General features: G+C 72.6%; 55 protein-coding genes (2 of these 55 cut by a window edge). 20 read left to right on the top strand and 35 right to left on the bottom strand.

Features of this window, described 5'->3' with window-relative positions; genetic code table 11:
- A protein-coding gene (locus tag AA23TX_RS17435) for a DUF6529 family protein (protein WP_155543550.1) crosses the window boundary here: on the bottom strand, positions 1-81 show its start. 465 nt of this gene lie to the left of the window's left edge; only the first 81 of its 546 coding nucleotides appear in the window; the start codon lies at positions 79-81; its stop codon lies off the left edge, out of view.
- Positions 81-764 (bottom strand): hypothetical protein, encoded by a 684-nt coding sequence (locus AA23TX_RS17430; protein WP_155543549.1) that lies wholly within the window; start codon positions 762-764, stop codon positions 81-83. The genes AA23TX_RS17435 and AA23TX_RS17430 overlap by 1 nt, the downstream gene beginning before the upstream one ends.
- Before the next feature lie 135 nt (positions 765-899).
- Here AA23TX_RS17430 and AA23TX_RS17425 point away from each other — a divergent pair, with 135 nt between their 5' ends.
- Entirely contained in the window at positions 900-1,922 is a 1,023-nt protein-coding gene (locus AA23TX_RS17425; protein WP_155543548.1) for an alpha/beta hydrolase-fold protein, read from the top strand.
- A 3-nt stretch (positions 1,923-1,925) separates the two neighbouring features.
- Here the strand turns inward: AA23TX_RS17425 and AA23TX_RS17420 are convergent, their stop codons facing one another.
- On the bottom strand, positions 1,926-2,237 hold the full coding sequence (locus tag AA23TX_RS17420; RefSeq protein WP_155543547.1) for a hypothetical protein: 312 nt from the start codon (positions 2,235-2,237) through the stop codon (positions 1,926-1,928).
- Between the two features lie 78 nt (positions 2,238-2,315).
- Here AA23TX_RS17420 and AA23TX_RS17415 point away from each other — a divergent pair, with 78 nt between their 5' ends.
- On the top strand, positions 2,316-3,170 hold the full coding sequence (locus AA23TX_RS17415) for an alpha/beta fold hydrolase (protein WP_155543546.1): 855 nt from the start codon (positions 2,316-2,318) through the stop codon (positions 3,168-3,170).
- On the opposite strand, the gene AA23TX_RS17410 is transcribed toward AA23TX_RS17415, so the two are convergent.
- On the bottom strand, positions 3,128-3,469 hold the full coding sequence (locus AA23TX_RS17410; protein ID WP_155543545.1) for a DoxX family protein: 342 nt from the start codon (positions 3,467-3,469) through the stop codon (positions 3,128-3,130). The two genes, AA23TX_RS17415 and AA23TX_RS17410, sit on opposite strands and share 43 nt — an antisense overlap.
- A gap of 160 nt (positions 3,470-3,629) precedes the next feature.
- On the opposite strand from AA23TX_RS17410, the gene AA23TX_RS17405 reads away from it, so the two are divergent.
- The gene (locus AA23TX_RS17405; RefSeq protein ID WP_155543544.1) at positions 3,630-4,145 is read left to right on the top strand and encodes a hypothetical protein; all 516 of its coding nucleotides are present in this window, start codon (positions 3,630-3,632) and stop codon (positions 4,143-4,145) included.
- Position 4,146: 1 nt separating this feature from the next.
- Here the strand turns inward: AA23TX_RS17405 and AA23TX_RS17400 are convergent, their stop codons facing one another.
- From AA23TX_RS17400 to AA23TX_RS17375, 6 genes are read right to left on the bottom strand one after another with little or no spacing between them, the layout of a single operon-like run.
- On the bottom strand, positions 4,147-4,611 hold the full coding sequence (locus AA23TX_RS17400; protein WP_196425362.1) for a GNAT family N-acetyltransferase: 465 nt from the start codon (positions 4,609-4,611) through the stop codon (positions 4,147-4,149).
- On the bottom strand, positions 4,608-5,600 hold the full coding sequence (gene ligD / locus AA23TX_RS17395) for a non-homologous end-joining DNA ligase (RefSeq protein WP_196425361.1): 993 nt from the start codon (positions 5,598-5,600) through the stop codon (positions 4,608-4,610). The genes AA23TX_RS17400 and ligD (AA23TX_RS17395) overlap by 4 nt, the downstream gene beginning before the upstream one ends.
- 32 nt (positions 5,601-5,632) lie before the next feature.
- Complete coding sequence (locus AA23TX_RS17390) at positions 5,633-6,052, bottom strand: DUF6292 family protein (RefSeq protein WP_155543543.1); 420 nt, start codon at positions 6,050-6,052, stop codon at positions 5,633-5,635.
- A 56-nt stretch (positions 6,053-6,108) separates the two neighbouring features.
- Positions 6,109-6,705, bottom strand: a complete 597-nt coding sequence (locus AA23TX_RS17385) for an STAS domain-containing protein (RefSeq protein WP_230862549.1) — start codon at positions 6,703-6,705, stop codon at positions 6,109-6,111.
- A gap of 56 nt (positions 6,706-6,761) precedes the next feature.
- A complete protein-coding gene (gene ligD / locus AA23TX_RS17380) occupies positions 6,762-7,682 on the bottom strand; it encodes a non-homologous end-joining DNA ligase (RefSeq protein ID WP_196425360.1) in 921 nt (306 codons plus the stop codon).
- A gap of 52 nt (positions 7,683-7,734) precedes the next feature.
- Positions 7,735-8,100 carry a CBU_0592 family membrane protein gene (locus tag AA23TX_RS17375; protein ID WP_155543542.1) on the bottom strand — a complete coding sequence of 122 codons (366 nt, stop codon included), beginning with the start codon at positions 8,098-8,100 and terminating at the stop codon, positions 7,735-7,737.
- Positions 8,101-8,172: 72 nt separating this feature from the next.
- Here AA23TX_RS17375 and AA23TX_RS17370 point away from each other — a divergent pair, with 72 nt between their 5' ends.
- Positions 8,173-9,102, top strand: coding sequence for a LysR family transcriptional regulator (locus AA23TX_RS17370; protein ID WP_155543541.1), 930 nt, complete (start codon positions 8,173-8,175; stop codon positions 9,100-9,102).
- Between the two features lie 131 nt (positions 9,103-9,233).
- Here the strand turns inward: AA23TX_RS17370 and AA23TX_RS17365 are convergent, their stop codons facing one another.
- The gene (locus AA23TX_RS17365; RefSeq protein WP_155543540.1) at positions 9,234-9,623 is read right to left on the bottom strand and encodes an STAS domain-containing protein; all 390 of its coding nucleotides are present in this window, start codon (positions 9,621-9,623) and stop codon (positions 9,234-9,236) included.
- 263 nt (positions 9,624-9,886) lie between these two features.
- Between AA23TX_RS17365 and AA23TX_RS17360 the strand changes: the two genes are divergently transcribed.
- Complete coding sequence (locus AA23TX_RS17360; protein WP_155543539.1) at positions 9,887-10,765, top strand: PfkB family carbohydrate kinase; 879 nt, start codon at positions 9,887-9,889, stop codon at positions 10,763-10,765.
- Positions 10,766-10,772: 7 nt separating this feature from the next.
- Here AA23TX_RS17360 and AA23TX_RS17355 read toward each other — a convergent pair whose 3' ends face one another.
- The 3 genes from AA23TX_RS17355 to AA23TX_RS17345 form a co-directional block, all read right to left on the bottom strand.
- On the bottom strand, positions 10,773-10,949 hold the full coding sequence (locus AA23TX_RS17355; RefSeq protein WP_155543538.1) for a hypothetical protein: 177 nt from the start codon (positions 10,947-10,949) through the stop codon (positions 10,773-10,775).
- Positions 10,949-11,137, bottom strand: coding sequence for a hypothetical protein (locus AA23TX_RS17350; RefSeq protein ID WP_155543537.1), 189 nt, complete (start codon positions 11,135-11,137; stop codon positions 10,949-10,951). Before AA23TX_RS17350 ends, AA23TX_RS17355 begins: the two co-directional genes overlap by 1 nt.
- Before the next feature lie 151 nt (positions 11,138-11,288).
- Positions 11,289-12,836, bottom strand: a complete 1,548-nt coding sequence (locus tag AA23TX_RS17345) for a glycoside hydrolase family 13 protein (RefSeq protein WP_155543536.1) — start codon at positions 12,834-12,836, stop codon at positions 11,289-11,291.
- 26 nt (positions 12,837-12,862) lie between these two features.
- Between AA23TX_RS17345 and AA23TX_RS17340 the strand changes: the two genes are divergently transcribed.
- Complete coding sequence (locus AA23TX_RS17340; RefSeq protein ID WP_155543535.1) at positions 12,863-13,669, top strand: class I SAM-dependent methyltransferase; 807 nt, start codon at positions 12,863-12,865, stop codon at positions 13,667-13,669.
- Positions 13,670-13,688: 19 nt separating this feature from the next.
- On the opposite strand, the gene AA23TX_RS17335 is transcribed toward AA23TX_RS17340, so the two are convergent.
- The 8 genes from AA23TX_RS17335 to AA23TX_RS17300 are packed head-to-tail and all read right to left on the bottom strand — an operon-like array spanning position 13,689 to position 21,947.
- On the bottom strand, positions 13,689-14,081 hold the full coding sequence (locus tag AA23TX_RS17335) for a hypothetical protein (protein WP_155543534.1): 393 nt from the start codon (positions 14,079-14,081) through the stop codon (positions 13,689-13,691).
- An 8-nt stretch (positions 14,082-14,089) separates the two neighbouring features.
- Complete coding sequence (locus AA23TX_RS17330; protein WP_155543533.1) at positions 14,090-17,293, bottom strand: WXG100 family type VII secretion target; 3,204 nt, start codon at positions 17,291-17,293, stop codon at positions 14,090-14,092.
- Positions 17,293-17,610 (bottom strand): hypothetical protein, encoded by a 318-nt coding sequence (locus AA23TX_RS17325; protein WP_155543532.1) that lies wholly within the window; start codon positions 17,608-17,610, stop codon positions 17,293-17,295. Before AA23TX_RS17325 ends, AA23TX_RS17330 begins: the two co-directional genes overlap by 1 nt.
- A gap of 1 nt (position 17,611) precedes the next feature.
- On the bottom strand, positions 17,612-17,869 hold the full coding sequence (locus tag AA23TX_RS17320) for an acyl carrier protein (RefSeq protein ID WP_155543531.1): 258 nt from the start codon (positions 17,867-17,869) through the stop codon (positions 17,612-17,614).
- Complete coding sequence (locus AA23TX_RS17315; protein ID WP_155543530.1) at positions 17,862-19,508, bottom strand: fatty acyl-AMP ligase; 1,647 nt, start codon at positions 19,506-19,508, stop codon at positions 17,862-17,864. Before AA23TX_RS17315 ends, AA23TX_RS17320 begins: the two co-directional genes overlap by 8 nt.
- 9 nt (positions 19,509-19,517) lie before the next feature.
- The gene (locus AA23TX_RS17310) at positions 19,518-20,120 is read right to left on the bottom strand and encodes a cysteine hydrolase family protein (protein ID WP_155543529.1); all 603 of its coding nucleotides are present in this window, start codon (positions 20,118-20,120) and stop codon (positions 19,518-19,520) included.
- Complete coding sequence (locus AA23TX_RS17305; protein ID WP_155543528.1) at positions 20,113-21,507, bottom strand: MFS transporter; 1,395 nt, start codon at positions 21,505-21,507, stop codon at positions 20,113-20,115. Before AA23TX_RS17305 ends, AA23TX_RS17310 begins: the two co-directional genes overlap by 8 nt.
- Positions 21,504-21,947, bottom strand: coding sequence for a MarR family winged helix-turn-helix transcriptional regulator (locus tag AA23TX_RS17300; protein ID WP_155543527.1), 444 nt, complete (start codon positions 21,945-21,947; stop codon positions 21,504-21,506). Before AA23TX_RS17300 ends, AA23TX_RS17305 begins: the two co-directional genes overlap by 4 nt.
- Before the next feature lie 78 nt (positions 21,948-22,025).
- Here AA23TX_RS17300 and AA23TX_RS17295 point away from each other — a divergent pair, with 78 nt between their 5' ends.
- Complete coding sequence (locus AA23TX_RS17295; protein WP_155543526.1) at positions 22,026-22,490, top strand: DUF2087 domain-containing protein; 465 nt, start codon at positions 22,026-22,028, stop codon at positions 22,488-22,490.
- Here AA23TX_RS17295 and AA23TX_RS17290 read toward each other — a convergent pair.
- Both AA23TX_RS17290 and AA23TX_RS17285 read right to left on the bottom strand, forming a co-directional pair.
- Positions 22,454-23,422 carry a sigma-70 family RNA polymerase sigma factor gene (locus AA23TX_RS17290; protein WP_155543525.1) on the bottom strand — a complete coding sequence of 323 codons (969 nt, stop codon included), beginning with the start codon at positions 23,420-23,422 and terminating at the stop codon, positions 22,454-22,456. The genes AA23TX_RS17295 and AA23TX_RS17290 overlap by 37 nt on opposite strands.
- Before the next feature lie 63 nt (positions 23,423-23,485).
- The gene (locus AA23TX_RS17285; RefSeq protein ID WP_155543524.1) at positions 23,486-24,001 is read right to left on the bottom strand and encodes a bifunctional nuclease family protein; all 516 of its coding nucleotides are present in this window, start codon (positions 23,999-24,001) and stop codon (positions 23,486-23,488) included.
- Positions 24,002-24,160: 159 nt separating this feature from the next.
- Here AA23TX_RS17285 and AA23TX_RS17280 point away from each other — a divergent pair, with 159 nt between their 5' ends.
- Both AA23TX_RS17280 and AA23TX_RS17275 read left to right on the top strand, forming a co-directional pair.
- Positions 24,161-24,631, top strand: coding sequence for an SRPBCC family protein (locus AA23TX_RS17280; RefSeq protein ID WP_196425359.1), 471 nt, complete (start codon positions 24,161-24,163; stop codon positions 24,629-24,631).
- An 81-nt stretch (positions 24,632-24,712) separates the two neighbouring features.
- On the top strand, positions 24,713-26,146 hold the full coding sequence (locus tag AA23TX_RS17275; protein WP_155543523.1) for an MFS transporter: 1,434 nt from the start codon (positions 24,713-24,715) through the stop codon (positions 26,144-26,146).
- On the opposite strand, the gene pdxR is transcribed toward AA23TX_RS17275, so the two are convergent.
- Positions 26,071-27,489 carry a MocR-like pyridoxine biosynthesis transcription factor PdxR gene (gene pdxR / locus AA23TX_RS17270; RefSeq protein WP_155543522.1) on the bottom strand — a complete coding sequence of 473 codons (1,419 nt, stop codon included), beginning with the start codon at positions 27,487-27,489 and terminating at the stop codon, positions 26,071-26,073. The genes AA23TX_RS17275 and pdxR overlap by 76 nt on opposite strands.
- 80 nt (positions 27,490-27,569) lie before the next feature.
- On the opposite strand from pdxR, the gene AA23TX_RS17265 reads away from it, so the two are divergent.
- On the top strand, positions 27,570-28,775 hold the full coding sequence (locus AA23TX_RS17265; RefSeq protein ID WP_155543521.1) for an MFS transporter: 1,206 nt from the start codon (positions 27,570-27,572) through the stop codon (positions 28,773-28,775).
- A gap of 9 nt (positions 28,776-28,784) precedes the next feature.
- Here AA23TX_RS17265 and AA23TX_RS17260 read toward each other — a convergent pair whose 3' ends face one another.
- Positions 28,785-30,254 (bottom strand): AAA-type ATPase lid domain-containing protein, encoded by a 1,470-nt coding sequence (locus AA23TX_RS17260; protein ID WP_230862548.1) that lies wholly within the window; start codon positions 30,252-30,254, stop codon positions 28,785-28,787.
- 163 nt (positions 30,255-30,417) lie between these two features.
- On the opposite strand from AA23TX_RS17260, the gene AA23TX_RS17255 reads away from it, so the two are divergent.
- The 3 genes from AA23TX_RS17255 to AA23TX_RS17245 are packed head-to-tail and all read left to right on the top strand — an operon-like array spanning position 30,418 to position 33,129.
- Positions 30,418-31,431 carry an amidohydrolase family protein gene (locus tag AA23TX_RS17255; protein WP_155543519.1) on the top strand — a complete coding sequence of 338 codons (1,014 nt, stop codon included), beginning with the start codon at positions 30,418-30,420 and terminating at the stop codon, positions 31,429-31,431.
- A 1-nt stretch (position 31,432) separates the two neighbouring features.
- A complete protein-coding gene (locus tag AA23TX_RS17250; RefSeq protein WP_155543518.1) occupies positions 31,433-32,107 on the top strand; it encodes an iron-sulfur cluster assembly protein in 675 nt (224 codons plus the stop codon).
- Positions 32,104-33,129, top strand: a complete 1,026-nt coding sequence (locus tag AA23TX_RS17245; RefSeq protein ID WP_155543517.1) for an NAD(P)-dependent alcohol dehydrogenase — start codon at positions 32,104-32,106, stop codon at positions 33,127-33,129. The genes AA23TX_RS17250 and AA23TX_RS17245 overlap by 4 nt, the downstream gene beginning before the upstream one ends.
- A 149-nt stretch (positions 33,130-33,278) precedes the next feature.
- Here the strand turns inward: AA23TX_RS17245 and AA23TX_RS17240 are convergent, their stop codons facing one another.
- From AA23TX_RS17240 to AA23TX_RS17230, 3 genes are all read right to left on the bottom strand, one after another.
- Positions 33,279-34,067 carry a hypothetical protein gene (locus tag AA23TX_RS17240; RefSeq protein ID WP_155543516.1) on the bottom strand — a complete coding sequence of 263 codons (789 nt, stop codon included), beginning with the start codon at positions 34,065-34,067 and terminating at the stop codon, positions 33,279-33,281.
- Positions 34,068-34,154: 87 nt separating this feature from the next.
- A complete protein-coding gene (locus tag AA23TX_RS17235; protein ID WP_155543515.1) occupies positions 34,155-35,672 on the bottom strand; it encodes a CehA/McbA family metallohydrolase in 1,518 nt (505 codons plus the stop codon).
- 127 nt (positions 35,673-35,799) lie between these two features.
- Positions 35,800-36,126 carry a hypothetical protein gene (locus AA23TX_RS17230; RefSeq protein ID WP_155543514.1) on the bottom strand — a complete coding sequence of 109 codons (327 nt, stop codon included), beginning with the start codon at positions 36,124-36,126 and terminating at the stop codon, positions 35,800-35,802.
- A 154-nt stretch (positions 36,127-36,280) separates the two neighbouring features.
- Between AA23TX_RS17230 and AA23TX_RS17225 the strand changes: the two genes are divergently transcribed.
- The 3 genes from AA23TX_RS17225 (at position 36,281) to AA23TX_RS17215 (ending at position 44,599) form a co-directional block, all read left to right on the top strand.
- Positions 36,281-38,491 (top strand): right-handed parallel beta-helix repeat-containing protein, encoded by a 2,211-nt coding sequence (locus AA23TX_RS17225; protein ID WP_196425358.1) that lies wholly within the window; start codon positions 36,281-36,283, stop codon positions 38,489-38,491.
- A 95-nt stretch (positions 38,492-38,586) separates the two neighbouring features.
- A complete protein-coding gene (locus AA23TX_RS17220; RefSeq protein ID WP_155543512.1) occupies positions 38,587-38,826 on the top strand; it encodes a hypothetical protein in 240 nt (79 codons plus the stop codon).
- Positions 38,827-39,133: 307 nt separating this feature from the next.
- The gene (locus AA23TX_RS17215; RefSeq protein ID WP_155543511.1) at positions 39,134-44,599 is read left to right on the top strand and encodes an ATP-binding protein; all 5,466 of its coding nucleotides are present in this window, start codon (positions 39,134-39,136) and stop codon (positions 44,597-44,599) included.
- 78 nt (positions 44,600-44,677) lie between these two features.
- Here AA23TX_RS17215 and AA23TX_RS17210 read toward each other — a convergent pair whose 3' ends face one another.
- Positions 44,678-45,418, bottom strand: coding sequence for a dihydrofolate reductase family protein (locus AA23TX_RS17210; protein WP_155543510.1), 741 nt, complete (start codon positions 45,416-45,418; stop codon positions 44,678-44,680).
- On the bottom strand, positions 45,415-46,284 hold the full coding sequence (gene folP, locus AA23TX_RS17205) for a dihydropteroate synthase (RefSeq protein WP_155543509.1): 870 nt from the start codon (positions 46,282-46,284) through the stop codon (positions 45,415-45,417). The genes AA23TX_RS17210 and folP overlap by 4 nt, the downstream gene beginning before the upstream one ends.
- Before the next feature lie 195 nt (positions 46,285-46,479).
- On the opposite strand from folP, the gene AA23TX_RS17200 reads away from it, so the two are divergent.
- Positions 46,480-47,799, top strand: a complete 1,320-nt coding sequence (locus AA23TX_RS17200; protein ID WP_155543508.1) for a M14 family zinc carboxypeptidase — start codon at positions 46,480-46,482, stop codon at positions 47,797-47,799.
- 1 nt (position 47,800) lies between these two features.
- On the opposite strand, the gene AA23TX_RS17195 is transcribed toward AA23TX_RS17200, so the two are convergent.
- From AA23TX_RS17195 to AA23TX_RS17185, 3 genes are all read right to left on the bottom strand, one after another.
- On the bottom strand, positions 47,801-48,832 hold the full coding sequence (locus AA23TX_RS17195) for a class I SAM-dependent methyltransferase (protein ID WP_155543507.1): 1,032 nt from the start codon (positions 48,830-48,832) through the stop codon (positions 47,801-47,803).
- Positions 48,833-48,894: 62 nt separating this feature from the next.
- Entirely contained in the window at positions 48,895-49,653 is a 759-nt protein-coding gene (locus AA23TX_RS17190; protein WP_230862547.1) for a PadR family transcriptional regulator, read from the bottom strand.
- 271 nt (positions 49,654-49,924) lie between these two features.
- Entirely contained in the window at positions 49,925-50,824 is a 900-nt protein-coding gene (locus AA23TX_RS17185) for a LysR family transcriptional regulator (RefSeq protein WP_155543505.1), read from the bottom strand.
- A gap of 70 nt (positions 50,825-50,894) precedes the next feature.
- On the opposite strand from AA23TX_RS17185, the gene AA23TX_RS17180 reads away from it, so the two are divergent.
- Together AA23TX_RS17180 and AA23TX_RS17175 are read left to right on the top strand one after the other, a co-directional pair.
- Complete coding sequence (locus AA23TX_RS17180; protein ID WP_155543504.1) at positions 50,895-51,863, top strand: YeiH family protein; 969 nt, start codon at positions 50,895-50,897, stop codon at positions 51,861-51,863.
- Between the two features lie 118 nt (positions 51,864-51,981).
- Complete coding sequence (locus AA23TX_RS17175) at positions 51,982-53,466, top strand: sialidase family protein (protein ID WP_155543503.1); 1,485 nt, start codon at positions 51,982-51,984, stop codon at positions 53,464-53,466.
- 83 nt (positions 53,467-53,549) lie between these two features.
- On the opposite strand, the gene AA23TX_RS17170 is transcribed toward AA23TX_RS17175, so the two are convergent.
- Positions 53,550-54,158, bottom strand: a complete 609-nt coding sequence (locus AA23TX_RS17170) for a DUF4190 domain-containing protein (protein WP_155543502.1) — start codon at positions 54,156-54,158, stop codon at positions 53,550-53,552.
- Positions 54,159-54,318: 160 nt separating this feature from the next.
- Here AA23TX_RS17170 and AA23TX_RS17165 point away from each other — a divergent pair, with 160 nt between their 5' ends.
- On the top strand, positions 54,319-55,033 hold the 5' portion of the coding sequence (locus AA23TX_RS17165; protein WP_196425357.1) for a sensor histidine kinase. The gene runs 485 nt beyond the window's last position; 715 of the gene's 1,200 nt are visible here — the first part of the coding sequence; it begins with the start codon at positions 54,319-54,321; its stop codon lies off the right edge, out of view.

The following is a 55,033-nucleotide window of genomic DNA, read 5'->3' as shown; positions in this document are numbered from 1 at the left end:
GCCGAGCACCAGCGAGACGACGGCGCCGACCACGAGCGGCACGAGGAGCGCGACCCCGGCGCGGTTGCCCGCCGTGGTCATCAGAAGTCACCGTTCCCGGCCAGGCCGCTGACCGGCTCGGCGGTCACGGGCACACCGTCGACGGTCGCGGTGGCGCCGGACGCGAAGTTCAGCGCCGGCGCGGCGGCCGAATCCTCCTCCGTCGTGAGGATGCCGACCTGGCTGCCGTCGGGTTGCACGATCCAGCCGACCTTGCCCGTCTTGCCCTTGACCTTCGGCGCCGCGCGGTAGAGCCCCGCCGGCTTCGCGGCCGTGGGCGCGCTGAACTGCCAGGTCTTGCCGGCCGCCGTCACGGTCCCGGTGACCGAAGCGACGTCGAAGCTGCCCGTCAGGCTGGCGTTCTTCGCCCCTTTGAGGTCCAGCTTCCCGCCGACCGTCACGCCCTGCAGCCAGGCTTCGACCTTCTTGCCGTCGCAGAGGTAGGCGATGGCGTGGCCGTCACGCACCGACACCGCGACGGACGCGCCGCCGCCGGTGACGCGCCCCGCGTAGTCCGCCCGGGCGGGCGCAGCCGCTTTCGGCGCTGCGGCTTTCGGCGCTGCGGACGTCGTCGGCGGCGGCGCCGAAGTACTCCCGACGCTCGCCGCGTTGGCGGCCCCGGCGACCGGCGCGACGCCGGTCCCGGTCGCCAGGTTGACGATCCCGATCCCGCCGGCGAGCACGACGCCCGCGAGAAGTGTGAACAACGGCCCCGGATTTCTCATGGTTCTTCCCCGCATTCCCCTGACCCACCACCGTGCCCATAACACGGAGGTCGGGGCGGAACGGCTCAACGCTACCCGCGGAAAAGAGGTATCGCTTAGCCCGTGCAAGCGGTTGGGTCGTGGTTGACTGGCGGCATGCTGCCCTGGGACGGCGACCTCGCCGGCCGGCTCGACCGGCACACCGTCGAATCCGCGCTGCTGCGGGACAACCCGCTCGGCGACCCGCACGAACGGCCGCTGTGGGTGTACGTCCCACCGGGCTACGACGACAGCACCGAGCGGTACCCCGTCGTGTACGTGATCCAGGGCTACACCGGGCACCTGTCGATGTGGGCCAACCGGACGCCGTTCCGGCAGCCGTTCGTCGAAACGGCCGACGCGGTGTTCGCCGGCGGCGCGCCGGGCTGCGTCGTGGTGTACGTCGACGCGTGGACCGCGTACGGCGGCTCGCAGTTCGTCGACTCGCCGGGAACGGGCCGCTATCACTCGTACCTCTGCGACGAGATCGTGCCGTGGGTGGACGCGCGCTACCGGACGATCCCGGACCGCGAGTCCCGCGCGATCGCGGGCAAGTCGTCCGGCGGGTTCGGCGCGATGATCACGCCGATGCTGCGTCCCGACCTGTTCGGCGCCCTGGCGACGCACGCGGGCGACTCGCTGTACGAGCTGTGCTACGTCCCGGACTTCGGGCAGGCGGTCCGTGCCCTGCGCGGCTACGACCGCGACATCCAGGCGTGGTGGGCGGACTTCCGCGCCCGGCCGGCGTTCACCCGCCCGGAGGACGCGACGCTGCTCCAGCTGATCGGGGTGTCGGCGTGCTTCTCGGCGAGCCCGGACGGGACACCGGAGCTGCCGTTCGACCCCGCGACGGGCGTGCTGCGGCCCGAGGTGTGGCAACGCTGGCTGGACTGGGACCCGGTGCGCATGGTCCCGTCGCGCGCGGAGGCGGTGAGCTCGTGGCGCGCGGTGTGGATCGACGCGGGCACGAGCGACGAGTACTACCTCGACGTCGGCGCGGAGGCGTTCCGGGCGAAGGTGCTCGAGGCGGGGCTGCCGGCGGAGCGGATCCACTTCGAGCTGTTCGAGGCCGGTCACGCCGCGATCGACTACCGGTACCCGTTGTCGTTGGCGTGGCTGGCGGAGAAGCTGGCCCGCTGACGCTCAGCCGTCCGTGGCGAGCGCCTCGATCACTTCGCCGCGCTGAGCCAGGTGCCGCGGGTGCAGGGCGACCTCGTCGGGCGCCGGCTTGCCCTGCTGACGCAGGTACCTCGCGAGGCGGTTGAAGTTGGCCGGGCTGTAGTCCGCCGAGCGCGGATTGGCGGTGAACACCGTGCGGAAGCCCGGCTTCTGCCCATGTTCGTCGGTCAGGCGCGGGTCGCTGCAGGTCAGGTGGATCGACTGCGTTCCCTCGTCGTACCAGACGTTGACCGGATGCCGGTCGTCGCCCAGCGGCGCGTAGTTCCCGGTGCTCATGGCGGCTCCCCTCGTGGTGGTGGTGTCGTCTTCCGACGATCCGGACCGGCTTTTCGTTACACCGGCTAGGCTCGGCCCATGGTCACCGAGACGGATCTGACCCTCCCCGACGGGCGCACGCTCCACGTCTACGACACCGGCGGCCCCGCGCGGCTCACCGTCTTCTGGCACCACGGCACGCCCAACCTCGGCGCGCCGCCCGGGCCGCTGCTGCCGCTCGCCGAAAGGCTCGGCGTGCGCTGGGTTTCCTACGACCGGCCCGGCTACGGTCGCTCCACGCACCTGCCGGACCGGCGCGTCGGGAACGCCGCCGAGTGCGTCGCCGCCGTCGCCGACGCTCTCGGGATCGACCGCTTCGCCGTCATGGGGCACTCGGGCGGCAGCTCGCACGCTCTCGCCGCCGCGGCTCTGGTGCCCGGTCGTGTGAAAGCCGTCGCGAGCCTTGCCGCCGTCGCGCCCTTCGGGGCCGAGGGGTGGTTCGACGGCATGGCCGCCGCCAGTGCCGCTTCGCTGCGCGCCGCCACCGAAGGGCGGGCTGCCAAGGAAAAGCACGAGGCCGCCGCCCAGTTCGATCCCGAGGTCTTCACCAAGGCCGACTTCGCCGCCCTCACCGGGTCGTGGTCCTGGCTCGACGAGGTCGTCCAGCCGGCCCTCGGTGCCGCCGGCCTGGTCGACGACGACCTCGCCTACGTCACGCCGTGGGGCTGCGATCCCGCGGCCATCACCGCGCCGACGCTCCTCGTCCACGGCGCCGACGACCGGATGATCCCCGCCACGCACAGCAGGTGGCTGGCGAAGCGGATCCCCGGCGCCGAGCTCCGGCTCACCCCCGGTGACGGCCACATCTCCGTGCTGGATCACGCGGCCGACGCCCTCACCTGGCTCGCCGCTCAGGACAGCAACGCCAGCGACGCCACGACCGGAGCCAGGTAGAGCACCGGGAACGCCAGGTGCCCGTACGACCGGGCGCGAGCCACGGTCACGACGGCGCCGAGGAAGTACAGCACCAGCCCGATCGCCGCGGCGACGCCGATCGCCGGCACGAACAACCCGGCGACCAGCCCGAGCGCGCCGGCGGCCTTCGCCGCGCCCAGCCACGGCCACCACGCCTCCGGCACGCCGTACGAGGTGATCGGCTCGACGACCCACTTCGCCCGGGCGAAGACCGAGACGGCCGAGAACCCGACGAACGCGGCGGCGAAGAGGGTGACGATCAGGTACGCGGTGGACATCGGAACTCCTATGGGGATCGCGGGCCCCGGGGGTTTCCGGGTCCGTCACCCCCACGACTCCACCGACCGGACCGATGTGACCGACCGTGACCGCGGTCACAACCCCGGCGACGGTCGTTGTCCCCTCCCGGCGCACCCGCGCCCGTGGTCGGCTGTCCCGATGATCGTGCTGCGGCTCATCGGGACCGTGTTGTGGTTCGCGATCCCGGCCGGCATGCTCACCTTCGCCGTCCACGACCTGACCGTGCGGGACGCCCCGACCTACGACATCGAAGGCACGGTCGTCGCGCACCGCCAGGAGTACCACCCGCCCGGCAAGGACACGGCCGCGTCGACGACGTACTTCATCACCGTCCGCAGCGCAGGCGCGGCGGACTGGGAGTTCGGCGACCTCCAGCAGGCGCTCGACACCGAGCCGGGCACGCCGGTGGTCGTCCAGGTCTCGAAGGTGACCGACCGGGTCCTCTTCGTGCGCAAGAGCGGCACGGTGGTCGACCTGCGCGCGACCGTCGGCGCGGACGTCCTGCTGATCGTGCTCGGCGGACTGGGCCTGCTCGTCGCGCTCGGGCGCGAGGCCCTGCTCGAGGATCTCGAATTCCCGCACGTGGCGGGGTTCCTCCTCGGCGCGCTCGCCGCGGGCGGTGGCGTGTACCTGGGCCTGCAGCTGGGCAGCTAGCTCACCACGCGAGGCGCAGCACGGTCTCGCCGTCGTCGATCTCGCCGGTCGGGGTGAACCCGAACTTCCGGTAGAAGGCGCCTGGGCCGTCGTCGCCCGGTTCGTGGCTCGTGAGCAGCTCGGTCGCGCCGTCGGCCCGCACCAGCGAGACGACCTCGGTGAGCACCGCGCGGCCGATCCCGCGGCCCTGGTGCCGTCCGTCGACGAGCAGCCGCCACAGGTAGTACGGCCCGAGGATGCCCGGACGGCCCGGCGGGACGTCCCAGCTGAGCATCACGAAGCCGACCGGCTCGTCGCCCGCGTAGACGGCCCGGAACCAGGGCTCGCCCTCGGGCGTCGTCGCGGCGTCCTCCAGCGACTTCGCCACCGACGCGACGAACCGCTCCTGACCCGGCCGGACGCGCAGAGCGCACACCGCGTCCCGGTTGCCGTCGGTGATCTCGACCAGGCGCACCGGTGCCGTCATGACTCCCCCGTCGGTTTCGGCACCCGCACCTCGGCGGGCGTCCGGTCCGGCCGCAGCCCGCGCCACGAGGTGTGGCGCAGCCGCAGATCCGGCGTGACGCGGCGGTGGACGACCTCGCCGACCAGGTCCGGCTCGACCCAGTGCGCACCGCGGGCGCGCTCGCGCGGCACTTCCGTGGCGAACGGCGACTCCGCGCGGGCCAGCGGCGCGAGGACGGCACGGAGGCGGTCGAGCGCGTCGTCGGTGAACCCGGTGCCGACGTCGCCGATGTACACCAGCGCGCCTCGGTCGTCGTAGCCGCCGAGCAGCAGCGCGCCGAGCGTGCCCGTGCGGCGGCCGGCGCCGGTCCGCCAGCCGCCGACGACCACTTCGCGCGTCTGGGTCAGCGCGCGCTTCGTCCACGACGGCGACCGGGCACCGGGCAGGTACGGCGCGTCCAGCCGCTTCGCGACGACGCCCTCGATGCCGTGCTGGGCCGCGGTCGCCAGCAGCTGGTCCGGCCCGATGTCGGCGCGGGTGTACCAGGGCGGCACCACGAGCCGGCCGTCCGCGGGCCGGACCAGCTCCGCGAGCAGCTCGCGGCGCTGTTCGTAGGGCCGGTCCAGCAGCGACTCCGGGCCGATCCGCAGCAGGTCGAAGGCGAAGTAGACCACCGGGACCTCGGCCCGCAGCTTCGGTGTCGGCTCGTGCATGGCGCGGCGCTGCATCAGCTCGAACTCGGGGCGGCCGGCCGCGTTCAGCGCGACGACCTCGCCGTCGAGCACCGCCGCGTGACCGCCGAGCGCGGCCGCGAAGACGTCCTGCAGCTCGGGGTAGCGGTGGGTGTGGTCGCTGCCGCTGCGGCTGGTGATCCGGGCTTCGCCGGAGTCCGCGATCCGCGCGCAGCCCCGGAAGCCGTCCCACTTCCACTCGTAGCCGTGGTGGTCGTCGTCCGGGAGGAGCCCGTCGACGGCCAGCATCGGCGCCACCGCGTCCGGCACCGTCCCCATCGCTCCAGTGTGGAGGACCGACCCGGCCCGCGTCACCCGGCCGGCAGCAACGGCAGGAGCTCCTGGTGGCTCCCGGCGCGGCGCAGCACGGGTGTACCGGGCCCGTCCGGCTCCAGGTCCCCGGCGCGCAACGCGGCCAGGAAGCGCACGATCGCGCGCGACGGCGGCAGGATGTCGGCCCCGCCGAGGTAGGCCAGCACGATCATCTCCTCCCCGCACGCCGCCTCGACCGCGGCGGCCCAGCCGTGCACCTCGTCCCACAGCAGCGCCACGTCGCGGTCGGGGAACCGGCGCAACCGCCAGTCCACCGCGACGTAGGCCGATACCGGGACGTCGACGTCCACGGTGCAGGACTCGAGGCCGAAGCCGAGCGCCCCGGCCACCTCGCCGAGGTACGCGCGCAGGCCGCGCTGGAACCAGAACTCGAGATCGGTGTCGATCAGGACGGACACCCGTTTCCTTTCTTCCCGGAACCCGGCGGGCACCCTGCCCGGCCGGGACAAGCGGATCAGCCGACCGACGCCAGCGCGTCGGCCCGATCCCGGTAGCAGGAGAAGCCGGCGGCACCGGTTCCCCGCAGCACTCGCCACACCGCCGGGGTGCGCACCACCCACGCGAGCGGGACGGCCGCCGCTTCGGCGCGGCGCCGCACCCGGTGCAGGGCCCGGAGGCCGGCACCCGAACAGAACGTCACCCCGCCGAGGTCGATCACGAGCGGGCCGCCGACCCGCAAAGCGGTTTCCGCGCATTCGACAAGAATGGCGACGGTCGCGAGATCAATGTCGCCCACCACCGTGACAAGAGTGGTCCGTCCACCGGGGAACGTCGTCGTGACCGAGAACGGCTCGCACAACGCACCGGCCGGAGAACGACCGAATGCTCGCGAAAGCCGCGGCGGTTTCTGGATCCTCATGACCGGCTCCGACGGCTCGGGATGACGGTTTACGCGTAGACCGTACCCAGTTCGTCCAGCTTGTCGCACAACGGAACCACACCCGGTCGGCGGGCCGTGCACCGACACGGCCGTCTGCACGTGCAGCAATCCACAAAGGATGATCGAAATCGCCTGGTCGGAACCGTGTTTTGCAATTTCGGTTCGGCTCATCGGCCGCCACCGCCGGAACCGGCGCGGTTTCCGCGCGGAATTGCGAATTCCGAAATTCAGCCGAACGCAGGAATCGGGACGCGCGTGCGGCCCAGCTCGGCGAAGAGGTCGCCGAGATCGTCGACGCGTTCCAGGACCTCGTCGGCGGTGAACCGCAGGTGCGTCACGTGCCGGCACGCACGCACCTCGTCCCACGTGACCGGAGTGGACACCGTCGGCTCGTCGCGCCCGCGCAGCGAGTACGGCGCGACCGTCGTCTTGAACGGGTTGTTCTGGCTCCAGTCGATGAAGACCTTGCCCGGCCGCAGCGTCTTCGTCATCCGCGCGACGACGAGGTCCGGCGTCTCGGCCGCGAGCCGCTCGGCGAGCGCCTTGGCGTACTGCGACGTCTCGCCGGCGTCCGTCGTCACCACTCCCGCGTAGAGCTGCATGCCCTTGGAACCACTGGTCTTCGCGACCGGGGTGAGCCCGTCGCCGGTGAGCACGTCGTGCAGGCGTTCGGCGACGCGGCAGCAGTCGACGACCGTCGCGCCGGGACCGGGGTCGAGGTCGAACACGAGCCGGTCCGGCGTGCTCCGCTCGTCGTCGGCGTCGACGGTCCACTGGTGGACGTGCAGCTCGAGCGCGGCGAGGTTGGCGGCCCAGACGAGCTCGGGCAGGTCGTTGATCAGCGGGTAGGCCACGACCTCGGGGGCCTTGCCGCGGCCGGCGACGGTGAGCCGGGCGGTGCGCACCCAGTCGGGTGCGTGACGCGAGACGTCCTTCTCGAAGAACGAGCTGCCGGCCACACCGTCGGGGAACCGCACGAACGTCATGGCCCGGTCACGGATGTGCGGCAGCAGCAGCGGCGCGATGCGCGTGTAGTAGTCGAGCACCTCGCCCTTGGTGAAGCCGTGGCGCGGGTAGAGCACCTTTTCGAGGTTCGAGAGCGTGAGCTGCCGCTCACCCACGCGCACCGTGATCCGGCTCCCCGCCACGACGTCACGCTAGCACCCGTGGTCGTGGTACGGACGTATTGCCGACGGGTGCTCAGACCTCGGCCGCGAGGCGGCAAGGAACCGCTTCGGCCGGCTCGTCGGCGCGATGGTCCTCCGGCACCGGGGCGCCGCCCCACCGCGGACGCAGGCGCCGGCGGACCGCGTCCACGACGCCGCGCGCGCTGATCAACGCCATGACGCTGATCAGGACCCACACGAAGTTCGCCGCGACCGCGGGCCACGAGCCGGTGGCGGCGGCCGAGACGCCCAGCAGCGTGGCACCCGACAGGTTCAGCGACTGGAACGTGGCCGACTCCGGTGCGACCACCCGACGGGAAACCAGGCCGTACGCCGTAGCGGTACCCAGTGCTCCCACCCACCCGGCCGCGGTGGCGGCCAGGGACATCATTTCCTCCATGCCGCCATCGTGACCGGCGGCCGGGGTGCAGCGCAATCGAAGTTATCTGCCCCGGGGGTTAAGCTCTGCTGAATGCAGATCGATCCCCGCCGGTTGGCCGTCCTGCTCGCCGTGCACCGCGCCGGCGGCGTGCTCGCCGCCGGCGACCTCCTGCACCTGACACCCTCGGCGGTCTCCCAGCAGATCGCCCGCCTCGAGGAGTCGACCGGCACCGCGGTGCTGGACCGCCAGCCCTCCGGCGCCGTCCTGACGCCGGCCGGGCGGGTGCTGGCCGAGGCCGCCGAGCACATCGAGGCCGAGCTGATCGACGCGCGCAAAGCCCTTGCGGCCCTTCAGGAAGACGTGACCGGCACGGTCGTCATCGCCGCCTTCCAGTCGGTCATCCGCACGCTGCTGATCCCGCTCCTGCGCCGACTGCGGGAGCAGTTCCCCGCGCTGGAGGTGGTGATCCGCGAGATGGAGACCCGGAAGGCACTGCAGTCCCTGCGGTCCGGCGCGGTCGACCTGCTCATCCTCGAAGACGCAAGCCCGGCGAGCCAGGGGAAGCCGACGCGCGGCACCCGCGACGTCCCGGTGCTCGAAGAGCCGTGGCTGGTGATTCTTCCCACCGGCATGGCGGACCCCACGAGCATCGCCGACCTGGAGCACCTCACCTGGCTCGGCGTCGACTCGGAGACCGCGGCGCACGCCGCCACCGAGCGCACCCGCCGCGGGTTCCCCACCGTGCCGACGCCCGGACACAGCTACTACGACTACAACGTCGCGCTCTCGATGGTCGCGGGCGGCCTGGGCATCGCGCTCGTGCCCGCGCTCGCGGTGCGCGAAGCCGTGCCGGACGGGGTCAAGGCGGTGTCCCTGCCCGGCCTCGGCACCCGCACCCTCATCGCCCGCCACCGCACCACGCGTTCCGAACCGCGCAAGGAGGTGGTGACCGTCCTGGACTCGATCGTCACCTTCGCCGCCGACCTCGACGTGGCCGTCTCCCACCACGATCTCTCGTAGCCGACGTCTCACGGCGACCGCCGCAGGCCGTCCAGCACGAGGAAGCACGGCGGCCGGGCGTCCCGGTCCCACGGCTGGAAGCGGCGGAAGCTACCTTCGCCGCCGGCGAAGCCCGGTAGGAATGCCCGCGCTCAGCAGGCCGCGGCCCCCGACGCCAGCAACTCGCGCAACGCGTCCGACAGCGACGCGAACATCGGGACGACCTCGGCCAGCCCCGTGATCCGGAACAGCCGGGCCAGGGTCCGGCTGCTCGCCACCACCACGAGCCGCCCGCCCTCCTGCCCCGCGAGCTCCGCGGCCGCCGCCAGGGTGCGGGCGCCCGCCAGGCCGAGGAACGCCACGTGGGACAGGTCCACCACCGTCGTCCCCGGTGGCGACGCCGCCAGCTCGCGCTTCAGGATCGGCAAGGTCAGGGCGTCGATCTCGCCGGCGAAGGTCAGCACCAGCAGACCGGGGCGGTACTCCGTCCGGCGCGCCGTGAGCGGCGCGGACCGGCTGGGCACCGGGAGGGTCGGGGACACGGGTTCGGCAGGCCTTCCGCGCCGGCGCGGGCCGGCGTCGCAGCGAGGGTGATCAAGGTCGGGATCTTGATACCCAAACCTCCGGAGGGCAAACGTCCGGTTTTCGCCGGGGCGCCGACCAGCGCCGTTCGGTCGCCCCGCCGATGCCACTCGAACGCGGGACGCCGGCCCGCACGACCCGATCGAGCGGTTTGCGCAGCGCCCGCGCGGGGGTAGTCGAACTTCGCCAACCGAGGAGGCCCCATGGACCGGCGGTACCGGTGATGTTCAGCGAAGTCGTGGTGGTCGGGCAGATCGCCCGTGACCTGGTCGTCGAGGCCCCGGACGCATCAGCCGGCCGGGGACGGGAGCTGCTCGGCGGGAAGGGCGCCAACCAGGCCCTGGCGCTGAGCCAGCTCGGGGTGGCGGTGTCGCTGGTCGGCGTCGTCGGGCAGGACGCCACCGGTGACGCCCTGCGCGCCCGCGCCCGGGCCGATCGCATCGGCACCTCGCACGTGGTCCGCCGGCCGGGCACCGAGACCGCGCTCGTCGGCCACGTCCCCGACGCGACGCTGGTGACCGAGACCGACGTCCTCGCCGCGGCCGCCCCCATCTCGGCCGCCGGGTCCGTCATCGTCCAGCTCCAGCAGCCCGCGCCGGCGGCGTTGCTGGCGGCGCGGCTCGCGCGGACCGCGGGCACACGGGTCGTCCTGGACGGCGCGTCCGAAGATGCCGAGTCCGCCGCGGAACTGCTCGCGCTGGCCGACGTCGTCCACGTGGACGACCGCGAGGCCGAGCTGCTCACCGGAGCGCCGGTGACGGACGCCGCCGCCGCGGCCCGCGCCGCGGCGGACCTGCGACGGCGGGGGCCGTCGCTGGTCGTGCTCGAGGTGGCCGGTCAGGGAACCCTGTTCGCCGGACCGGCGGAGTCGTGGTTCGTGCCGGCCGTCGAGACCGAGGTGGTCGACCCGGCCGGGGCCGGCGACGCGCTGGTCGCGACGCTGACCGCGGCCCTGACCCGACGCCGCCCGCTGGAGACGGCGGCGTGCCTGGCGGTCGCGGCGGCCGCGGCGACGACCGAGCACGCGGGTGCTCGGCCGCGGTTGTCCGGTGCCGTCCTGGACCGGCTGCGGCCCCGGCGGCTCGAAACCGTCCACGCCTGAGGGCGGGTCACCCGGCCCGGTTCGCCAGCGCGAGCCACAGCGCGCCGGCGGCGGCCAGGGCGATCCCGGCCGCCGTCCACCACGACCACCAGGTGAAGAACGCGACGACCAGCCCGACGGCGAGCAGCACGCCTCCGCCGGTGTCGGCGTTCCCGGCCCGCGAGAATCCCCCGGCGACGGCCATCAGCCCATCCTCCCGTCGACGGCGGCCACGATCAGCCCGGCGCAGTTCCGCACGGCCAGGCCGCGCTCCTGCGCCATCGAGATCAGGGCCGCCTGCGCGGCGGCGCCCGTCATTCCTTGAGCCACCAGGACTTTCAGCGCCATGGCCACGACGTCGGTGGCGGGCGGGCGCGGGGTGCGGACGGGCATCGGACGAACCTCCGGCACGGAATGAGCGGCAACGAACGCGACCGGATACCCCACCGCTCCCGGTTTCACACCGCTTCACTCAACCCGTACGGGTGACATCGGTTCAACTCCTGACGAGCCACACCGCAGTGGCTCTCACCAAGCCGACACCTCAGTCCCGAACGAGCCACACCGCCGCGTCCACCGGCAGCCGACCGCCCTCCAGCGGGACGCTCGACAACAGCACCCGCGAGCCCTCCGGCAGCTCGCACGGCTCCGCCGACAGGTTCACCACGCACCCGAACCCCGGCTCGCGCGCGAAGGACAGCACCCCCGGAGACGCCGGCAACCAGACCAGCGTGCCGTCGCCCAGTGCCGGGTGCGCCCGGCGGGCCGCGAGAGCCGCGCGATACAGCCGGAGCATCGAGCCCGGCTCGGCCGCCTGGGCCTCGGCGGTCGCCGTGCGCCAGCCGGCCGGCTGGGGCAGCCACGGGCTCGTTCCCTCCGGCGCGAAGCCGAACGGCGGCGCCGACCCCGACCACGGGAGCGGTACCCGGCAGCCGTCGCGGCCGCGGCGGGTGTGGCCGGAGCGCTCCCACGTCGGGTCGGCGAGCACCTCCTCGGGCAGGTCCTCGACCTCCTCCAGCCCCAGCTCCTCGCCCTGGTACAGGTACGCCCCACCGGGCAGGGCCAGCATCAGCAGCAGCGCCGCGCGAGCCCGGCGCCGGCCCCGCGCGAGGTCGCCGCCGGGCGCGAACCGCGTCACGTGGCGGACGACGTCGTGGTTGGACAGCACCCACGTCGCGGGTGCGCCGACCGCCTCCAGTGCCGCGAGCGTCCGGTCGATCACCTCGCGCAGCGCCGCCGCGTCCCAGTCGCAGCGCAGGAAGTCGAAGTTGAACGCCGTGTGCAGCTCGTCCGGGCGCACGTACCGCGCGAGGCGGTCCGGCCGGTCGACCCACGCCTCCGCGACGAACACCCGGTCCGGCCCGAACTCCCCCGCGATCTTGCGCCAGGACCGGTAGATCTCGTGCACGCCGTCGAGGTCCCAGTGCGGGTGCGCGTCGCCGTCCGCGGCGAGGTCCGGGAACGCCGGGTCCTTGAGCAGGCCGTGGGCGACGTCGATGCGGACGCCGTCGACCCCGTGGGCGAACCAGAACCGCAGCAGGTCCTCGAACTCCGCCCGGACATCGGCGTCGTCCCAGTTGAGGTCGGGCTGCTCCGGGGCGAACAGGTGCAGGTACCACTCGCCGTCGGCGGCCCGCGTCCACGCCGGCCCGCCGAAGACGCTGCGCCAGTCGGTCGGCGGCAGCTCGCCGTCCGCACCGCGCCCCGGCCGGAAGTGGTACCGCGCGCGTTCGGGCCCGCCGGCCAGCGCGGCGCGGAACCACGGGTGACGGTCGGAAGTGTGGTTCGGCACGACGTCGATCAGCAGCCGCAGCCCGACCCGGTGCGCCTCGGCGACCAGGTCGAGCACGTCGGTGTCCGTGCCGAACAGCGGGTCGGGGGTCCGGTGGTCCTCGACGTCGTAGCCGCCGTCGACCATCGGCGAGCGGTACCACGGCGTCGTCCACACGGCGTCGACGCCGAGGTCGGCCAGGAAGCCCAGGCGCGAGCGCAGGCCCGCGAGGTCCCCGGTGCCGTCCCCGTCGGCGTCGGCGAAGCTGCGGACGTAGACCTCGTAGACGACGGCGTCGCGCCACCAGTTCGCGGAGTCCATGACACCCGAGTATCTACGCTGGGGCCGTGACCGACGCGTGGAAGTGGGATCCGTCCCTTTATTCGGGCAGTGCCGGGTACTACGCGCGGGGCCGCGCCGCCTATCCCCTGGAGCTCGCCACGGCCTTCGCCGCCGAGCTGGCGCCGGACGGGTCGGGGCGCCTGCTCGACGTCGGCTGCGGCCCCGGCTCGCTGACGCTGCTGCTGGCCGGCTCGTTCGAGGAGGCGGTCGGGCTGGACGCCGACGCGGACATGCTCGGCGAAGCGGCCCGGCTCGCCGCCCTCGCCGGGATCGGGAACTGCCGCTGGGTGCACCGGCGCGCGGAAGAACTGCCCGCCGGGCTCGGCCGGTTCCGGCTGGTCACGTTCGCGCAGTCGTTCCACTGGCTCGACCGGGCACGGGTCGCCACCGCGGTGCGCGGAATGCTCGAGCCCGGCGGCGTCTGCGCCCACGTGCACGCGACGACGCACGAAGGCACCGAAGGGTCCGTGCCGCGTGCGGAAATCACCGAGCTGGTCCAGGCGTTCCTCGGGCCGGTGCGGCGCGCCGGCCAGGGTTCCCTGCCCGGGGGCACGGCCGCCGGCGAGCCGGAGATCTACCGCGCCGCCGGGTTCCGCGGGCCGCGGCGGTTCGAAGTCCCGGGCCGGGTCGTCACGCGCACGGCCGACGACGTCGTCGCGAGTGTCTTCTCGCTGTCCAGCGCGGCTCCGCACCTGTTCGGCGACCGCCGCGCGGAGTTCGAGACCGAGCTCCGCGCGGTGCTGCACCGGGCGAACCCGGCCGGGACGTTCACCGAGCGGCTGCGCGAGATCGCCGTCGACCTCTGGCACTGACGTCCACAGTGGACTGTCGTCACCAGGGGTTGTTGTCGTACCCGTCGTCGTCGGCCTCCGCCGCGCGCGGACGGCGGGCGCGCCGGGAGCCTTCGTCACGGGCGAACGGCCGCGACTCCGGCGTCGACGCGAACGGCGACGCCGAGCCCGGCTCGTCACCGAAGGCGTCCGTGGCGAACGCCGACGGCGGTTCCGTCGTGCCCCGGTCCGTGCTCCAGCCGGACTTCGTCTTGCGCTGCGCCATCTCGCGGACGTGCTGCACGTACCGTTCGGCCGCCTGGACCTGCTTGGTCATGTACTCGTGGGACTGGGCCTTGATCTCCTCGCCCCGCTGCTCGCGCAGGGCCCGCCGCTCGGACTGTTCGCGGACGAGACCGTCCAGCTCGGCCTTCATCGCGTCGATCTCGCTCATGCGTCCTCCTACCAGGTCCGGGCGGACGGCGGGTCTTCGTCGTCGTTGAGGGAGCCGATGATCCGGCGCCCGGGCTCACCGAGGTTGTCGAAGACCGCGCCGTCGATCCGGTAGGCGGACGACCGGCGCTCGGTGTCCCCTCCCCCGCCGCCGCCGTGGGCACCACCCATCGCGCCCATGCCGCCCATCCCGGACATCCCCGACTGGCCGCCGGGCCCGGTCGGCGCGCCGGCCGGGGCGAACGCGGCCGCGGGCTGGGACTGGGTGGCGCCGACGCCGCTGTGGACGCCGCCGGACGTCGGCGTGTCGCCGAGCCCGCCGGTTGCTCCCTCGCCGACCGAGCCGAGGCCGGCCGCCGAAAGGCCGGCGCCCCCGTGGGAGCCGCCGCCGATGCCGGCCGGCGCACCGCCGCCGTGGCCGCCGCCTCCGTGGCCGTCCCCGCCGCCGCTGCCGCTGTCGTGCGCCGGCAGGTCCTCGAGGGTGCCGCGGTGGGTGGGCAGGTCGTCGAGCTTCTTTTCCGGGGTGTCGCCGAGGGCGCCGGAGGCCTTGTCGTCCTCGCCGAGGGTGTAGGTGGTCGGGGTGCCGCTGCCGTCGTCGACGGTGACGACGGTCGGGCCGTCCGGGCCGTCGGGCCGCTCGGCGGTGATCTTGAGGTCGCCGTCCTCGATGTGGATCTTGCCGTCGGGGCCGGGGCAGTACGTGTCGTCGCCGGTCCCTTGTGGACCGTCGGCGTCCTTGGACCAGTCGAGCTTGAAGTCCTTGGCGGCGTCGGACCCTTCGCCGACCTTGATGTCCATCTTCCCGTCGTGGTCGGGTTCGGTCATCTCGAAGGTCTTGTCGCCCTGCTTGACCTTCAGGGTGTCGGGGGTGTCGTCGCCGTCCTTGTCGGGCTTCCCGTCGCCGTCCTTGTCGTCGCCGAGCAGGCCGTCGGGCTTCCCGTCGCCGTCCTTGTCGACGCCCAGCGGGTTGTCCGGCTTGCCGTCACCGTCCTTGTCGACGCCCAGCGGGTTGTCCGGCTTGCCGTCCCCGTCCTTGTCGACACCCAGCGGGCTGTCCGGCTTGCCGTCGCCGTCCTTGTCGGCGCCCGGCAGGTCGCCGAGTCCGGCCCCCTCGCCGGAATCCGTCTTGATCCCTTCGCCGCTGAACTCCTTCAGCGCGTCGGCCGCCTTCTGCTTCGCCTCTTCGGCGGCCTGCTCGGCCGCGGCCTTGCCGTCGTCGGCGCCGGAACCACCCGAACCCGAGCCGGACCCGCCACCCGAACCGGAGCCCGACCCCGAACCGCCGCCCGTGCCGGACCCGCTGCCGAGACCTTCACCGCCGAGGCCTTCGCCACTGCCGGAACCGCTGCCTCCGAGACCGCCGGCGCCTTCGCCGGAGTCGGTCTTGATGCCTTCGCCGCTGAACTCCTTCAGCGCGTCCGCGGCCTTCTGCTTGGCCGCTTCGGCGGCCGCGGCCGCCTGCTCCTTGGCGGCGTCGGCCTGCGACTGCGCCGACGACGGCGCTGTGTCGTCGGAACCGGAACCGGAACCGGAACCCGAGCCGGAACCCGAGCCACCGCCCGAGCCGAGGCCGGAACCTCCGCCGCCGGAGGACGTGTCCAGATCCGGGATCGGCGGCACCGAGCCCCCACCCCCGGCACCCGAGCCGGCGCCGGAACCCGAACCGCTCCCCGAGCCGGACCCGCCGCCGGAGACGTCGGGGATCGGCGGCACCGAACCGCCGCCGCCGGCCCCGGAACCGCTGCCCGAACCACTGCCGCCGCCCGCGCCGCTGGGCAGGTCGGTACCCGAGCCCCCGGCACCCGAACCGCCGCCGAGGCCGCTGCCACCGGAGCCGGAGCTGCCTTCGGGAATCGGCGGCACCTGGCCGCCGCCTCCACCGGCCCCCGAGCCGCCCGAACCCGAACCGCCCGAACCGGAACCCGAACCACCCGAGCCGGACCCGGAACCCGAGCCGTTGCCCGAGCCACCCGGACCGCCGCCCGCGCCACCAGTGGCACCGCCGCCGGGAGCACCCGAGCCGGACCCGCCCGGCATGGACACGCCCTCGAACTCGTTCTTGACCTTGCCCATGACCTTGTCGAGCGCGTCGTACGCCTGGTCGACGAGGTCCTTGGTGTCCTTGCAGGTCTTCTCGAAGCCCTTGTAGAGCCGATCCCACATGTCGGGGTTGAACTGGTTCTGGATCCACTGCTTGGCCAGGTCCTGGCCGTGCTTCTTGATCTCGTCGCCGTCGCAGCAGCCCTGGTCGTTGAGCGTCTTGACCAGGTTGGTGCCGAAGTTGAGGTCCATCCAGCCCGCGATCTGGGCCAGGTCCTGCTCGTTGCCGTGCTCGCCGCTGGCGACCGCGATGACCTTCTGCGCCATCGTGTAGTCGGCCTTGCCGACCAGGTCGGTGTACATGCCGATGACGGCGTCGGCCTTGCCCTTGCACAGCTGGAACACCGTGGTCGCGGTGGTCAGCGTCGCTTCGCCGCAGTCGCCGAGCGTCTGGGACAGCTTCGCCGCTTTCGGCTGGATCTTGTCGTTGTAGGTGTCGGACGCCGCGTCGGCACCGGCGCCGCTCCACGTCTTGTACAGGCTGCCGAGCTGGGACCCGGTGTCCTCCAGCGTCCGGTCGACCGTCTCGGAGCCGGTCTTGAAGTGCGCGGCGTCGTCGACGAAGTTCTTGAAGCTGATCCCGCGCTGCTCGTCGAACGGCGCGCGGATGTCCTTGTCGAGGTCGAGCGCGCGGGTGTTGCCGCGGCAGTCGTCGGGGATCTTCGCCAGCAGCGACCCGAAGGTCTCGAACAGCTTCAGCGCGGGCGCGGCGGCGTCGAAGATTTCGTCCGACGTCTTCGTGCCGGTGGATTCGCCGCCGTTCTCGCCGGCGGCGGGCGGCTTCGTGTCGTTGAGCTTCGTCTTGCCGTCGTCGACGGCCTTCTTTTCCTGATCCTCGTTGTACGAGTTCTGGTCACCGCTCGACTTGGCCTTGTCGTAGGCCTCGTCCACCGACTGCCCGGCGAAGAGCGGGTTGGCGTTGTAGGCGCCGGCGTACTTCTCGGCTTCCTGCCGCTTCTGCTTGATGTCGTCCGGTTCCTGGTCGGCCAGGAACGGCGGCGGTGGCGGGTTCTCCCGCAGCCAGCTGCTGATCAGCGCGCTCTTCTGCCCGGCGGGGACGCTCGGGTCGTCGAGGATCGCCTTGACGTCGGACCACTTCTTCTTTTCGGCCATCAGAGCGAGCCCCCGGCGTCGGTGATGGCGCCCGACTGGTTGTCCTCGTTGGCGCTGTAGCTCGACCCGGCGGTGCCGAGGTTGGTGCCGAACGAGCTCAGCGTGGTGCTGTAGCCGGAGACCGCAGCCCAGAGCGCCTGCGCGCCGGCGGTGTACTTCGCGGCGTGGGCGTTGTGCGCCTTGCCGAAGCCCTCCGCGGTGACCGCCGGGGTCTCCAGGTCCGGGTTGTCGTCCAGCAGGTGCTCCGCCAGGTCCCCGATGGTCTTGGACGCCGTCGACAACGCTTCCGTCGTCGCGGTGTACCCCCCGCCGCTCATTTCAGCGCCTCTCCTCAGATCCTGCAGTTCCCAGAGCTTCCGCGAGCACCTCGGCCACCGAGCCCACGTCGGTGAAGCGCTCGAGCTCGTCCAGGTCGATCGTCACCCCGTAATAGACCTCCAGCGCCGCCAGGAGCTTGATCCGGCCCTTCGAGTCGATGCCGAGCTCCTCCAGCGGAGCGTCGGGCTCGACGCGGGCCGGGTCGAGCCGGAAGGTGTCGGAGACGACCTTCGTGACCTCGGCGCGGTGATCACCCACGGACGTCACCATAACGTGCCTTGGCCGCCGACCGGGCGACCTTGCCACTCGATGTGCGCGGAAGTCCGCCGGAAGGGACCAGATGTACCGCACGGAGCGTGAGATCGTGCTCGCGGGACACCGCGCGCAGCACCGCGCGGGTCACCTCTTTGAGGTCCGCGTCAGCGTCGCGCGCCCATTCCGCCACCACCACCGCGCCCTCACCGTCCTCGTCGGCGACGCCGAACGCGGCGACGCGGTCGCGGCGGACCGCCGGGTGGGCCTCGCCCGCCGCCGCCTCGATGTCCTGCGGGTGGAAGTTGCGGCCGTCGACGACGATGAGGTCCTTGAGCCGGCCGGTGACGTAGAGGTCGCCGCGGTGCACCACGCCGAGGTCGCCGGTGCGCAGCCAGCCGCCGACGCCGTCGAGCGTGGCGTCGAACGCGGCCGCGTCGCCCCGGCCCCAGTAGCCGGTCGCGACGTTCGCGCCGTGGATCCAGATCTCGCCGACCGAACCTTCGGGCTGCTCGTGTCCCTCGTGGACGATCCGCACCTGCTGCCCGACCGGACGGCCGACCGACAGGAGCTCCTGTCCGTCGACGATTTCGACCACTCGGCCCTGAGCAAGGGCTTCCCGGTCGAACCTCGCGCCGCGCGGACCTTCTTCGCCCGCGCTCGCGACGTAGACGGTGGCTTCGGCGAGCCCGTAGGACGGCCGGTACGCCCCGCGCCGGAAGCCGTGCGGGCCGAAGACCTCGAGAAAGCGCTCCACCGTGCGCGGGCGGACGGGCTCGGCACCGTTGAGCGCGACCCGGACGTCCGAGAGGTCCAGGTCGTCGTCACCGGGGCCGGCGTCGGCCGCGAGGTCGTAGGCGAAGTTCGGCGCGGCGGTGAACACCGCGGGGTAGTCGGCCATCTGCCGCAGCCACCGCCGGGGCCGGTGCACGAACTCGGCCGGGGCCATGAACACCGCCCGCCCGCCGGCGAAGACCGGCAGGCACAGCAGCTGGATCAGGCCCATGTCGTGGAAGAACGGGATCCAGCCCGCGCAGGTCGTGCCCTCGTCGACGGCGTAGGCCCGGCTGCCCTGCCAGCACGCGGCGACGATGGCCCGGTGCGGGATCACCGCGCCGGCCGGCTCCCGCGTCGAGCCCGACGTGTACTGCAGGTACGCCGGGCTTTCCGGCTCGACCGGCACCGGGTCGGCGCCCGGCCCGGTCAGCTCGTCGGCCACCAGCAGGTCGCCGGGTGCCCCGAACTCGCGGACCCGCGCCGCCGCGGCCGACGACGTCAGCCACACGCGTGCGCCGGAGTCAGCCAGGACTCCGCCGAGCCGCTCGGCCTGCGCTCGGTTCCCCGGCGGCATCAGCGGAACGGCGATCATGCCCGCCGCCAGCGCACCGAAGAACGCGAGCGGGTAGGCGAGCTCCTGCCCGGCGAGGACGGCGACCCGCTCCCCCGGCTCCGCGACCTGGCGCAGCCCGCCCGCGACCACGCGGACGCGGGCGGCGAACTCCGCCCACGTCAGCGTGTGCTCGGCGTCGTGGGTGTGGTCCTGGTGGGTGAACAGCGGCCGAACATCGTCCGCGCGGGCGAACAGCCGGTCCACGATCGAGGCGCGCAGCACCTCGCCGGGCACGGTCTCGGGCGGACGGGGCACGAACGCAACCTACTGGACGTCCCAGAGGCCGCCCAGCTCGGCCACGTCCACGACGGTGGCGGTGCGGGGGAACAGCGTGCCGGTCAGGAAGTCGTGCGTCTCCCGCTCGCGGTCGGCACAGCCGTCGCGCAGGACGGCTATCCGGTAGTCGCGGTCCATCGCCTCGCGGACGGTGCTCAGCACGACGCCGCTGGTGCTGATGCCGGCGAGGACCAGGGTGGTGATCCCGCGCTTTTCCAGCTGCTGTTCGAGGTCCGTGGTGGAGAAGGCGCCGACGCGGATCTTGCGCACCCGGACGTCCTCGGGCCGCGGCGCGAACGCGGCGTGGATCCGCGTCGCGGGCCCGTCGGCGCGCATCACCGCCCGGTGTTCGGGGGCGGCCGCGTACGGGGCGAACATGCTGGTCTCGGGGATCGCGTCGAACTCGGCGTCGTCGAAGCCGACGCGCACCCAGCCGACGTGGGCGCCGCGCCCGCGGACGTCGTCGACGACGGCGGTCACGCGGTCGAGCAGCGCGCCGGCGTCGGGCAGCTGGGCGACGATCCCCTCCTGGTAGTCCATCACCAGCAGCGCGGTGCGGTTCGGGTCGAGCGCGGGGTTCTGCTCAGGCATCGTTCTCGGCTTTCTCGGGTCGGGTGGTGGTGCTTCGGGACAGGGAACGGTCGAACACGGTGACGGCCAGGAAGACCACGCCGATGCCGAGGAGCAGCAGCGCGAGGTCGTGCAGCCCGCCGGTGTCGGCGGCGGTTCCGAAGAGGGCGCCCTGCAGCGCGGAAGAGACGATCGCGCCGAGGTAGCCGAAGGTGCGCAGCAGCCCGGCCGACGCGCCGATGTCGTCGGGATTCGCCTGGCGGTACACGGAGTTCTGCAGCGCGAGGCTGTTCAGCCCCTGCGGCACCCCGGCCACGAGCGCGACGACGACGAGCAGCCAGACCGCGGCGGAGGAGTCGAGCGTCAGCAGCAGCGCGCACCCGGCGAGCTGCCCGAGCGCGGCGACGGCCAGCTTGCCGCGGACCGCTTCGCGCCGCCCGGTGAGCAGCGACACGAGGATCCCGGTCGCGAACAGCGGCAGGGTGGCGAGGCCGGCTTCGGTCGCCGACAGCCCGCGGCCGTGCTCGAGCCATTGCGTGTAGCCGTAGAGGAAGCTGTACGCGATGACGTAGGCCAGCAGCGCGCGGCCGTAGGTGCGCAGCAGCGGGCCGTTGCGGCCGAGCAGCCGCAGGTCGATGAACGGGTGGGCGTGGGTCAGCTCGCGCCCGGCGAAACCGGCGGCCCCCGCGACGGCGATCGCGAGCAGGTACCAGTCCCCCGCGCCCGGGTGCATCAGGAACAGCAGCAGCGAGACGAGCGTGCCGGCGAACAGCGCCATGCCGGGGAAGTCGAGGTCGAACGAGCCCGTCGGCGCGGGCCTCGCCGTCTTGGGGAACCGGCGGGCGCCGAGGACGAAGGCGGCCAGGGCGATCGGGATGTTGAGGGCGAAGGTCGCGCGCCAGCCGCCGACGCCGATGAGCAGGCCGCCCAGCGCCGGGCCGACCACGGAGATCGTCTGGGTGGAGATCGCCAGCACCGTGAGCACGGACGCGGGACTGTCGCGACCGGTGCGGTCGCTCTCGTCGCGGGTCAGCCGCATCGCCGCCGGGTAGCCGGCGCACGTGCCGAAGCCGAGGACGACCCGCGCGACGATCAGCACCGCGAGGTTCGGCGCGAGCGTGCCGATCACCCCCGCCAGCCCGACGAGCGCCGTCGACGGGAGGAACACGCGCCGCGGGCCGTAGCGGTCGATCAGGCGTCCGGCCACCGGTTGCCCGACCGCGGTGGCCAGGTAGAGCGCGGAGATCAGCCACGCGGTCGCCGACGCCGGCTGCCCGAACGCGACGCCGATGGGCACCAGCGCGACCGCGATGATCGTCGAGTTGACCGGGTTGAGCACCGCACCGGAGATCAGCGGGGCGAGCAGCTTCCGGTCGAAGCCGTCGCGCATCCGCTCCCGGGTCGTCATGCCTCGACGACGCGGCCGAGCAGGGCCAGTGCCTCGTTGACCACGGCCAGCTCGTCCTCGGTGAGCCCCTCGGCGAGGGTCCGGGCCAGCCATTCGTGCCGGGAGGCCCGGGCACCCTGCGCGTACGCGCGCCCTTCGGTCGTGAGGAAGAGCAGCTGACGGCGGCCGTCGTCCGGGTCGTCCTCACGGCGGACCAAGCCGAGCTTCTCCAGCGCGGCCACGGTCGCCGCCATCGACTGCGGGCGCACCTTCTCCGCGCCGGCCAGCACGCTCGCCGTCGCCGGCTCGTTGAGCACGAGCCGGGCGAGCGCCGAGGCCTGCGCGGACGTCAGGTCACCGACCGCCGTCGCGTCCATCATCTTCCGCCGCAGCCGGCCGACGAGCACGCGCAACGTCTGCGCGGCCGCGACCGCCGGAGCGGGAACCGTCTTCGAGCCCATATCGACAGCCTAGACTTATCAGTTGACCCTGTCGAATTTCCGGGACGAGCACCCGGAGTTCGAGTAGGCTTTCCCGCCATGGCCTCACCGGAAGCGCTGGTCTCCGCCCTCGCCGACCCCGCCCGTCTCCAGCTGTTCGCCCGGATCTGCGCGGGGCTCCCGGCCGACGGCGCCAAACTCGTGAAGCGGCTGGTCGACGCGGGGCTGGTCACGGTGGAGGGAGACACCTACCGGGCCGTGCCCGAGGTGTTCCGCGAGGCGCTCGCCAAGGCCCCGGCCGACCCGCTCGACGGGCTGTTCCGTCGCGGCAGGCTCATCACCATCCCGCACTCCGGCAAGCGGCGGCAGCTGCTGCTCGCCCACCTCGCCGAGCGCTTCGAGCCGGGCCGGCTCTACACCGAGCAGGACGTCCGCGAGAAGCTGACGATGGTCCACGACGACCACGCGACGCTGCGCCGGTACCTGATCGACGAAGGCCTGCTGCAGCGCAGCAGCGACGGCGGCGCCTACGGCCGTCCGTCGGAGGCCCGCGCCGCCGGCTGAGCCGCGGGGAGGTCGAACAGGGCCAGCACGGAGGGATCGGCGAACACGACGTTGTGCGCGACGCGCCCCCGGTCGACGGTGAACACCTGCAGGGTGTGCAGCCGGTACACCCCGGCGTCGTCGCGGCAGTAGGCGACCAGCGCGGGCTGGCCGTTGGCGGTGGTGCGCGTCATCCGCCAGTCCGGGCCGCGCATCGCGAACAGCCGCTCGAGGAACCGGCCGTAGCCGTCGCGGCCGCGGAACCACAGCGGCACCGGCGGCATCTCCATCACGACGTCGTCGGTCAGCAGCCCGACCAGGCCCGCGACGTCGGCGGATTCGAACGCCCGGACGTAGCGGTCGAGGACCGCCTCGACCGCCGAGTCGTCCGGCTCCGGGACCGCGTCCGCCGAGACGTCGCCGAGACCCGCGCGGGCGCGCTGGAGCGCGCTGTTGACCGCGGCGGGCGTCGTTTCCAGGAAGCCGGCCACCTCGGCGGCACTGAACTCCAGGACGTCCCGCAGGATCAGCACCGCGCGCTGCTTGGGCGGCAGCGTCTGCATCGCCGCGAGCAGCGCCAGCCGGAGCGTGCCCCGGCGCGCCAGGCGCAGGCCGGGGTCGTCCAGGCGGGCGTCCGGGAACGGCTGCAGCCACGGGATCTCGAACGACGGCGTCAGCGGCGCGTCCGCGTCTTCGCTCGGGCGGCCGAGGCCCGAGGGCAGCGGCCGCCGCGCGCGGCCTTCCAGCGCCGTGAGGCAGGCGTTCGTCGCGATCCGGTAGAGCCAGGTGCGCACCGACGCGCGGGCCGGGTCGTAGCCGTCCCACGCCTTCCAGGCGCGGACGAGCGTGTCCTGCACCAGGTCCTCGGCCTCGTGCACCGAGCCGAGCATGCGGTAGCAGTGCACCAGCAGCTCCCGCCGGTGCGGCTCGGTGCGGTCCGCGAAGTCCTGCATCGTCGCCCCTCCCGTCGGGGAATGTACCGGCGGGCGGGCCGCGGTTCATCGCCGCGGGACGATTTACAGGTCGCCGAAGTCTTCGGGCCGCAAGCCGTCGAGCTCGGCGCGGAAGCGGGCGACCTCGGCCTCGGTGTCCAGCACGTCGGCGGCGGGCCCTTCGGCTTCCTGCTCGACCTCCAGCTGCACCGACGCGACGTCGAGCACCTCTTCGGCGACGCGGATCGGGGCACCCTGGCGCAGGCCGAGCGCGACGGCGTCGCTGGGGCGGGCCGAGACGCGGGTGCCGGAGACGAGCACGAGGTCGGCGTAGAAGATGCCGTCCCGCACCTCGGTCAGCTCGACGGCGGCGACGCCCTGGCCGAACGCCGCGAGCACGTCACCGAGCAGCTCGATCGTGCCCGGCCGCGGCTGCGCGATCTGCTCACGTGCCCGCACGAGGGCCTCGGCCTCGCCGTAGCCGATCATGATGGCCAGCCAGCGGCGGGCGCCGTCCGGCTCCCGGAGCAGCATCAGAGGCGCCTCGCCGGGCACCGGAACGGCCATCCCCACGACCTCGATCGGGATCACGCTGACCACCGCACCCTCCGTCTAGGGACTCCTCCGCGCGCGAGGTACCCAGAACCACCGCGTTTGCAACGTGGTTCGGCGACGGAGTTTTTCACCCGGCTCTCCTGGGCTGCGGACAACGCCCGCGAACCTTGCCCGGCCCGGGGCGGCGCTGTCACCGTCGGGGACGTGGAACCGACGATTTCGCGCAGCATCGACGTCCCGGCCGCCCCGGGCACGGTGTGGTCGTGGGTCACCGACCTGCCCCGCATGGGGGAGCTGAGCCCGGAGAACATCGGCGGCCGCTGGCTCGACACCCCCGGCCTCGGCGCGCGCTTCCGCGGCCGCAACCGCAACGGCGAGCTGCAGTGGTGGACGCGGGTGAAGGTGGTGGCCTACGAGGAGGAGCGCCGGTTCGCGTTCGACGTGCGGACGCCGCTGGGCTCGCGCGTCTCGCGGTGGGAGTACGTGCTGGCGCCGACACCGACGGGGTGCCGGGTGACCGAGAACTGGTACCGCAGCGGCGCCTGGGTGGTGCGCAAGTTCATGGGGCCGCGGGTGACCGGGCGGGCGGACCGGCCGGGGTACAACGTCCGGTCGATCGAGCACACGCTCGCCGCGGTGAAGGCCCGTGCCGAAGAGCAGGCCGCGGCAGCGTGACCTGAGTCGCCCTGAACTGGTCAGTCTCTTGTTGAAACCCACCTCGTCCGACTAGGTTGCATTTTCAAACCTAGGAGGGTCATGACCGACACCGCGCCGAAGCCCGGCCTCGTGCTCCTGGTCGTGTCGACCGCGGCGTTCCTCGCGAGCCTCGACACGTTCATCGTCACGATCGCGTTCCCCGGCATCCGGGCCGCCTTCCCCGGCGACGACCTCGCCACGCTGTCGTGGGTCCTCACCGGCTACACGGTCCTGTTCGCCGCCTTCCTCGCCCCGGCCGGGCGGCTGGCCGACCGGTACGGCCGCAAGCGCCTGTTCCTCCTCGGCGTCGCCGTGTTCACCCTCGCTTCGGCCGCCTGTGCCGTCGCGCCGTCGATCCCCGTCCTCGTCGCCTTCCGCGCGGTGCAGGCGATCGGCGCCGCGCTCGTCATGCCGACGTCGCTCGCCCTGCTGCTGACGGCGTTCCCCGCGCACCGGCGGCCGATGGCGGTCGGCGTCTGGGCTTCCGTGGGCGCGGCGGCGGCCGCGCTCGGGCCGCCCGTCGGCGGTCTGCTCGTCGAGGCGTCCTGGCGCTGGGTGTTCCTGGTGAACCTGCCGATCTGCGCGCTGACGCTGCTGGCCGGGCCCCGGGTGCTGCGCGAGTCGCGGGACACCACCACCGGCGTCCCGGACCTGCTCGGCGCGGCCGGCCTCCTGGTCGGCGTCGGGGCGCTGGCCTACGCGCTGGTCGAAGCACCCGACCACGGCTGGACCTCGGGGCCGGTGCTGCTCGCGTTCGCGGTCGCCGCCGTCGCGCTGGCCTGGGTACCGCTGCGCTCGGCGCGCCACGCCGTACCGGTGCTGGACCTGCCGGCGCTGCGCGTCCCCACGCTGTGGCTGGCGTGCGTCACGACCGGGGTGTTCGCGGCCGGGTTCGCCGCGATGCTGTTCGGCAACGTGCTGTTCCTGACGTCGATCTGGCACGACTCGATCCTGGTGGCCGGCCTGTCCCTGGCCCCGGGCCCGCTGATGGTGGTGCCGGTGTCGATCCTGGGCGGCCGGTTCGTGCACCGCTTCGGCCCGGGCCCGGTGGTCGCCCTCGGCGGCGTCTCGTTCGGGGCGGGCGTGCTGCTCTGGTTGCTGCGCATGGGTTCGACGCCCGACTACGCGACGTCGATGCTGCCGGGTCAGCTCCTGACGGGCATCGGCGTCGGGCTGATCCTGCCGAGCCTGTCGGGCGTGGTGGGCACGGTCCTGCCACCGCCCCGGTGGGGCGCGGGGTCGTCGATGGTCAACACGGCGCGGCAGATCGGAACGGTCCTGGGAACGGCGGTCCTGGTGGCGATCTTCGCGGGAACGCCGGACCTGACGGACTTCCGCCACGGCTGGCTCTTGGTCCTGGGTACGGCGGTGGCGACATCGGCGGGCGGGCTGCTGATCGCCGCGCGCCGCCGCACGGATCACCACGTGGAGCCCCAAGCCCGGTCCAGCGCCGAGAGTCCGTCGTCGATCCTCTCCACCGGGATCGAGCCGTAGCCCAGCACCAGCCCCGGCGCCGGCTCCGGCCCCAAGAAGCCGCCGCACAGGTCGGAAAGCGTCTGGACCGCCACTCCCGCGGCCGCCGCCCGTGCGGCGATCGGCTCCAGGTCGACGTCGGCGAGGGCGCACAGGTGCAGCCCGGCCGCCGACGGGACCACCCGGAGACGTCCCGCGAACAACCGGTCCACAGTGGACACCAGACGCTCGTGGCGCTCCGCGTACACCTTCGTCGCGCGGCGGATGTGGCGGGCCAGCAGCCCTTCGTCGACGAACCGGGCCAGCGCCGCCTGGGCCGGGACGTCGCCGTGCCAGTCCGACAGCTGGCGCGCGTGCCGCAACGCGTTCTGCAGCGATGGCGGTGCGATGAGGAACCCCAGGCGCAGCATGGGAAGAAGCGTCTTCGAGAACGACCCGACATACGCCACGCGCCCGCCGCGGTCCAGGCTCTGCAACGGCTCCAGGGGCCGGTCGGAGAACCGGAACTCGCTGTCGTAGTCGTCCTCGACGACGACCGCGTCCGCGCGCGCGGCCCACGCCAGCAGCGCCGTGCGGCGGGCCAGGGACATCGGCGTCCCGAGCGGGAACTGGTGTGACGGCGTGACGTACACCAGCTTCGTCCGCGACGGCAGCGCGGCCACGTCGAGACCTTCGCCGTCCACGGGCACACCGACGACTTCGGCGCCGTGGGACGCGAAGAGCAGCTTCGCCTGCCGGTAGCCGGGTTCTTCGACGGCCACCCGGTCACCCGGCGAAATCAGCACCCGGCAGAGCAGGTCGAGGGCCTGCTGCGCCCCTTGCGTGACGAGCACGTCGTCGGCGTCGGCGCGCACCGAGCGGGACACGCCGACGTGGCGGGCGATCGCCGCGCGCAGGCCGGCGTGCCCGGCCGGATCCGCGTAGTGCGAGACGCTGTCACGGAGTTCGCGGGCGAGGAAGCGCCGCCAGGTTTCGAGCGGGAACAGCGCCGCGTCGGGGATGCCGACGCGGAAGTCGTACGCCGGCGCCTCCGCCACCGCGGCGACCGGCGCCGGCAACGACCGCCAGATCACCTTCGGCCGTGGCCCGTGCGCCGCAGGAGCCTTGCGCGGCTTCGGCACCGGCAGCGAACCGCTGACGTACGTCCCGGCGCCGACCCGGCCGGTGAGGAACCCGTCGGCGGTCAGCCGGTCGTAGGCGACCGCGACGGTGTTGCGCGAGACCGCCAGGCGCCGCGCCAGCTCCCGGGTCGGCGGCAGCCGCTCCCCCGCCCGCAGCCTGCCGTCCAGCACGGCGTCGCGCAGCTGCCGGTAGATCCGGACCGACAGGTCGCCACGCCCGGCCAGGCTGACGTGGAAGTCCATCCGGCGAGCCTACATTGGCCCAATCCGTTTCGAGAGAATTGGATCTGGGATCGGGCCAAGTGGCGATCTACCGTTACCCCATGACCGTGACCTTGGACCGCCCCGCTCCCGCCCGCCCCGGCCGGCTGCTGGCCGCCGCCCAGCTGGCCGGGTCGCTCGGCGACGGCGCGTTCCTGACCTGCTCGGTGCTGTTCTTCACGCGGATCGTCGGGCTGACGCCGGCGCAGGTCGGGCTGGGCCTCACGCTCGGCTGGGCGGTCGGCTCGGTCGCGGGCGTGCCGCTCGGCCACCTCGCCGACCGCCACGGCGCGCGCGGCTCCGCGGTGCTGCTCGCGCTGGCGACGAGCGCGTCCATCCTGACGTTCCTGCTGGTCCGCACGCCGCTGCTGTTCGTCCTCGCCGCGTGCCTCTACGGCAGCTGCCAGACCGGTCTGGCCGCCGTCCGCCAGGCGCTGCTGGCCGCGCTCGCCGACCCGGAGCGGCGGACGCGCATCCGGGCCCAGCTGCAGTCGGCGGGCAACGCGGGGCTCGCCGTCGGCGCCGGCCTGGGCGGCCTCGCGCTCTCGGCCGACACCGCGCCGGCGTACCTGACGGTCTTCGTCCTCGACGCCGCGACCTTCGTGGTCACCGCCGGTCTCATGCTCGCGCTGCCCGCCGTGACTCCGTCGGCCCCGCGCGCCGGGGAGCCGAAGCTGGCGGTGCTGCGCGACCGGCCCTACGCGCTGGTGACGCTGCTCAACGCGATCCTGCTGCTGCGGATGCCGCTGCTGAGCGTCGCGATCCCGCTGTGGATCGTCGAGCGGACCGCCGCGCCGGGCTGGACGGTGTCCGCGCTGTTCGTGCTCAACACGGTCGTCGTGGTGCTGCTCCAGGTCCGGGTCGCGGGACGCCTGGCGAGCATCGGCTCGGCGGCGCGGATGGTGCGCCGGTCCGGCGTGCTGCTCCTCGCGTCCTGCGTGGCGTTCGCGCTGTCGGCGTCCGGGACTTCGCCGTGGATCGCGTTCGCGGTGCTGGTGGTGGGCGCGGTGGTGCAGGTGTTCGGCGAGATGCTGCAGTCGGCCGGCACCTGGGAAATCGGCTTCGCGCTGGCGCCGGCCGACCGGCAGGGGCAGTACCAGGGGTTCTTCGGCACGGGGGTGTCGGTGGCGCGCGCGATCGGGCCGGTGCTGCTCAGCACCGTCGTGATCGGCTGGGGCCTGCCGGGGTGGCTGCTGCTGGGCGCGGTCTTCCTGGCGGCGGGCTGGGCGATGGGCCCGGCGGTGCGCTGGGCCCAGGCCACGCGCTGACCTGCCCGGCTACGACTTCAGCTGCCGCGCGTTCAGCCCGTACTGCGCCATCTTCCGGTAGAGCGTCGCCCGGCCCATGCCGAGCTTCTCCGCCGCGTGCACCACCGTCGCCCCCGGCTCGGACAGGCACCGGACGATCTCGTCCCGTTCCATCGCCTGCAACCGGCTCAACCGATGTCCCACTCCGCTGAACACCTCGGCGGGCAGATGCGCCGTGTCGATCACGTCGGACCGCGAAGCCGCTTCGCGCACAACCCGCCGTAGCTGCTTCGCGTTCTCCGGCCAGTCGAACGCCGTCAACGCCCGTGACGCCGCCGAAGTGAACGTGACGTCCCGGCCGCGGTCCCGCCGGGCGAAGTGGTGGGCCAGCGGGAGGACGTCGTCCGGCCGGAACCGCAGCGCCGGCAGCTCGACGACCAGGTCGACCAGCGGCCGCAGCGCCGCCGGCACCGAGCCGGCGTCCACCGCGGTGAGCACGAACGGTGCCGGCCCGCCGCCCCGGACCTCGGCGAACCGCCGCGCCAGCTCCTCCGCCGCCCACGCGGGCAGCGCCTCCACGCCCGACACGATCACGCACGTGCCGTCCTTGGCCAGCTCGGGCGTCCACAGCGTCAGCCACGTGTCGACGTCGTCGGGGGCCGGCGGGCGCGCGTTGAGGAGGCGCTCGCGGGGCCGCAGGTCCCGCCGCGCCAGCGCCGCCAGCGCCGTCTTGCCCGCGCCCGGCTCACCGACGACCGCGACCACCCGACCGGCGCCGAACGCCGTGTGCGCCTCGGCGACCGCGGTGGTCCAGGCGGGCGAAAGCCGCGGCACGTCACCCGGGTCGACGCGGTCGGCGTAGACCCGGAAGACCTCGCCTCGCGGGGTCGGCCGGGCGATGCGCCCGGACGCGCGCGCCAGCATCAGCGCCGCGGTGTTCCCGGCGGCGGCCTGCGCCAGCGCCAGCAGCAGCCCCGACGACTGCTCCGACCAGGTCGTGAGGTTGACGCTGCCGGCGAGCGCACCGGTCAGCGGGTCGAGCACCGGGACCGCCGCGCAGGTGTAGCCCCGCAGGTCGGTGCAGTAGTGCTCGCTCGCCCGGACCAGCGACGGCGCCCGGTCGGCGAGCGCCAGGCCGAGCCCGTTGGTGCCCGCGTTGCTCTCCGCGAAGTAGAACCCCGGCGCCAGGTGCACGCGGTCGAGCGAGCGGTTGATGGACGCGTCCGTGCACAGCCGGCTCAGCACCAGGCCTTCGCTGTCGGTGATCATCAGGCTGATCGGCTCGTTGGCCAGCGTCGTCTGCAGGCCGCGCAGCACCTCGGTGCCGCATTCGTAGAGCAGTGACCCGGTGTCGACCGCGCCCGAGAAGACCGGCACGACCTCGTCCTCGGGCACGCCGTACCGCTCGCTGCGCTGCCACGACGCCCGCAGCCGGGGCGCGATGGCGGCCGCCCCGCGCGCGTCGAACGAGCGCGTGACCTGCACCTGCGGGTTCTCCACCTCGGCCTCCCGGGACGCGGCTCTGCGTCGGACTCCCCCACCGTACGTCCACCGATCGGACGCCGGGAGTGCGCGCTGTCTCATATCGAGACACGCGAAGGGTCCCTGACCAGCGCCGACGTCCCTACCGTCCCAGCAACACACGACGACGTGGAGGACCCGGATGTACAGCAAGGACGGCGAGACGTACTTCATCGTGGATGCCCACGTGGCACTCTGGGACGCACGGCCGGAGAACCAGCGCAACATCCACGGCAAGCAGTTCATCGACTGCTTCTACGACTACCACCGCAACCTCAGCCCCGAGTCCGAGGTCTGGCCGTACGAGGACTACCTCTACCAGGGCGGCGAGCGGCTGATGAAGGACCTGTTCGACGACGGGTACGTCGACCACGCGATCTTCCAGCCCGCCCACCTCGGCGCGTTCTACAACAACGGCTTCGGGCAGACCGAGGAAGCCTTCGCCCTCCAGCAGAAGCACCCCGACAAGCTCACGTACAACCACAATTTCGACCCGCGGCTCGAACAGGCCGGGCTGGACCAGCTCAAGCGCGACGCCGAGCGCTTCGGCCTCAAGGGCGTCAAGCTCTACACCGCCGAGTGGCAGGGCGACTCGCGCGGGTACAAGCTCGACGACAAGTGGACGTACAAGTACTTCGAGGCCTGCCAGGAACTCGGGATCAAGAACATCCACGTCCACAAGGGACCGACGATCCGCCCGCTGGACCGCGACGCCTTCGACGTCGCCGACGTCGACCACGTGGCCACCGACTTCACCGACCTCAACTTCGTCGTGGAGCACTGCGGCCTGCCCCGGCTGGAGGACTTCTGCTGGATCGCGACGCAGGAGCCGAACGTCCACGCGGGCCTCGCCGTCGCGATGCCGTTCATCCACACGCGGCCGAAGTACTTCGCGCAGATCATCGGCGAACTGCTGTACTGGCTCGACGAAGACCGGATCCAGTTCTCCAGCGACTACGCGATCTGGACGCCTCGCTGGCTGGTCGAGCGGTTCGTGGACTTCCAGATCCCGGAAGACCTGCCGGAGTACGCACCGCTGACGGCCGACCAGAAGAAGAAGATCCTCGGCCTCAACGCGGCGGCGATGTACGACATCCCGGTGCCCGCGGAGCTGCGGCTCGCGCCGATCGAGACCCAGGCCGTGTCGGTGGCGTGACGTGGACGCCTACACCGCGCTGGACGCGGTTCTCGACCCGGAGCTCGACGAGCCCATCACCGACCTCGGCTTCGTCAAGTCGCTCACCGTGGACGGCACCCGGGTGACCGTCCACTTGCGACTGCCGACGTCGTTCTGCGCGCCGAACTTCGCCTACCTCATGGCGTCGGACGCCAAGGACGTGCTGACCGCGCTGCCGTGGACGTCCGAGGTCGTGGTGGAGCTCGACGACCACCACGACTCCGATCTCATCAACCGCGGGCTCGCCGCGGACGCCGGCTACCGCGGGACGTTCGGCCACGAAGCCGAGGAAGACCTCGAGGAGCTGAGGCTGACGTTCCGGCGCAAGGCGCACCAGGCGGCGATGGAACGCGCGCTGACGGTGCTGCTGCGCGCGGACGAGGACGTCGACCTGCACGGCGTCACCCTCGCGGACCTGCCGGACGTTCCCGCCGCCGCGGCACTGCTGCGGCGGCGGGAAGCGCTCGGGCTTCCGTCCGATCCTTCCTCCCCGGTGCTCGTCGATCACGACGGAACCCCGTTCCCCCGCGAGGAAATCCCGCTGCGGCTACGGTTCGCCCGGTCGGTCCGCATCTCGATCGAAGGCAACTCGCACTTTTGCCGCGGGCTGCTCCGCACCCGTTACCCCGAGTCCACTGTGGAGGTTTCAGCATGAAGGCGGTCCAGGTCGTCGGGTACGACGAGCCGTTGCGGATGACCGACGTCCCGGAGCCCGCGGTCACCGGCCCGTTCGACGTCATCGTGAAGATCGGTGGCGCGGGCGTGTGCCGCACCGACCTGCACATCCTGGAAGGGCAGTGGAAGGAGAAGTCCGGCGTCACGCTGCCCTACACGATCGGGCACGAGAACGCGGGCTGGGTGCACGCGGTCGGCAGTGCGGTCACGAACGTCGCCGAGGGCGACAAGGTGATCGTGCACCCGCTGATCACGTGCGGGCTGTGCCGGGCGTGCCGCTTCGGCGACGACGTCCACTGCACGCAGTCGCAGTTCCCCGGCATCGACACCGCGGGCGGCTACGCCGAGTACCTCAAGACGTCCGCGCGCAGTGTCGTGAAGATCGACGACTCGCTGGAGCCGGCGGACGTCGCGGCGCTGGCGGACGCCGGGCTGACGGCGTATCACGCGGCGGCGAAAGCGGCGCGGCGCCTGCGTCCGGGCGACAAGTGCGTCGTCATCGGCGCGGGCGGGCTCGGGCACATCGGCATCCAGGTGCTCAAGGCGATCTCGGCGGCCGAGCTGATCGTCGTGGACCGCAACCCGGAGGCGGTGAAGCTGGCGGTGTCGATCGGCGCGGACCACGGCGTGGTAGGCGACGGCTCCCAGGTCTCGCAGGTGCTCGACCTGACCGGCGGGAACGGCGCCGAGACGGTGATCGACTTCGTCGGCGAGGGCGGCGCGACGCGCGACGGGATCGCGATGCTGCGGCGGGCGGGCGACTACCACGTCGTCGGCTACGGCGAGAACATCGACGTCCCGACGATCGACGTCATCTCGACGGAGATCAACTTGATCGGCAACCTGGTGGGGTCCTACAACGACCTGTGCGAGCTGATGGTGCTGGCCGCGCAGGGCCGCGTGAAGCTCCACACGGCCCGCTACTCGCTGGACGACTTCCAGGAGGCCCTGGACGACCTCGACGCCGGACGCATCCGCGGCCGAGCGATCCTGGTCCCCTGACCGGAAGGCGTGTTCGGAGAGGCATCACCCGTGATCAGCCGGGCATCACGCGTGATTGAGCGGGCATCACCCGTGTCTGGGCGGGCATCACCGTGATGCCCCTCCAATCACGCGTGATGCCCCTCCGGACACGGGTGATGCCCCTCCGATCACGGGCTTGGCTGGGGTGGTGGGGCCTGGTGCAGGGACAGGTCCGGGCCGGCGGCGGAGTCCGGGGCCCAGGCGCCGGACTCCGCCGTCCACGTCTGGCCGGCGAAGCTCACCTTGTCGACGCCCAGCGCCTCCGCGCGGCCGACCAGCCAGCTCGCGTACGTCCACCCCTGCGCCGGCGGGTGGGCTCCGCTCAGCTTGGCCGTGCCCAGCTCCGCGGTGGCGGCGGCCGCCAGGTCGCCGGGCGGCGCCAACGTCAGGTTGCGGCAGGTCAGCGTGGCCGGGAACTGGCCGGTGAACGCCGCCGCCATCGCGCGGGACTGCGGCTCCCACTGCGCGTACGCGTCCGGGACGCCCGAGCGCTGGATCTCCTGGGCCGCCTCGGTGACCGGCAGCGTCTCCCAGCCGGGCAGCTTCTCGAGCTTCTCGTAGAACGCCGTCGCGGCGTAGACCGGGTCGCGCAGCTGCGTGACCGTGCCCCAGCCCTGGCTGGGCCGCTGCTGGAACAACCCGACCGAGTCGCGGTCACCGCCCTCGAGGTTCTGCAGCTTCGACTCCTGCAACGCCGTGGCCAGCGCGACCGTGACCGCGTGCGGCGGCAGTCCCAGCTTGGTCCCGACGGCCGCGATCCGGGCGGCGTTGTCCATCTGCTCCGGCGTGAACGTGTACCCGTTCTGCCCGGCCACGGCCACCGTGCAGCCCGGCGTCCGCACCGGGCTGCGCGTCAGCACCACCGCCACGACGACCCCCGCGGTCAGTACCACGACCGCCCCCAGGAAGAGGGCCACCTTCAGGCCACACCCGCGCACTCTGCCTCGCCTTCACCCGTTCGTCCTAGTCTGCCAAAGGCAGGACGCGGGGCGCCGGGTGGAGGTTCAGTGGGTGGCGCCGAGGAAGATCGGATTGGACATCGCCACCATCGCGTTCGGCTGGGTGGTGTTCGGGCCCCCGGACGGGCGACGGACCTCGACGCGCACCCACCGCGAGTAACGCGGGTACGTCGTCCACGTCACCGTGGCCGCTCCCGAGTCGCCGATCGTCTCCGTGTGCTCCGGCCCCAGCTGGTCGAGGAACGTGACCGTCGTCCCCGGCACGCCGCCGACCGCCGCGCGCACCGTCACCGGCGTCCCGGTGCCCGCCGGGAGCCGCTCGCCGATCCCCGCCGTACGGCCGCCGCCGGACACCGTGAAGTCCAGCTGGACCGCCGACGACTCCGCCAGCCACGACCGTCCCGCCTTCAGGCCCTCCAGGAGTTCCTTGCGGCGCAACCGGTCCGCGAGCACCACGGTGTGCGGCAGCGCGACGCGCTGGTCCGGGTTGTGCGCGTCGGAGTCGCCGATGGCCGGGATGAACCGGCCGCCGCGCAGCAGGCCGTCCCAGTGGATGACGCTCGCCTCGTCGTCCTGGGTCCACGGCCCGTTCCACACCTCGACGAGGTCGGCGATCTCGTACGCGAACTCGTAGGTGCAGCCGAAGCAGTTCGCGAACGGGTGCGCCGCGGTGACCAGGCCGCCCGCGCGGTGCACCTGGTCGGTGAAGCGGCGGAAGTCCTGCGGGTCGGCGGCCCGGTAGCGCCAGTCGATCCACGTGCCGGCGGGCAGGCCGATCGCGGGCCAGTGCCCGGACCGCGTCGTCACCTCTTCGCCGTTGAGGATCAGCAGGTCGTCGGTGGCGTACCGGCCCCAGACGAGCTGGGAGCTCGACGTGTTGTGGTCGGTGGAGACGATGAAGTCGAGGCCGGCGGCGCGCGCGTCGGCGACCAGCTGGTCCGGGGTGCGGCGGCCGTCGGAGTGCACGGTGTGCAGGTGGCCGTCGCCGCGGTACCAGGCGCGGCCGCGCTCGCGGGCCGGCGCGGACTCCGGCGCGGGCTTCGGCACGAACGGTGCCGCGTCCGGCCCGAAGGTCAGCGTGATGTCCACTTTGTAGTTCAGGCCCTGCGGCGCGACGGTGTACGGCCCGAGGATGACGTGCCACCGGCCCGGCTTGACCGGGCCGGCGAGGTAGCCGGGCGTCGCCTCGGCCGCGCTGATCGAGAACCGGTCGCGGAAGCCGCCGGACCAGCCGCGGAAGCCGCGCGCGTTGCCCAGCTCGTGGCCTTCCGGGCCGAACATGCCGATGTCGCAGGCGTTCCCGCGGGTCCCGGCGGGCACCTGGGGCTTGTCGTAGGAGTAGACGACGTCGATCTGGCGCACCCCGCGCGGGACGTCGACCGGCAGGTAGTACCAGTCCGGCACGTCCGGTTTCAGGGTGCCCGTGACCGTCCGGGTCTGGCTGCCGGTGCCGCCCGGCTGGTCGGCGAACGCGACGCCGGGCAGCATCCCCAAGGCCGCCCCGGCCGCCGCCACGCCGCTCGCGCGCAGCAGCGCGCGCCGGCTCAAGTCCCCAGAACTCATGCGTACCTCCGCATCGAAAGACGCCCCGACGCTAGGGGAGCAACGCGAACGCCGACAAGAACCGGCGGTGAACTTTCGGCGCGCAGCGGCGATGTCCGGTCAGGCAGTGTCCGATCGGCGGGTCCGGTCAAGCCTTGGCGCGCCGGGCGAGGATCCCGGCGAGGGCGACGACGGTGACGGCGGCGGCCAGCCCGAGCCGCGTGACGTCGACGGCGGGCACCCAGGTCACGGCGCCACCCCGGACGACGAACGCCCCGGCCGGCCGGGCGACCACCCCGAACCCGGCACCTTCCCGCACCGGCAGCGCGTCCGTGTCGCCCGCGCCGCCGCCCCCACCGCCGAAGACGGTCGCGGCCGGGATCACGACGGTCCCGTCACGCTCGACCGGATCGCCGTAGACGAGCTTCGCCGTGAACAGGTCCCGCGCGGTCGACGCCAGCTGCCCGAGTTTCATCCGGCCATCATGGCGCAGGGCACGCCGGCCGGTTCTTCATACCGCTCACCGGCACATTCATCCGATGTCTAATCACGATTTCCGCACGTCGACACATCTGAGTGCCGCTCAGTCGCATTGACATCTGATGTATGAGCTGCCAGCGTCACGAGTCATGCGGATCGGAAGACTGGTCACGGCCCTGGGTGCGGCCCTCCTGGCCGCCGTCACGCTCATGGCACCGGCGGACGCGACTCCCGGACGCACCTTGGTCGTGGCCCCGGACGGCCACGGCACGGCGTGCGCGTGGCACCGGCCGTGCGCCCTGGAAAGCGCTTCCCGGCTGCTGGCGCGCGAACGCGGCGACGTCACGGTCCTCCTCCGCGGCGGCACCTACCGCCTGACGAAGACGCTCGAAGTGCCGCGGACCGACGCGAAGATCGCCTTCCGGGCCGCTCCCGGTGAAACGCCCGTGCTGACCGGCGCCCGCCGCGTCACCGGGTTCACGAAGACCGACGCGGCCCGCGACATCTACACCGCCGCGGTCCCCGCGGGCACCGACACCCGGCAGCTGTTCGTCGACGGCGCCCGCGCCGAACGCGCCCGCACCGCGCTCTCCCCCGCGACGTTCACGGTCACCGCGACCGGGTTCAGCACCCCCGACCCGTCCTTCGCCGCGTTGACGAACCAGACGGGCGTCGAGGTCGTCCAGGAGAACAAGTGGAAGCAGATGCGCTGCCCGCTGGCTTCGATCAGCCGTGACGGCACCGGATCCGCGCTCACCGTGCAACCGGAGTGCTGGCGGAACAACAACACCGCGGTCGTCAACCGGCAGTTCCCCTTCAACGGCAACGGGCTCCCCAAGCTCGACGGCGTCAGCTGGGTCGAGAACGCCTACGAGCTGCTCACCAGGCCCGGCCAGTGGTACCTCGACAAGCGCGCCGGGCGCCTGTCCTACATCCCGTTGCCGGGCCAGGACATGGCGAAGGCCGACGTCGAGCTGCCGCTGCTCGAGACCCTCGTGAGAGCGTCGGGCACGCCCGGCCACCTCGCGCCGGTCGACGACGACACCGCGACCTACCGCGGCGCCTGGACGACGTCGGCGAACCGCCAGGTCGGCGACTACCAGGACGGCGTGCACGTCACGTCCACCGAGGGAGCCTCGGTCAGCTACTCCTTCACCGGCACCGGGCTGGACGTCCTGGCCGAGACGAACACCGGCCAGGGCGCGTTCACCGCGACCGTCGACGGACGGCCCGACGGAAAGCCGCACACCGAAGCCGGCGACGTCCGGCTCGCGCAGCAGGTCGTCTACTCGGTCCAGGACCTGCCGAAGGGCCGGCACACCGTGACCCTGACCAGCGCGGGTGACCGGCCGTTCCTGGTCGACGCCTTCGTCGTCACGCCGGACGCGGTCCGCCCGGTCCGGGACCTGAGCTTCGACGGCCTCACCTTCACCGGGACGACGTGGACCCTGCCGTCGCGCGACGGCTACGTCGACAACCAGGCCGGCGTGCAGTGGGCGGCCGCGGCTCCGCACGCGCCGATCCGGCCACCCGCCGCACTGGAGATCCATCGCGGACGCGGGATCTCCGTCACCGGCAGCACGTTCCGCGGGCTCGGCGGGGTCGGACTGGCCCTCGCCGACGGCACCCAGGACGCCCGCGTCACCCGCAACCACTTCACCGACACCAGCGCCGGCGCGATCGCGTCCGGCGAGGTCGACGACTACTACCTCACCGACCCGGCACGGATGACGCTGGACACGACGATCGCCGACAACACGATCACGACGCCGGGCCAGGACTACCACGACGCCGTCGGGATCTGGGCCGGCCACGGCAGGCGGACCACGATCGAGCACAACGCGATCGCCGGAACGCCGTATTCGGGCATCTCGCTCGGCTGGGGCTGGGGCTGGGCGTCCCCGTGCGAACTGCAGGCCAAGCAGGGGTTGACGGCCTGCCGCCGCGGCACGATCTACTCCCGCGACAACCGGATCCTCGGCAACGACATCCACGACGTGATGCGCACGCTGCTCGACGGTGGCCCGATCTACACCCTCGGCGGGCAGGACGGCACCACCGAATCGGTCACCGCGGGCAACTGGGTGCACACCGCCCCGCACAACAACAACATGCTCTACCACGACGAGGGAAGCTCGTACTGGAACACCTACGGCAACGTCGTGAGCAACGAGACCGGCCGCTGGACCGGCATGTGGACGCCGACCATCCACGACATCCGGATCCACGGCAACTTCACCGACAACACGGTCGTCAAGAACCTCGGCACGAACGTCGTCATCAGTGACAACACCGTCGTGACCGGCGGAAACTGGCCGGATGCCGCGAAATCCGTGATGGCCGCGGCCGGCCCACGCTGACTTTTCCGCCCGACGGGGTGTGAACCCGGTGTATCCGGGGCATTAACGCGTGACACCTGTGCTGAACAGGGAGTGCTTTCCGAGGGGAGACCGCGATGACCTTCGACTTCGTCAGCCGCTGGCTGGGCAGGCATCGTGACCGACCCGGGGTCAGCGTCGACCTGGCCTGCGGCGGCCGGGTGACCCTCCGCGAAATCGACGGTCGGCCGGTGCTGGCGATCACGACGGCCCCGGGCCCGGACGGCCGCTGCAGCGTCGCCGCCGTGCCGCTGTCGGAAGCGGAGCAGCGGGAGCTGAGCCAGGTGCTGGAGTCGCACGTCCTCCTGGCCTCCTGACCCACCGGCCCCGAGCCGCGTCCGGGCGGAACAGGGGTCCCGTACTTCCGCATCACCGGATGTTCCCCTACTTGTTCCCGCCGTAAGCTGCGCACCGTGCTTTGTGGCAGTCCTCGCGAGAAATCCGGCCCCGGCGGTGTGGCGCGGGTCGCTTTTTGTGGGGTTCCCACAACGCAGCCGCCTTGGCATGCGCCATGGCGGACATTGGTCTACCCGGCGGTAATCCAGCAGGGTAGAGACAGGTGCAGGCGACGCCCCGGAACAGGTGCGTCGCCTTCTGTGCGTGGGTACTTGGGAGGCTCAGCCGGTGTTCAATCGTGTCGCCATCGTCAACCGCGGAGAGGCCGCGATGCGGCTCATCCACGCCGTCCGGGATCTGTCGGCGGAAACCGGGACGCGGATCGAGACGGTCGCCCTCTACACCGACGCGGACCGCACGGCCACCTTCGTCCGTGAGGCCGACCTGGCCTACGACCTCGGTCCGGCGTCGGCCCGCCCGTACCTCGACCTGGCCAAGCTCGAAAAGGCCCTGGTCGAGACGAAGGCCGATGCCGCGTGGGTCGGCTGGGGCTTCGTCGCCGAGGACCCGGCCTTCGCCGAGCTGTGCGAGAAGATCGGCATCACCTTCGTCGGCCCGAGCGCGGACGCGATGCGCAAGCTCGGCGACAAGATCGGCGCGAAGCTGATCGCCGAAGAGGTCGGCGTGCCGGTCGCGCCGTGGAGCCGCGGCGAGGTCGCCACCCTCGAAGACGCGCTGAAGGCCGGCGACCGGATCGGCTACCCGCTGATGCTCAAGGCGACCGCGGGCGGCGGCGGGCGCGGCATCCGCATGGTCGCCTCCGGCGAAGACCTCGCCGACGCCTACGAGCGCACCAGCCAGGAAGCGCTGCGCGCGTTCGGTTCCGGCGTCGTGTTCCTCGAGCGCCTGGTCACCGGCGCCCGCCACGTCGAGGTCCAGGTGATCTCCGACGGCGCGACGGCGTGGGCGCTCGGCGTCCGCGACTGCTCGGTGCAGCGGCGCAACCAGAAGATCATCGAGGAGTCCGCGTCGCCGGTCCTCGACCCGGCGCAGACCGCCGAGCTGAAGACGTCGGCCGAACGGCTCGCGGTCGCCGTCGGCTACCGCGGCGCGTGCACCGTCGAGTTCCTCTACCACCCCGGCGAGAAGCTGTTCGCCTTCCTCGAGGTCAACACCCGCCTGCAGGTCGAGCACCCGATCACCGAGATCACCACCGGCACCGACCTGGTCAAGCTGCAGCTGCACGTCGCCGGCGGCGGCAAGCTCGAAGGCGACCAGCCCGCCGAGCTCGGCCACGCCGTCGAAGCCCGGCTCAACGCCGAGGACCCCGACCGCGACTTCGCCCCCTCCCCCGGCCGCATCGCGCGGCTGGCGCTGCCCGCCGGCCCGGGCATCCGCGTCGACACCGGCGTCAGCGAGGGCGACACCATTCCCGCCGACTTCGACTCGATGATCGCCAAGATCATCGCCTACGGCCGCGACCGCGACGAGGCGCTCGGCCGCCTCCGCCGCGCGATGGCCGAGACCACCGTGATCATCGAGGGCGGCGCGACCAACAAGAGCTTCGTGCTCGACCTGCTCGACCAGCCCGAGGTCATCGACGCGAGCGCCGACACCGGCTGGATCGACCGCGTCCGCGCCGAAGGCCGCCTGGTCACCCACCGGCACTCCGCCGTCGCGCTCGCCGCGGCCGCCATCGAGGCCTACGAGGACGAGGAAGAGGTCTCCGTCCGGCGGCTGCTGGCCACCGCGCACGGTGGCCGCCCGCAGGTCCAGCACGAGACCGGCCGCCCGCTCGACCTCAAGCTCCGCGGCGTCGGCTACCGCGTCAGCGTCGCGCGCATCGGCCAGAAGCGCTTCCGCGTCGGCGTTTCGGCCGGGACGTCGGAGGTGCACCACGCCGACGTCGAGATCGACCGCTTCGACGCCCACAGCGGCCGGATCCGGGTCAACGGGCAGGGGTTCCGCTTCGTGGCGGCCACGCACGGCCCGATCCACCTCGTCGAGGTCGACGGCATCACCCACCGCGTCAGCCGGGACGAAGGCGGTGTCGTCCGCTCCCCCGCGCCCGCGCTGGTGGTCGCGACGCCGCTGTCGGTCGGCGACGAGGTCGAGGCGAACGCGCCGATCCTCGTGCTGGAGAGCATGAAGATGGAGACGGTGCTGCGCGCGCCGTTCCGCGCCCGCGTCCGCGAATGCCCGGTGTCGGTCGGCAGCCAGGTCGAGACCGGCGCGCCGCTGATGCGCCTGGAGCCGGTGGCCGACGGCGCCGGCGACGAGGTCGCCGAGGAGACCGAGACCGTCGAGATCGAGCTGCCGGCCGAGGCGGCGGACGTCTCCGCGGCCGACCGCGTCGAGCGCGGTCTCCAGGACCTGCGCAGCCTGCTGCTCGGCTTCGACGTCGACCCGTCGGAGCGCAAGCGCGTCCTGTCGGCCTACGTCGCCGCGCGCGCCGAGCTGGACGGCCGTCCGGTCGAAGGCGAGCTGGAGCTGCTCACCGTCTTCGCCGACCTGTCCGAGCTGAGCCGCAACACCCCGGGCGGCGAGGACACCGTGCCGAACGGCGCGGTGCACAGCCCGCGCGAGTTCTTCCACAGCTACCTGCAGAGCCTCGACGTCGAGCGCGCGGGCGTCAGCGAAGGCTTCCAGGCCAAGCTGGCCAAGGTGCTCGGCCACTACGGTCTTACCGACCTGGAGCGCACCCCCGAGCTGGAGTCCGCGGTCTTCCGGATCTTCCTGGCGCAGCAACGGACTTCGGCCGACGTCGCCGTCGTCTCCGAGGTGCTGCGGCTGTGGCTGGCCGGGGCGCAGCCGGCGGAGTCGCTGAGCGACCGCGCCGGGCTGGCCCTGGAGCACCTGGTCGAAGCCACGCAGGTGCGCTTCCCCGCGGTGTCCGACCTGGCCCGCGGTGTGGTGTTCCGCTGGTTCGCCCAGCCGCTGCTGCGCCGCCACCGCGCCGAGGTGTACGCCGCCGTCCGCACCGAGCTGCGCTACCTCGACCAGCACCCGGACGCCGCCGACCGCGCCGAGCGGATCCAGGCCATGATCACCGGCTCGCAGCCCCTCGTCCGGCTGATCGGGCAGCGGATCGGGCGGCCGGGCCGCGACCACGCGCCGCTGCTGGAAGTGCTGACGCGCCGTTACTACGGCAACCGCAGGCTGACCGGAGTCGCCGTGCGGGACGCGGGCGGCTCCCGATGGCTGACCGCCGAGCTGAACACCCCGGACGGCGCGCTGCCGCTGGTCACCACGGCCGTCGACTTCACCGCCCTGCCCGACGCGCTGCGCGCGCTCGGCGAGGTGGCGACCGACGGCGTCGTCGCCGACCTGTACCTGCGCTGGGAGGACCAGCCGGACGTCGACGCGACGGCCGAGCGGCTCGGCGCGCTGCTGGCCGAGCACGGGGTGCCGGCGAGCGTGCGCCGGATCGTGGTCACCGTGGCCGGCACCGGCGGCGCGGTGATGCACCACCACTTCACCTTCCGGCGCGACGGCGCGGGCTTCACCGAGGACCGGCTGATCCGCGGCCTGCACCCGCAGATCGCGCAGCGGCTGCAGCTGGAGCGGCTGCGCGAGTTCGACCTCACCCGGCTGCCGTCGGCGGACGAGGAGATCTACCTCTTCAAGGCCGTGGCGAAGAGCAACCCGGCCGACGAGCGGCTGATCGCGATGGGCCAGGTCCGCGACCTGACGCCGCTGCGCGAAGCCGACGGTCGGCTGGTCGCCCTGCCCGCGCTCGAGGACGCGGTCACCGCCTGCCTCGACGCGATCCGCAACATCCAGGCGCAGCGGCCGCAGAACAAGCGGTTCGACACCAACCGGATCATGATGTACGTCTGGCCGCAGACGGAGCTGACCACCGACGAGCTGAACACGCTCGTCCAGCGCATCCTGCCGACCTCGGTCGGCGCCGGGCTGGAAGAGGTCCAGTTCCTGGCCCGGCGGCGCACCGACGCGGGCAAGCTGGCCGAGCTCGCCGTCCGGATCACCTTCGACCCCGGGCACGGCGCGCGGCTGCACGTCGGGCCGCCGTCGACCGAGCCGGTGCAGCCGCACGACGACTACCGGCTGAAGGTGCTGCGCGCCGCGCGCCGCGGCACGGTCTACCCGTACGAGCTGACCGGCCTGCTCGCCGGGGCCGACGGCACGTTCACCGAGCACGACCTCGAGGACGGTGTCCTGGTCCCGGTCGACCGGCCCAAGGGCAAGAACTCCGCGGCGATCATCGCGGGCGTCGTCACGACCCCGACCGAGCGGCACCCCGAGGGCGTCACCCGTGTCGTGCTGCTCGGCGACCCGACGAAGTCGCTCGGCGCGTTGTCGGAGCCGGAGTGCTCCCGCGTCATCGCGGCGCTCGACCTGGCCGAGCGCATGCGGGTTCCGCTGGAGTGGTTCGCGCTGTCGTCGGGTGCGCGGATCTCGATGTCCTCGGGCACCGAGAACATGGACTGGGTCGCCGCGGCGCTCAAGCGGATCGTCACGTTCACCCAGGACGGCGGCGAGATCAACATCGTGGTCAACGGGATCAACGTCGGCGCCCAGCCGTACTGGAACGCCGAAGCCACGATGCTCATGCACACCAAGGGCGTCCTCATCATGACGCCGGACTCGGCGATGGTGCTGACCGGCAAGCAGGCGCTGGACTTCTCCGGCGGCGTGTCGGCGGAGGACAACTTCGGCATCGGCGGCTACGACCGCGTCATGGGCCCGAACGGCCAGGCGCAGTACTGGGCGCCGAACCTGCCGGCCGCCCGCGCGGTGCTGATGTCGCACTACGACCACACCTACGTCGTCCCGGGCGAGGCCGGGCCGCGGAAGGTGGGCACGAACGACCCGGTCGACCGCGACGTCTCGCCGTTCCCGCACGCGATCGTCGACAGCGACTTCCGGACCGTCGGGGAGATCTTCTCGGCCGAGCACAACCCGGACCGCAAGAAGCCGTTCGACATCCGGACGGTGATGCGCGCGCTGTCGGACCAGGACCACCCGGTGCTGGAACGCTGGGCGGGCATGGCCGACGCCGACACGGCGGCGGTGCAGGACGTGCACATCGGCGGCCGCCCGGTCTGCCTGGTCGGCATCGAGTCGCGTTCGGTGCCCCGCCGCGGCTTCCCTCCCACCGACGGGCCGGACACCTACACCGCGGGCACGCTGTTCCCGCGGTCGTCGAAGAAGACGGCGCGGGCGATCAACGCGGCGTCCGGCAACCGGCCGCTGGTCGTGCTGGCGAACCTCTCCGGGTTCGACGGCTCGCCGGAGTCACTGCGGAAGCTCCAGCTGGAGTACGGCGCGGAGATCGGCCGGGCGATCGTCAACTTCGAGGGCCCGATCGTGTTCACCGTGATCTCGCGCTACCACGGCGGCGCGTTCGTGGTGTTCTCCAAGGCGCTCAACCCGAACATGACGGTGCTGGCGCTGGAGGGCTCGTTCGCCTCGGTGCTGGGCGGCGCCCCGGCCGCGGCGGTGGTGTTCGCCGGTGAGGTGGCCAAGCGCACGGCGAACGACCCGCGGGTGACCGAGCTCCAGACGCAGGTCGCGGGGGCCGACGCGCCGTCCCGCGCGGCGTTGAGCGCCAAGCTCGCGGAGGTCCAGTCGTCGGTCCGCGCGGAGAAGGTCAGCGAGATCGCGGCGGAGTTCGACAAGGTGCACAGCATCCAGCGTGCCGTCGAGGTCGGCTCGGTGGACGCGATCATCAGCACGGCCGAGCTGCGGCCGCGGATCATCGAGGCCATCGAGCACGGCCTCAAGCAGTAGGTCTCCCGCACCGGGGTCGTGAGTGAGAAACAGTGTTAGAACACTGTTTCTCACTCACGACCAGTCGCGGCAGACCGGCTACGGCACCAGGTAGCGCGTCAGCAGGCTCGCGCCGTCGGTCAGGACCGTGGCCAGCTCCAGCTCCAGCGGGTCGAACGCGCCGCCGACCGCCGCGCGGTCCGCCGTCCCGGCCACGAGGTACGGCGCGACGGTCAGCCGGAATTCGTCGACCAGGCCCGCTTCGGCCAGCGACGCGAAGAGTTTCGGCCCGCCTTCGCAGTCGATCCGCCGCAGGCCACGCTCGGTCAGGGCCGCCACGGCGACGTCGAGCGCCACCGCGTCCTCCCCCGCGACCACCACCTCGGCCCCCGCGGCCACCCAGGCCGCGCGCAGGTCCGCCGGCGCCCGCTCGCAGGTCAGGACGATCGTCGGCACCGCGGCCCGGGTGAGCACCGGTGCGTCCGGTGGCAGGCTGCGGCCGGTGGTGACGACCGCGATCGGCGGGATCGGCTCGAGCCCGTGCCGGCGGCGCCGGTCCGCGGTCTCGGGGTCCGGATGGACGCCGTCGAACTCCTCGATCACCGCGGTCCCGGCGCCGAGCAGGACGACGTCGGCGAGGTCGCTGCCCAGCTTGAACACGACCCGGTCGGGGGCGGTGGACAGCGGGCGCGAGCGGCCGGCGACGGTGATCGCGCCGTCCGTGCTCGACACGAAGTTGACGACGAGCCACTTCGCGACGTCGGGGAAGCGATACAGGGCTTCGAGGTCGTCCGTGCCGAGTTCGCGACCGGCTTCGGGTGGCCAGATCTGCCGGATCACAGCCAGCGCACCGCGTTCTTCGGCGGGCGGGTACCGATGATGCTCGCGATCATCTCCACCGTGTGCCGCGTCTCGCGCACCTGGTGCGCGCGGAACATCGCGGCGCCCTGCGCGGCCGCGAGCGCGGTGGCCGCGAGCGTGCCGGTGACCCGGTCGTCCATGGCGACGTCGAGCGTCTCGCCCACCACTCCCTTGTTGGACAGCGCCATCAGCACCGGCCACCCGGTCGCGACCAGCTTGTCGACGTTCCGCAGGATCTCCAGGGACTGGTAGGTGTTCTTCGAGAAGTCGATGCAGGGGTCGATCATGATCCCCTCGCGCGGGACGCCCTTCGCGACCGCCCGTTCGGCGAGGTCGGTGGTGTCCGCCACGACCGACGCGACGACGTCGTCGTACTGCGGCTTGATCGGGTCGGTGCGCGGGTCGAGCCCGTCGACGTGGGCGCAGATGTACCCGGCGCCGTGCTCGGCGGCGACGTCGAGGATCTCCGGCTCGTAGGCGGCCCAGTTGTCGTTGATCAGGTCCGCGCCGACCCGGCAGACGGCGTCGGCGACCTCGGCGCGGTAGGTGTCGACGCTGATCACGACGTCCGGGAAAGCCGCCCGGATCCACTCCACGGTCGGGACGACGCGGCTGATCTCCTCCGCGACGGTGACCTCGGGGCCCGGGCTGGCGGGCACGCCGCCGATGTCGATCACCGCGGCGCCGTCCTCGATCGCCTTGCCGACGGCCGCCCGCGCCCGGTCTTCCTCGTACGTCACGCCGTTGTCGTAGAACGAGTCCGGCGTCCGGTTGACGATCGCCATGACCAGCGCGTGGTCGCTGGTGAGCCGTCGCCCCCGGAAGACGAGGTCGTGGATCGGCATGCGCACTCCGTTCAAGATCGGATCTGGCCCCTTCCGAGCATAGTGAGGACGGTCGTCCGGGGTCCGCCGCGACCGGTTTCGCGACTTTCGGGGGTATGGCGCGTTTGTCCCGGACCGACACACTGTGCGTGCCGGTCCGGTGACCGAGAGCCCCGGGCCGGAACTCCATCCGTGCGTACGTGAGGAGATCCCCCGATGGCGTCAAGGTCCCTGTCCCGGCTCGCACTGGCGGCGACCGGTGTCGTGCTGTCCGCGCTGCTCGGCGGCACCGCGGCCGCGCAGCCCGCCGACACCCCCGTGTTCTGGCGGGTCCCGGCGACCGCCGCCCAGGCCCACGCACTGGCCGCGGCCGGGTTCGACGTCGAAGAGGGTGACGCGGGCACGGTCAGCGTCGTCGGCGGGCAGGCCGTCGCGAACCGGTTGCGGGCCCTCGGTTACCGGCCGACCTTCTTCGACACCGTCTACAAGGAACTCCCGGCGCAGGCGAACTCCCTGGCGGCCGACACCTTCTACGGCGGGTACCGCACCGTCACCGCGCACGAGAACCACCTGACCGCCGTCGCCGCCGCGCACCCCGACCTCGCCACGAAGTACACGATCGGGCAGTCGTGGAAGAAGGCCCAGGGCCAGGGCGGTCACGACGTCCAGGCCATCTGCCTCACCAAGAAGCAGACCGGCGACTGCACGCTCTCGACGACGTCGAAGAAGCCGAAGTTCTTCCTGATGGCCCAGATCCACGCCCGCGAGCTGTCGACCGGCGAGCTGGCCTGGCGCTGGATCGACTACCTCGCCGACGGCTACGCCACCGACGCCACCGCGAAGTCCATCTTGGACACGACCGAGGTGTGGGTGGTGCCGATCTCCAACCCGGACGGCGTCGACATCGTCGCTTCGGGCGGCAACTCGCCGAAGCTGCAGCGCAAGAACGCGAACAACACCCGCGGCGGCTGCTCCGGCACGAACATCGGCGTCGACCTCAACCGCAACTCGACGTTCAAGTGGGGCGGCGACTCCAACTCGGCGTGCTCCGAGACCTACCAGGGCGTGAGCGCCGGCTCCGAGCCGGAGACGCAGGCCCTGGAGAAGCTGGCCCGCGCGATCTTCCCGGACCAGCGCGGCACCGGGAACAACGACCCCGCGCCGTCGACCGCCAAGGGCACGATGATCACGCTGCACAGCTACGGCAACGACATCATCATCCCGTGGGGCTTCACCCAGGCCACGTCGCCGAACGACGCGCAGTACCGCAGGCTCGGCGCGAAGTACTCGGCGTCGAACGGCTACCTCGTCGGCACCAACGAGGAGACCGTCGGCTACGACACGAGCGGCACCACCGACGACTTCACCTACGGCGAACTGGGTGTCGCCAGCGTGACGTTCGAGGTCGGCGGCTCGAGCGGCACCTGCGGCGGCTTCCTCCCCCGCTACACCTGCGTCGACAGCACGTTCTGGCCGAAGAACAAGGGCGCGCTGGTGACGGCCGCGAAGGCCGCGGCGGCGCCGTACCAGCAGTGAGTCACGGCCGGCAGGCGTAGACGCAGTTCTGCGGACGCGGGGAATCCAGCACGTCGACGTGCCGGAACCCCGCGTCCGCGAGCATGTCCCGCGCGGTCTCGGTGCCCCACATCGCCCCGAGCGCGGCGCCGCCCTCGGCCAGCGACGTCGTCGTGCAGTACATCAGGCTGATCGAGTAGCAAAGTGCGGCCAGCGGGTTGCCGACGTTCTTCGCCACGTCGCTGGAGAAGTTCGTGTCCACCATGAAGAACAGGCCGTCTTCGCGCAGCGCACCGCGGATCCGGCGCAGCACGACGTCCGGCCGGTCCTGGTCGTGGATGGCGTCGAAGGCGGTGATGACGTCGTATTCGCCGGCCAGCTCGGCGGCATCCCCGACAGCGAACTCGACGTTCGGCAGGTCTTTCGAGGTCTCGCGCGCCTGCTCGACGACGCCCGCGTTGATGTCCACGCCGGTGAACCGCGAGGCGGGGAACGCGCGAGCGGCGACGGCGATGGCGTTCCCGGTGCCGCAGCCCAGATCGAGCACGCGCGCCCCGGCGGTGAGCCGCTCTTTCAGGCCGGGGACCGCGCCGAAGAAGCCGTCGACGAGGTGTTCGCGGTAGACGTGCTTCCAGCTGTCACCGGTCTTCGCGCCGAGGGTTTCGAGGTGGGGCCCGTAGGCCGACCGCGGGACGCCGCCGCCTTCGGCGAAGCTGCGTTCGAGGTCGGGCAGGATGCCGGTGAAGGCGCTGAGCGTCAGCAGCGACGGCATGAGGTTGGCGGCGGTCTCGCCGAGCAGGAACTTCGCGTGCTCGGGCGGGAAGGTGTACCGGCCGGCCTCGAGGGTGAAGATGCCCCCGGTGACCATCGCGCCGAGCCACTCGCGGACGTATCGCTCGTGAAGGCCGGCGCGTTCGGCGAGTTCATCGCTGGTGGCGGGCCCGCGCGCGGCCGCTTCGAAGAGCCCGGTGCGATGGCCGACCCCGATCAGCATGGTGAGCGCGCTGCCGGTCATGGTCGCGGTCAGGTGCGCCGCGAAGTCCTTTTCCTCCATGGGGCCCGAGCCTACCCGCCGGGCGGACCATCCACTGTGGACGATCCGACCGGCGGGGCAGGTCAGTCCTCGTCCTCCAGGCCGGCGTCCGCGAGCACCGCGTACACCCGGCGGCGCGCGTCGGCGAGGATCTTCTTCACCTCGGCCACCTGCGCTTCCGTTCCGCTGTACCCCACCTGCGCGGCCGCGCCGGACAGCTCCCCCAGCGCGTGCCAGAGCGCGGCGAACCGGTCCGCTCCCGGCTCCTCCTCGGGCTCTTCCCACAGGGCGGCGAACTCGGCTTCCCGCCCGGCGACGTGCTCCCGCCCGGCGTCGGTCAGCTCGGCGACCCGGCGGCCGCCGGTCTCGGCCGTGTGGACCAGGCCTTCGTCCTCCAGCTGCTGCAGGATCGGGTAGACCGAGCCCGGGCTGGGCCGCCACCGGTCGTGGGTGCGGCGGCGGATCTCCTGCATCAGCTGGTAGCCGTGCATCGGCTCCTCGGCGAGCAACGCCAGCACGGCCGGCCGCACCGGACGGCTCGGCCCGCGCCCGCCGCCGCGGAACTCCCGCACCCGCTGGAACGGCCCGGCCCCGCCACCCCAGCCACCGGGCCCGCCGAAGGACCCCGGGCCGCCGGGAAAGCCCGGGAAGCCGGGGCCGCCCGGCGGCTGCGGCGCGTGGGGTGGGTGCGGCGGGAAGCCGCCCGGAGGACCACCGCGCGCCAGCTCGGGGCCGCCGTCCCAGTCCTCGTGCCCCGGCTCGCCGAGGTCGTGGTCCGGGTGGCCGAAGGAACCGCCTGGCCCCGGCCGCCCGAACCCACCGTGGTCATGGTGCCCCGGCACACCGTCGTCGTGGTCCGGGTGACCGAAGGGACCCCTGAGCCCCGGGCGCCCGAACTCACCGTGGTCGTGGCCTGGACGCCCGAACCCACCGTGAACGTGGTGGCCAGGCCCGTGACCACCGAACACACCACCGCCCCCGAAACCGCCGAACATCCGTCCCGCTCCCGCGCTCATCTCCATGACCGTCTCCTCCACTCGCCGTATCGCCGACACTACGACGATATATCGCCGTCCGATCGAAGGCAACCCACCCGATGAGCGAGCAGACCCGTCAAGCCCCGGACTTGACCGCCAGCGTCAGCAGCTCCGCCGCCGGACCGGCCAGCCGCCGCCCCGCCGGCCACACCGCCCGCAGCACCCGGCCGAGCTCCACCCCGGCCACCGCGACCGGCACCAGCCGGCGGCCCGCCACCTCGCGCACCACGTCCAGCTCGCTGATCACCGCCGGCCCGGCCCCCGCGATCACCGCGTTCCGCACCGCCGACGCCGATCCCAGCTCCAGCAACGGCGTCACCACCCCCGCACCGGCCCGGCGCAACGCCGCCTCTACCGTCTCGCGAGTCCCCGACCCCGGCTCCCGCACCACCAGCGGCGTCGCCGCCAGCTCGAACGCCGTCAGCGGACGGCGACGGCGCGCCCACGGGTGCCCGGCCGGCACCACCACGACGAGCCGGTCCGTCGCGACCCGCCGCGTGGACAGCCCCGGCCACGGCCCCGGCGACTCGACGAACCCCAGGTCGACCCGGCCGGCCGTGACCAGGTCGGCGACGTGCTCGGAGTTCACCACCTCGAGCCCGACGTAGGTGTCCGGCTCGATCCGCTTCACCTCGCCGATCCACGCGGGCACGAAGTGCTCGGCCAGCGTCATGCTCGCCGCGACCCGCAGCTTCGCGCCGCGCTGGGTGCGCAGGGCCTCCGCCCCCGTGCGCAGTCCGTCCACTTCGGTCAGCACGCGGTGCGCCCAGCCCGCGATCACCCGGCCGTCCGGGGTCAGCGCCGAGCCGCGCCGGGTCCGGTCCACCAGGGACAGTCCCAATTGTCTCTCCAAAGTGGACAATCGCTTGCTCGCCGACGGCTGGGCGATGCCGAGCGCCCCCGCGGCCTGCCCGATGCTGCCGAGATCGTCGACGAGCACCAGCAGGCGCAGCGAGTCCAGGTCCGGTCCGGTCATAGCTTCAGTCTATGACCTACGCGCGAACCAACGGCTACCCGAACTCCCGGAGGAAGGCGACGCTGGCACCATGACACTGACGGCGGCGAAGACATCCGGCCTCGCGATCACCGGGCTCGGCGTCGCCGCGGCCTACGCGCTGAGCTCGGTCTGGCCGGTCGCGGGCGCGCTGACCGTCGCCGTCGTGCTGGGCATCGTCGCCGGCAGCACCCCGGTCCTCACCGAAGAGCACCGCAAGTCCGTCGCCCGGATCACGAAACGTCTGCTGCGCGCGGGTGTCGTCCTGCTCGGCCTGCAACTCGCGATCCCCACCGTGCTCGCACTCGGCCCCGGCACGCTCGCCGCGGTCGTGCTGACGGTCACCGTCACCTTCCTCGGCACGCTCGCCCTCGGCCGCCTGGTCCGCGTGCCCCGAGGCCTCGCCGTGCTGGTCGCCACCGGCTTCTCCATCTGCGGCGCCTCGGCGATCGCGGCGATGGAGGGCGTGGTCGAACGCGACGACGAGGACGTCGCGACCGCCGTCGCGCTCGTCACCTGCTACGGCAGCATCGCCCTCGGCGTCCTCCCCCTGCTCGCCCACCTCCTCGGCCTGGACGCGACCAGGACCGGCACCTGGGCCGGGATCTCGGTGCACGAGGTCGCGCAGGTCGTCGCGGCGGCCGGGCCGGCGGGCGCCGCCGCGGTCGCCGTCGCCATCGTGGTCAAGCTGAGCCGGGTCGTCCTGCTGGCGCCGGTGGTCGCGATCGTCGGCGCCACCGAACGCACCCGCCGCGGCGGGCACGCGCCGCTCGTGCCGCTGTTCGTCCTCGGGTTCCTCGCGATGGTCGCCGTCCGCAGCACCGGGCTCGTCCCGGCGTTCGCGCTCGACGTCGCCAAGACCGCCTCGACGCTCCTGCTCGCCGGTGCCCTGTTCGGCCTCGGCTGCGCCGTCCGGCTCGGTCCGCTGCTGCGCGGTGGCGGACGGGCCCTGCTCCTGGGTCTCCTGTCCACGCTTCTCGTGCTGGGGACGGGGTTCGGCGCCCTGGCCGCGTTCACCTGACGTTTCCCTCCCGGCAACGTGTAAGTCGTTATACGCCGGGTTGTACGGGTCTTGTACGGGCCGCGTCGACGCTGTCGCCGAGACGTAGGACGTAGAACGAATCTGTAGGGAGAAACCCGTGAAGATCACCCGGATCGCCAGAGGCCTGCTGGCCGGGCTGCTGGGGTGCGCCGCCGTCGCCGTCCCGGCGGCCGTCGGCACCGCGACCGCGCAAGCCGACGTCGCCAGCACCTTGGTGTTCACCAAGAACACCGAAGGACACGACTGTTACCGCATCCCCACCATCGTCAAGGCGAACGACGGCGCGCTGCTCGCGTTCGCCGAGGGCCGCAACGACGGTGCCGGCTTCTGCAACGACCTCGGCGCCATCGATCTCGTCATGAAGCGCTCCACCGACGGTGGCAAGACGTGGAGCGCGCTGCAGACCGTCATCAAGGCCAACGGGGACACCAAGGGCAACCCGGCCCCGATCGTCATCCCGGGCAGCAACCGGGTCGTGCTGCTCTCGACCATGCAGTGCTACACGAACCCCGACTGCGGCCGCGTGCCGCGCGTGTCCCTCAGCGAGGACAACGGGAAGACGTGGGGCGCGCCGCGCGTGCTGACCACCGAGCTCGGCTTCGCCGCAGCGCCGGGCTGGCTGGCGACCGGGCCGTCGCACGGGATCGTGCTCACCCGCGGTGCGCACAAGGGACGGCTCGTCGCCGGTATGAGCTATTCGAACATCGGGGCGCTGGTCTACAGCGACGACAACGGCTCCACCTGGCACCTCGGGGCGACCGACAAGCCCACCGCGAGCACGATGAACCCGCAGGAGATCAGCGTCACCGAGCTGGCCGACGGCCGGGTCTACGCCGCCGCGCGCAACCAGGCGAACGACGGCGACAAGTGCCTGCTGGACGGGACGCACAACCGGGCGTACGCGATCAGCTCCGACGGCGGCGCGACCTTCAGCACGAAGTTCTCCTTCGCCACCGACCTCGTCGCGCCGACCGTGGAGGGGTCGACGGCCCGGATGAGCGCCACCGACACCGGCGGCAAGTACGACCGGATCGTCTTCGCCGCACCGTCCACTTGCGACCGTCGCAAGGAACTGCGGGTCCACTCCTCCTTCGACGAGGGCGCCAACTGGACCGGCACCGCCGGCAGCCTGCTCGTGTGGGGCCAGGACGCGGCCTACTCGGACATGGTGCAGCTGTCGCAGTCGTCGGTCGGCGTGCTGTTCGAAGCGGGCCCGGAGTCCCACGCCAACGACACGATCCGCTACGCCACGGTCACCGAAGCCGCGCTCGGCGCCCCGGCCTGCGGGGGCGGCTACAGCGTGATCGACCAGCAGCCGCTGGGCACGGCAGGCACGGCGTACCTGTCCTACAACGCCGCCAACGGGAAGAACTGCGTCAGCACGATGAAGAGCGCGTCGGCGGGCACGGCCACGCAGACCTCGGCCTTCCTCGAGGTGCAGGGCTCGGCACGGGCCACGGACTCCGGCGCCTTCTCCTACTTCGCCGGCCCGGTCTCGGCCGCCGCGGCGGACAAGTGCGTCAAGTGGGGCGGTTCCGCCGGCGGGGTCGCTTACGAAAGCGGCTTCGAACACTGCAGCTGACCCAAGGGGTGGGACCCGCCCCCTGGCCGGGTCCCACCCTCGTCCGCGCCGCCCGGCCCCCTCGACCGGGCGGCACGGAGGTTTCAGAAGCCGGTGCAGCTGGCGACCGCGGCGGGACCGGACGCGGTCGCCGTCTTCGTCTGCTTGCCGTCGACGACGACCTTGCACGTGATCGAGCCGCCGTCGGGTCCGGTGGTCGCGGCGAACTGGGCGCCTTCGAGGAACCCCGTCGCCTCGACGGTCTTCGTCCACGGCACCGGCACCGACGGCTCGGTGTCGATCAGGATGGTGTGCTGGTCGAACGTGCTGTAGACGACGGTGGCCGACGGCGCGTCCCCGGTCACCTCGTAGACGACCGTGTGGTGCTGGGTGGCCTGGTCGTTCACGTCGCTGATGGCCTTGCCGATCACCACCACCCACAAGATGCTCACCACGAGCCCGAGGATCGAGACGACGACGCCGGCGATCGAGAGTCCCTTGTTGGTGGCCTTCCCGGCCCGCACCCGGGCGACGCCGACCGCCGACAGGATCAGGCCGAGCACCACCAGCGGCCAGGCGACGACCCCGACGAACGGGATCGGCGAGAACACCAGCCCGACGAGGCCGAGGACGAAACCCGCCGTGCCGACGCCGTTGCGCGGCGGAGCGGCCTGCGGGGCCGGGTACTGCTGGAGCGGGGTGTGGTCGGTCATCGGGGTTTCCTTTCGCCTGTGCTGACGGCGAGTGAGGTAACCAGCGTCGCGGCCCTCCGCGCGTCATCCGCGGGCCTCGATGCGCCTACGACGAAAGTCGTCATCGCGAACCCCGTGAACCGGCGGAACGGAGGAAGGGGACGCCCGTACTCTTCTGCCCATGGGACGGTCCGTGCTGGGGGTGGTGTGCACCGTGCTCGCGGTCGCCGTGAGCGTGGTGACCGGGATCGTGAACGTGTCGCTGGAGGTCAGCGTGGCCGGCAGCGACGACGTCCACCCGACGGTGGGTGCGCTCCTCGGCTGGTTCCTCGGGATCGGCGCGGCGATCATGCTCGTCTGGCGGCACCGCTGGCCGCTGGTCGTCACCGGGATCGCGATCGTGCCGCCGCTGCTGCTGCGCGCGGACTCGCTGGCCGCGCTGATCGCCCTCGCCGCGCTGGCGACGTACTTCACCGGCTGGTGGCGCTGGAGCGCGGCGACCCTCGTGTTCGCCGCGACCGGGCTCGCGGTGTGGCGCGACGTCGGCCGGGACGCGGAGCTGTCGCTGTCCGAGGCCTGGATCTCGACGGAGACGGCCGGCGCCATGCTGACCGGGATCATCCTCACCGCGGCCGTGTACACGGCGGTCCCGCTGACCCTCGGGATCGTCCGCCACAGCATGGCCGAGACGCGGCGGCGCGGCGCCGAGCAGGCGGCCCTGCGCGACCAGGTCGCGCGCCGCGAGGAGCAGGCGCGGATCGCCCGCGAGATGCACGACGTCCTGGGCCACCGGCTGTCGCTGCTCTCGCTGCAGGCGGGCGCGCTCGAGGTCACCAGCGGCACCGCCCCGGACACGGCGGAGGCGGCCAAGACCGTGCGGACCACCGCCCGGCAGT

The organism is Amycolatopsis camponoti (assembly GCF_902497555.1).
Lineage (GTDB): Bacteria > Actinomycetota > Actinomycetes > Mycobacteriales > Pseudonocardiaceae > Amycolatopsis > Amycolatopsis camponoti.
Note: the sequence above shows the minus strand (reverse complement) of the source record. Positions and strands in the feature narration are given on the sequence as shown.

What these genes read in the sequence shown, in the direction of transcription:
- AA23TX_RS17420 (WP_155543547.1), bottom strand. Translation starts at nt 2,237, where the DNA reads ATGAGCACCGGGAACTACGCGCCGCTGGGCGACGACCGGCATCCGGTC.
- AA23TX_RS17300 (WP_155543527.1), bottom strand. Translation starts at nt 21,947, where the DNA reads ATGGGCTCGAAGACGGTTCCCGCTCCGGCGGTCGCGGCCGCGCAGACG.
- AA23TX_RS17415 (WP_155543546.1), top strand. Translation starts at nt 2,316, where the DNA reads ATGGTCACCGAGACGGATCTGACCCTCCCCGACGGGCGCACGCTCCAC.
- AA23TX_RS17200 (WP_155543508.1), top strand. Translation starts at nt 46,480, where the DNA reads ATGGCGTCAAGGTCCCTGTCCCGGCTCGCACTGGCGGCGACCGGTGTC.
- AA23TX_RS17325 (WP_155543532.1), bottom strand. Translation starts at nt 17,610, where the DNA reads ATGAGCGGCGGGGGGTACACCGCGACGACGGAAGCGTTGTCGACGGCG.
- AA23TX_RS17355 (WP_155543538.1), bottom strand. Translation starts at nt 10,949, where the DNA reads ATGGCCGTCGCCGGGGGATTCTCGCGGGCCGGGAACGCCGACACCGGC.
- AA23TX_RS17350 (WP_155543537.1), bottom strand. Translation starts at nt 11,137, where the DNA reads ATGCCCGTCCGCACCCCGCGCCCGCCCGCCACCGACGTCGTGGCCATG.
- AA23TX_RS17245 (WP_155543517.1), top strand. Translation starts at nt 32,104, where the DNA reads ATGAAGGCGGTCCAGGTCGTCGGGTACGACGAGCCGTTGCGGATGACC.
- AA23TX_RS17195 (WP_155543507.1), bottom strand. Translation starts at nt 48,832, where the DNA reads ATGGAGGAAAAGGACTTCGCGGCGCACCTGACCGCGACCATGACCGGC.
- AA23TX_RS17400 (WP_196425362.1), bottom strand. Translation starts at nt 4,611, where the DNA reads ATGACGGCACCGGTGCGCCTGGTCGAGATCACCGACGGCAACCGGGAC.
- AA23TX_RS17360 (WP_155543539.1), top strand. Translation starts at nt 9,887, where the DNA reads ATGTTCAGCGAAGTCGTGGTGGTCGGGCAGATCGCCCGTGACCTGGTC.
- pdxR (WP_155543522.1), bottom strand. Translation starts at nt 27,489, where the DNA reads ATGGACTTCCACGTCAGCCTGGCCGGGCGTGGCGACCTGTCGGTCCGG.
- AA23TX_RS17330 (WP_155543533.1), bottom strand. Translation starts at nt 17,293, where the DNA reads ATGGCCGAAAAGAAGAAGTGGTCCGACGTCAAGGCGATCCTCGACGAC.
- AA23TX_RS17305 (WP_155543528.1), bottom strand. Translation starts at nt 21,507, where the DNA reads ATGACGACCCGGGAGCGGATGCGCGACGGCTTCGACCGGAAGCTGCTC.
- AA23TX_RS17345 (WP_155543536.1), bottom strand. Translation starts at nt 12,836, where the DNA reads ATGGACTCCGCGAACTGGTGGCGCGACGCCGTCGTCTACGAGGTCTAC.
- AA23TX_RS17370 (WP_155543541.1), top strand. Translation starts at nt 8,173, where the DNA reads ATGCAGATCGATCCCCGCCGGTTGGCCGTCCTGCTCGCCGTGCACCGC.
- AA23TX_RS17230 (WP_155543514.1), bottom strand. Translation starts at nt 36,126, where the DNA reads ATGAAACTCGGGCAGCTGGCGTCGACCGCGCGGGACCTGTTCACGGCG.
- ligD (WP_196425361.1), bottom strand. Translation starts at nt 5,600, where the DNA reads ATGGGGACGGTGCCGGACGCGGTGGCGCCGATGCTGGCCGTCGACGGG.
- AA23TX_RS17220 (WP_155543512.1), top strand. Translation starts at nt 38,587, where the DNA reads ATGACCTTCGACTTCGTCAGCCGCTGGCTGGGCAGGCATCGTGACCGA.
- AA23TX_RS17180 (WP_155543504.1), top strand. Translation starts at nt 50,895, where the DNA reads ATGACACTGACGGCGGCGAAGACATCCGGCCTCGCGATCACCGGGCTC.
- AA23TX_RS17170 (WP_155543502.1), bottom strand. Translation starts at nt 54,158, where the DNA reads ATGACCGACCACACCCCGCTCCAGCAGTACCCGGCCCCGCAGGCCGCT.
- AA23TX_RS17255 (WP_155543519.1), top strand. Translation starts at nt 30,418, where the DNA reads ATGTACAGCAAGGACGGCGAGACGTACTTCATCGTGGATGCCCACGTG.
- AA23TX_RS17405 (WP_155543544.1), top strand. Translation starts at nt 3,630, where the DNA reads ATGATCGTGCTGCGGCTCATCGGGACCGTGTTGTGGTTCGCGATCCCG.
- AA23TX_RS17225 (WP_196425358.1), top strand. Translation starts at nt 36,281, where the DNA reads ATGCGGATCGGAAGACTGGTCACGGCCCTGGGTGCGGCCCTCCTGGCC.
- AA23TX_RS17385 (WP_230862549.1), bottom strand. Translation starts at nt 6,705, where the DNA reads ATGAGCCGAACCGAAATTGCAAAACACGGTTCCGACCAGGCGATTTCG.
- AA23TX_RS17335 (WP_155543534.1), bottom strand. Translation starts at nt 14,081, where the DNA reads ATGAGCGAGATCGACGCGATGAAGGCCGAGCTGGACGGTCTCGTCCGC.
- AA23TX_RS17265 (WP_155543521.1), top strand. Translation starts at nt 27,570, where the DNA reads ATGACCGTGACCTTGGACCGCCCCGCTCCCGCCCGCCCCGGCCGGCTG.
- AA23TX_RS17430 (WP_155543549.1), bottom strand. Translation starts at nt 764, where the DNA reads ATGAGAAATCCGGGGCCGTTGTTCACACTTCTCGCGGGCGTCGTGCTC.
- folP (WP_155543509.1), bottom strand. Translation starts at nt 46,284, where the DNA reads ATGCCGATCCACGACCTCGTCTTCCGGGGGCGACGGCTCACCAGCGAC.
- AA23TX_RS17310 (WP_155543529.1), bottom strand. Translation starts at nt 20,120, where the DNA reads ATGCCTGAGCAGAACCCCGCGCTCGACCCGAACCGCACCGCGCTGCTG.
- AA23TX_RS17375 (WP_155543542.1), bottom strand. Translation starts at nt 8,100, where the DNA reads ATGGAGGAAATGATGTCCCTGGCCGCCACCGCGGCCGGGTGGGTGGGA.
- AA23TX_RS17410 (WP_155543545.1), bottom strand. Translation starts at nt 3,469, where the DNA reads ATGTCCACCGCGTACCTGATCGTCACCCTCTTCGCCGCCGCGTTCGTC.
- AA23TX_RS17290 (WP_155543525.1), bottom strand. Translation starts at nt 23,422, where the DNA reads ATGCAGGACTTCGCGGACCGCACCGAGCCGCACCGGCGGGAGCTGCTG.
- AA23TX_RS17185 (WP_155543505.1), bottom strand. Translation starts at nt 50,824, where the DNA reads ATGACCGGACCGGACCTGGACTCGCTGCGCCTGCTGGTGCTCGTCGAC.
- AA23TX_RS17275 (WP_155543523.1), top strand. Translation starts at nt 24,713, where the DNA reads ATGACCGACACCGCGCCGAAGCCCGGCCTCGTGCTCCTGGTCGTGTCG.
- AA23TX_RS17235 (WP_155543515.1), bottom strand. Translation starts at nt 35,672, where the DNA reads ATGAGTTCTGGGGACTTGAGCCGGCGCGCGCTGCTGCGCGCGAGCGGC.
- AA23TX_RS17295 (WP_155543526.1), top strand. Translation starts at nt 22,026, where the DNA reads ATGGCCTCACCGGAAGCGCTGGTCTCCGCCCTCGCCGACCCCGCCCGT.
- AA23TX_RS17425 (WP_155543548.1), top strand. Translation starts at nt 900, where the DNA reads ATGCTGCCCTGGGACGGCGACCTCGCCGGCCGGCTCGACCGGCACACC.